At 37.8% G+C, this 57,671-nt stretch carries 53 protein-coding genes and 7 pseudogenes (2 of these 60 running past the window's edge); 8 read left to right on the forward strand and 52 right to left on the reverse strand.

Annotated elements, in window-relative coordinates; all coding sequences use genetic code 11:
• From MHH90_RS05660 to MHH90_RS05715, 12 genes and pseudogenes are all read right to left on the reverse strand, one after another.
• Nucleotides 1–1,169, reverse strand: partial view of a type IA DNA topoisomerase gene (locus tag MHH90_RS05660; RefSeq protein WP_340725833.1) — the 5' portion only. 580 nt of this gene lie to the left of the window's left edge; 1,169 of the gene's 1,749 nt are visible here — the first part of the coding sequence; its start codon is at nucleotides 1,167–1,169; its stop codon lies beyond the left edge, outside the window.
• Nucleotides 1,170–1,349: 180 nt separating this feature from the next.
• A complete protein-coding gene (locus MHH90_RS05665) occupies nucleotides 1,350–1,538 on the reverse strand; it encodes a competence regulator inhibitor paratox (protein ID WP_003045927.1) in 189 nt (62 codons plus the stop codon).
• A gap of 142 nt (nucleotides 1,539–1,680) precedes the next feature.
• Nucleotides 1,681–6,810 carry a PBECR4 domain-containing protein gene (locus tag MHH90_RS05670; RefSeq protein WP_003045926.1) on the reverse strand — a complete coding sequence of 1,710 codons (5,130 nt, stop codon included), beginning with the start codon at nucleotides 6,808–6,810 and terminating at the stop codon, nucleotides 1,681–1,683.
• Between the two features lie 18 nt (nucleotides 6,811–6,828).
• Complete coding sequence (locus MHH90_RS05675; protein ID WP_003045923.1) at nucleotides 6,829–7,086, reverse strand: hypothetical protein; 258 nt, start codon at nucleotides 7,084–7,086, stop codon at nucleotides 6,829–6,831.
• A 121-nt stretch (nucleotides 7,087–7,207) separates the two neighbouring features.
• Nucleotides 7,208–9,540 (reverse strand): annotated as a pseudogene (mobP2, locus tag MHH90_RS05680) (MobP2 family relaxase).
• A gap of 56 nt (nucleotides 9,541–9,596) precedes the next feature.
• Entirely contained in the window at nucleotides 9,597–10,052 is a 456-nt protein-coding gene (locus MHH90_RS05685) for a hypothetical protein (protein WP_003045918.1), read from the reverse strand.
• Between the two features lie 9 nt (nucleotides 10,053–10,061).
• Nucleotides 10,062–10,853: a DNA/RNA non-specific endonuclease gene (locus MHH90_RS05690; RefSeq protein WP_003045916.1), complete on the reverse strand. Its 792-nt coding sequence runs from the start codon at nucleotides 10,851–10,853 to the stop codon at nucleotides 10,062–10,064.
• Nucleotides 10,850–11,200, reverse strand: a complete 351-nt coding sequence (locus MHH90_RS05695; protein ID WP_340725834.1) for a hypothetical protein — start codon at nucleotides 11,198–11,200, stop codon at nucleotides 10,850–10,852. The genes MHH90_RS05690 and MHH90_RS05695 overlap by 4 nt, the downstream gene beginning before the upstream one ends.
• Nucleotides 11,193–11,525, reverse strand: a complete 333-nt coding sequence (locus tag MHH90_RS05700; RefSeq protein ID WP_003045913.1) for a hypothetical protein — start codon at nucleotides 11,523–11,525, stop codon at nucleotides 11,193–11,195. The genes MHH90_RS05695 and MHH90_RS05700 overlap by 8 nt, the downstream gene beginning before the upstream one ends.
• A gap of 429 nt (nucleotides 11,526–11,954) precedes the next feature.
• Complete coding sequence (locus MHH90_RS05705) at nucleotides 11,955–12,221, reverse strand: hypothetical protein (protein WP_003045911.1); 267 nt, start codon at nucleotides 12,219–12,221, stop codon at nucleotides 11,955–11,957.
• A gap of 121 nt (nucleotides 12,222–12,342) precedes the next feature.
• Nucleotides 12,343–13,179 carry a hypothetical protein gene (locus MHH90_RS05710; protein WP_003045909.1) on the reverse strand — a complete coding sequence of 279 codons (837 nt, stop codon included), beginning with the start codon at nucleotides 13,177–13,179 and terminating at the stop codon, nucleotides 12,343–12,345.
• 26 nt (nucleotides 13,180–13,205) lie between these two features.
• The gene (locus tag MHH90_RS05715; RefSeq protein WP_222357231.1) at nucleotides 13,206–14,210 is read right to left on the reverse strand and encodes a hypothetical protein; all 1,005 of its coding nucleotides are present in this window, start codon (nucleotides 14,208–14,210) and stop codon (nucleotides 13,206–13,208) included.
• A gap of 78 nt (nucleotides 14,211–14,288) precedes the next feature.
• On the opposite strand from MHH90_RS05715, the gene MHH90_RS05720 reads away from it, so the two are divergent.
• A complete protein-coding gene (locus MHH90_RS05720; RefSeq protein ID WP_003045905.1) occupies nucleotides 14,289–15,245 on the forward strand; it encodes a hypothetical protein in 957 nt (318 codons plus the stop codon).
• Here MHH90_RS05720 and MHH90_RS05725 read toward each other — a convergent pair.
• The 10 genes from MHH90_RS05725 to MHH90_RS05770 form a co-directional block, all read right to left on the reverse strand.
• Entirely contained in the window at nucleotides 15,238–15,486 is a 249-nt protein-coding gene (locus tag MHH90_RS05725) for a hypothetical protein (protein WP_003045903.1), read from the reverse strand. The two genes, MHH90_RS05720 and MHH90_RS05725, sit on opposite strands and share 8 nt — an antisense overlap.
• Nucleotides 15,487–15,495: 9 nt before the next feature.
• The gene (locus tag MHH90_RS05730) at nucleotides 15,496–15,726 is read right to left on the reverse strand and encodes a hypothetical protein (protein ID WP_003045901.1); all 231 of its coding nucleotides are present in this window, start codon (nucleotides 15,724–15,726) and stop codon (nucleotides 15,496–15,498) included.
• Entirely contained in the window at nucleotides 15,701–16,165 is a 465-nt protein-coding gene (locus MHH90_RS05735) for a hypothetical protein (RefSeq protein WP_003045900.1), read from the reverse strand. Before MHH90_RS05735 ends, MHH90_RS05730 begins: the two co-directional genes overlap by 26 nt.
• Entirely contained in the window at nucleotides 16,165–16,575 is a 411-nt protein-coding gene (locus MHH90_RS05740) for a hypothetical protein (protein WP_003045896.1), read from the reverse strand. The genes MHH90_RS05735 and MHH90_RS05740 overlap by 1 nt, the downstream gene beginning before the upstream one ends.
• Before the next feature lie 25 nt (nucleotides 16,576–16,600).
• Nucleotides 16,601–16,804, reverse strand: a complete 204-nt coding sequence (locus tag MHH90_RS05745; RefSeq protein WP_003045893.1) for a hypothetical protein — start codon at nucleotides 16,802–16,804, stop codon at nucleotides 16,601–16,603.
• Entirely contained in the window at nucleotides 16,805–16,978 is a 174-nt protein-coding gene (locus tag MHH90_RS05750; RefSeq protein WP_003045891.1) for a hypothetical protein, read from the reverse strand.
• Nucleotides 16,979–17,091: 113 nt separating this feature from the next.
• The gene (locus tag MHH90_RS05755) at nucleotides 17,092–18,585 is read right to left on the reverse strand and encodes a primase C-terminal domain-containing protein (RefSeq protein WP_003045889.1); all 1,494 of its coding nucleotides are present in this window, start codon (nucleotides 18,583–18,585) and stop codon (nucleotides 17,092–17,094) included.
• A complete protein-coding gene (locus tag MHH90_RS05760) occupies nucleotides 18,572–18,760 on the reverse strand; it encodes a hypothetical protein (RefSeq protein WP_003045888.1) in 189 nt (62 codons plus the stop codon). Before MHH90_RS05760 ends, MHH90_RS05755 begins: the two co-directional genes overlap by 14 nt.
• A 100-nt stretch (nucleotides 18,761–18,860) precedes the next feature.
• Nucleotides 18,861–19,355, reverse strand: a complete 495-nt coding sequence (locus tag MHH90_RS05765) for a hypothetical protein (RefSeq protein ID WP_003045884.1) — start codon at nucleotides 19,353–19,355, stop codon at nucleotides 18,861–18,863.
• Nucleotides 19,356–19,393: 38 nt separating this feature from the next.
• On the reverse strand, nucleotides 19,394–19,582 hold the full coding sequence (locus tag MHH90_RS05770) for a hypothetical protein (RefSeq protein WP_003045882.1): 189 nt from the start codon (nucleotides 19,580–19,582) through the stop codon (nucleotides 19,394–19,396).
• Nucleotides 19,583–19,963: 381 nt separating this feature from the next.
• Between MHH90_RS05770 and MHH90_RS05775 the strand changes: the two are divergent.
• Nucleotides 19,964–21,213 (forward strand): annotated as a pseudogene (locus MHH90_RS05775) (ISL3 family transposase).
• 52 nt (nucleotides 21,214–21,265) lie between these two features.
• Here MHH90_RS05775 and MHH90_RS05780 read toward each other — a convergent pair.
• The 13 genes and pseudogenes from MHH90_RS05780 to MHH90_RS05840 form a co-directional block, all read right to left on the reverse strand.
• A complete protein-coding gene (locus tag MHH90_RS05780) occupies nucleotides 21,266–21,466 on the reverse strand; it encodes a cold-shock protein (RefSeq protein ID WP_002944716.1) in 201 nt (66 codons plus the stop codon).
• Nucleotides 21,467–21,596: 130 nt separating this feature from the next.
• Nucleotides 21,597–21,815: a bacteriocin gene (locus MHH90_RS05785; protein ID WP_080998416.1), complete on the reverse strand. Its 219-nt coding sequence runs from the start codon at nucleotides 21,813–21,815 to the stop codon at nucleotides 21,597–21,599.
• Nucleotides 21,772–22,759: pseudogene (locus tag MHH90_RS05790) on the reverse strand (C69 family dipeptidase); the annotation flags it as partial. The gene MHH90_RS05785 and the pseudogene MHH90_RS05790, both read right to left, overlap by 44 nt.
• A gap of 17 nt (nucleotides 22,760–22,776) precedes the next feature.
• Complete coding sequence (gene whiA / locus MHH90_RS05795) at nucleotides 22,777–23,688, reverse strand: DNA-binding protein WhiA (RefSeq protein ID WP_340725835.1); 912 nt, start codon at nucleotides 23,686–23,688, stop codon at nucleotides 22,777–22,779.
• Nucleotides 23,685–24,659, reverse strand: a complete 975-nt coding sequence (locus MHH90_RS05800) for a YvcK family protein (protein WP_084828752.1) — start codon at nucleotides 24,657–24,659, stop codon at nucleotides 23,685–23,687. Before MHH90_RS05800 ends, whiA begins: the two co-directional genes overlap by 4 nt.
• Complete coding sequence (rapZ, locus tag MHH90_RS05805) at nucleotides 24,656–25,546, reverse strand: RNase adapter RapZ (protein ID WP_084828751.1); 891 nt, start codon at nucleotides 25,544–25,546, stop codon at nucleotides 24,656–24,658. The genes MHH90_RS05800 and rapZ overlap by 4 nt, the downstream gene beginning before the upstream one ends.
• Nucleotides 25,527–26,297, reverse strand: coding sequence for a DUF1003 domain-containing protein (locus MHH90_RS05810; RefSeq protein ID WP_084828750.1), 771 nt, complete (start codon nucleotides 26,295–26,297; stop codon nucleotides 25,527–25,529). Before MHH90_RS05810 ends, rapZ begins: the two co-directional genes overlap by 20 nt.
• 204 nt (nucleotides 26,298–26,501) lie before the next feature.
• Entirely contained in the window at nucleotides 26,502–26,690 is a 189-nt protein-coding gene (locus MHH90_RS05815) for a CAP domain-containing protein (RefSeq protein WP_014621465.1), read from the reverse strand.
• A gap of 819 nt (nucleotides 26,691–27,509) precedes the next feature.
• Nucleotides 27,510–28,001: a preQ(1) synthase gene (gene queF, locus MHH90_RS05820; protein ID WP_002946191.1), complete on the reverse strand. Its 492-nt coding sequence runs from the start codon at nucleotides 27,999–28,001 to the stop codon at nucleotides 27,510–27,512.
• A gap of 119 nt (nucleotides 28,002–28,120) precedes the next feature.
• Nucleotides 28,121–28,837, reverse strand: coding sequence for a 7-carboxy-7-deazaguanine synthase QueE (queE, locus tag MHH90_RS05825; RefSeq protein WP_023909581.1), 717 nt, complete (start codon nucleotides 28,835–28,837; stop codon nucleotides 28,121–28,123).
• Complete coding sequence (queD, locus tag MHH90_RS05830; protein WP_014608213.1) at nucleotides 28,830–29,273, reverse strand: 6-carboxytetrahydropterin synthase QueD; 444 nt, start codon at nucleotides 29,271–29,273, stop codon at nucleotides 28,830–28,832. Before queD ends, queE begins: the two co-directional genes overlap by 8 nt.
• The gene (gene queC / locus MHH90_RS05835) at nucleotides 29,273–29,926 is read right to left on the reverse strand and encodes a 7-cyano-7-deazaguanine synthase QueC (protein WP_014608212.1); all 654 of its coding nucleotides are present in this window, start codon (nucleotides 29,924–29,926) and stop codon (nucleotides 29,273–29,275) included. The genes queD and queC overlap by 1 nt, the downstream gene beginning before the upstream one ends.
• A 174-nt stretch (nucleotides 29,927–30,100) precedes the next feature.
• Nucleotides 30,101–30,481, reverse strand: a complete 381-nt coding sequence (locus MHH90_RS05840; RefSeq protein ID WP_002950526.1) for a RidA family protein — start codon at nucleotides 30,479–30,481, stop codon at nucleotides 30,101–30,103.
• Between the two features lie 207 nt (nucleotides 30,482–30,688).
• On the opposite strand from MHH90_RS05840, the gene MHH90_RS10250 reads away from it, so the two are divergent.
• Nucleotides 30,689–30,826 carry a hypothetical protein gene (locus tag MHH90_RS10250; RefSeq protein WP_002948564.1) on the forward strand — a complete coding sequence of 46 codons (138 nt, stop codon included), beginning with the start codon at nucleotides 30,689–30,691 and terminating at the stop codon, nucleotides 30,824–30,826.
• Nucleotides 30,808–31,492 (forward strand): annotated as a pseudogene (locus tag MHH90_RS05845) (ISL3 family transposase); the annotation flags it as partial. The gene MHH90_RS10250 and the pseudogene MHH90_RS05845, both read left to right, overlap by 19 nt.
• 70 nt (nucleotides 31,493–31,562) lie before the next feature.
• On the opposite strand, the gene MHH90_RS05850 reads toward MHH90_RS05845, so the two are convergent.
• The 5 genes from MHH90_RS05850 to MHH90_RS05870 all read right to left on the reverse strand — a co-directional run bounded on the left by MHH90_RS05850 (nucleotide 31,563) and on the right by MHH90_RS05870 (nucleotide 37,677).
• A complete protein-coding gene (locus tag MHH90_RS05850) occupies nucleotides 31,563–31,970 on the reverse strand; it encodes a hypothetical protein (RefSeq protein WP_167401481.1) in 408 nt (135 codons plus the stop codon).
• Between the two features lie 24 nt (nucleotides 31,971–31,994).
• Nucleotides 31,995–33,341, reverse strand: a complete 1,347-nt coding sequence (gene asnS, locus MHH90_RS05855; RefSeq protein WP_167401480.1) for an asparagine--tRNA ligase — start codon at nucleotides 33,339–33,341, stop codon at nucleotides 31,995–31,997.
• A 36-nt stretch (nucleotides 33,342–33,377) separates the two neighbouring features.
• Nucleotides 33,378–34,559, reverse strand: a complete 1,182-nt coding sequence (locus MHH90_RS05860; protein WP_004197254.1) for a pyridoxal phosphate-dependent aminotransferase — start codon at nucleotides 34,557–34,559, stop codon at nucleotides 33,378–33,380.
• Between the two features lie 4 nt (nucleotides 34,560–34,563).
• On the reverse strand, nucleotides 34,564–35,046 hold the full coding sequence (locus tag MHH90_RS05865) for a cell wall elongation regulator TseB-like domain-containing protein (RefSeq protein ID WP_011681058.1): 483 nt from the start codon (nucleotides 35,044–35,046) through the stop codon (nucleotides 34,564–34,566).
• Between the two features lie 144 nt (nucleotides 35,047–35,190).
• Nucleotides 35,191–37,677, reverse strand: a complete 2,487-nt coding sequence (locus MHH90_RS05870; protein WP_014608206.1) for a bifunctional DnaQ family exonuclease/ATP-dependent helicase — start codon at nucleotides 37,675–37,677, stop codon at nucleotides 35,191–35,193.
• Nucleotides 37,678–37,771: 94 nt separating this feature from the next.
• Between MHH90_RS05870 and MHH90_RS05875 the strand changes: the two genes are divergently transcribed.
• The gene (locus tag MHH90_RS05875) at nucleotides 37,772–38,407 is read left to right on the forward strand and encodes an MBL fold metallo-hydrolase (RefSeq protein ID WP_011681057.1); all 636 of its coding nucleotides are present in this window, start codon (nucleotides 37,772–37,774) and stop codon (nucleotides 38,405–38,407) included.
• Between the two features lie 103 nt (nucleotides 38,408–38,510).
• Here the strand turns inward: MHH90_RS05875 and MHH90_RS05880 are convergent, their stop codons facing one another.
• From MHH90_RS05880 to MHH90_RS05915, 8 genes and pseudogenes are all read right to left on the reverse strand, one after another.
• Nucleotides 38,511–39,467 (reverse strand): ABC transporter permease, encoded by a 957-nt coding sequence (locus MHH90_RS05880; protein WP_011681056.1) that lies wholly within the window; start codon nucleotides 39,465–39,467, stop codon nucleotides 38,511–38,513.
• A 1-nt stretch (nucleotide 39,468) separates the two neighbouring features.
• A complete protein-coding gene (locus MHH90_RS05885; protein WP_002950506.1) occupies nucleotides 39,469–40,536 on the reverse strand; it encodes an ABC transporter permease in 1,068 nt (355 codons plus the stop codon).
• Nucleotides 40,529–42,067 carry an ABC transporter ATP-binding protein gene (locus MHH90_RS05890; RefSeq protein WP_340725836.1) on the reverse strand — a complete coding sequence of 513 codons (1,539 nt, stop codon included), beginning with the start codon at nucleotides 42,065–42,067 and terminating at the stop codon, nucleotides 40,529–40,531. The genes MHH90_RS05885 and MHH90_RS05890 overlap by 8 nt, the downstream gene beginning before the upstream one ends.
• Nucleotides 42,068–42,180: 113 nt before the next feature.
• Complete coding sequence (locus MHH90_RS05895; RefSeq protein ID WP_024704314.1) at nucleotides 42,181–43,245, reverse strand: BMP family lipoprotein; 1,065 nt, start codon at nucleotides 43,243–43,245, stop codon at nucleotides 42,181–42,183.
• Nucleotides 43,246–43,313: 68 nt separating this feature from the next.
• Entirely contained in the window at nucleotides 43,314–43,712 is a 399-nt protein-coding gene (locus MHH90_RS05900) for a cytidine deaminase (RefSeq protein WP_002950496.1), read from the reverse strand.
• Nucleotides 43,699–44,361: pseudogene (deoC, locus tag MHH90_RS05905) on the reverse strand (deoxyribose-phosphate aldolase). Before deoC ends, MHH90_RS05900 begins: the two are co-directional and overlap by 14 nt.
• A 32-nt stretch (nucleotides 44,362–44,393) precedes the next feature.
• Nucleotides 44,394–45,667 (reverse strand): annotated as a pseudogene (locus tag MHH90_RS05910) (pyrimidine-nucleoside phosphorylase).
• Nucleotides 45,664–46,254, reverse strand: coding sequence for a class I SAM-dependent methyltransferase (locus MHH90_RS05915; protein WP_002950490.1), 591 nt, complete (start codon nucleotides 46,252–46,254; stop codon nucleotides 45,664–45,666). Before MHH90_RS05915 ends, MHH90_RS05910 begins: the two are co-directional and overlap by 4 nt.
• Before the next feature lie 324 nt (nucleotides 46,255–46,578).
• On the opposite strand from MHH90_RS05915, the gene coaA reads away from it, so the two are divergent.
• Nucleotides 46,579–47,499 (forward strand): type I pantothenate kinase, encoded by a 921-nt coding sequence (gene coaA, locus MHH90_RS05920; RefSeq protein WP_014727542.1) that lies wholly within the window; start codon nucleotides 46,579–46,581, stop codon nucleotides 47,497–47,499.
• A gap of 68 nt (nucleotides 47,500–47,567) precedes the next feature.
• On the forward strand, nucleotides 47,568–47,804 hold the full coding sequence (gene rpsT / locus MHH90_RS05925) for a 30S ribosomal protein S20 (RefSeq protein WP_002947597.1): 237 nt from the start codon (nucleotides 47,568–47,570) through the stop codon (nucleotides 47,802–47,804).
• A gap of 99 nt (nucleotides 47,805–47,903) precedes the next feature.
• On the opposite strand, the gene MHH90_RS05930 is transcribed toward rpsT, so the two are convergent.
• The 3 genes from MHH90_RS05930 to MHH90_RS05940 all read right to left on the reverse strand — a co-directional run bounded on the left by MHH90_RS05930 (nucleotide 47,904) and on the right by MHH90_RS05940 (nucleotide 55,894).
• Complete coding sequence (locus MHH90_RS05930) at nucleotides 47,904–49,160, reverse strand: ISL3-like element ISSth1 family transposase (RefSeq protein WP_174220599.1); 1,257 nt, start codon at nucleotides 49,158–49,160, stop codon at nucleotides 47,904–47,906.
• 172 nt (nucleotides 49,161–49,332) lie between these two features.
• A protein-coding gene (locus tag MHH90_RS05935; protein WP_113870372.1) for an IS3 family transposase occupies nucleotides 49,333–50,912 on the reverse strand; the annotation gives its coding sequence in 2 pieces (ribosomal slippage) (nucleotides 49,333–50,258 and nucleotides 50,258–50,912; 1,581 coding nt in all).
• 125 nt (nucleotides 50,913–51,037) lie between these two features.
• Nucleotides 51,038–55,894 (reverse strand): S8 family serine peptidase, encoded by a 4,857-nt coding sequence (locus MHH90_RS05940; RefSeq protein WP_340725837.1) that lies wholly within the window; start codon nucleotides 55,892–55,894, stop codon nucleotides 51,038–51,040.
• Between the two features lie 443 nt (nucleotides 55,895–56,337).
• On the opposite strand from MHH90_RS05940, the pseudogene MHH90_RS05945 reads away from it, so the two are divergent.
• Nucleotides 56,338–56,670 (forward strand): annotated as a pseudogene (locus MHH90_RS05945) (IS110 family transposase); the annotation flags it as partial.
• A gap of 48 nt (nucleotides 56,671–56,718) precedes the next feature.
• On the opposite strand, the gene MHH90_RS05950 reads toward MHH90_RS05945, so the two are convergent.
• Nucleotides 56,719–57,671, reverse strand: partial view of a ClC family H(+)/Cl(-) exchange transporter gene (locus MHH90_RS05950; protein ID WP_340725838.1) — the 3' portion only. Its footprint extends 586 nt past the window's final position; the window shows 953 of its 1,539 coding nt (coding positions 587–1,539); the start codon falls outside the window, past its right edge; its stop codon occupies nucleotides 56,719–56,721.

Below are 57,671 nucleotides of genomic sequence, written 5' to 3' on the forward strand. Positions count from 1 at the left end.
AACCGCTCATCTGGCTTCAAAGTCACTAGATTAGGAATGTTTTCAGTTGGTATAAGAGCGTAGTGGCTTGTTTTATCCAATTTTTCTGGATTAACATAATCTTCCCTAGGATTTAAATTTACTGCCTCAAAAGAGCAATTAACAACCTCTTGATAGCTCTTCAAATAGTTTTTCAAGTAGTCAAACTCATCTTCCGTGATAAAGCGAGTATCGGTTCTAGGATAGGACAGATATTTTTTTAGATAGAGACCTTCAATCAAACTTTCTGTTTTAGAAGAATCAAATCCCCACTGTTTAGCCGCTATCCCCTGAATATCCGATAAATTAAATAATGAGGGTGCTGCCTCCTGAATTTCTTCTGTTTCAACTGAAGAAATGGTAGAGACAGATTGAAGTTGTCTTGAAGTTGATAAGACAATATCACTATCAGAATATTTCTCTTTATTTGAAAAAGTAATTCCTAAATCTTTGTCCTCTAAACGAAGCTTCCAATATGTTTCTGGTCTGAAGTTTTGAATAGCCAATTCATTCTCACAGATTAAACGTACTCCTGGTGTTTGAACACGGCCAACGGATAAGCTATTGCCTTTTCCTTTAGGAAGTCTCCCTTTATTTTGTAATTCTAAGGTGACTAAAGGCGATAGGTTCATCCCGACCAACCAATCTGATTGTGCACGTGCCTCGGCCTCTAGATAGTAGTTATAAGTCTCTAGCGGTTCCCTTAGATTTTGAAAGGCTTTTTGTAGTGCTCTTGTTGTCAATGAATTGACCCATAAGCGTTTGGTGACTTTTTTCTTTCCATCAGGAATATGAGACAGAATTGAGTAAGCAATCCGCTCTCCTTCACGGTCTGAATCCGTACCTATAATGACTTGATCAGCTGATGTCACTTCCTGGTAAATCTGTTTGAAGATATCTTTAGAAGTTTTATCTTGTTTCAAGGTTTGCTTAAAAGAAACGTCAATCAGGGGCAATTTTGTTAAATCCCAATTATCTTCTGGTAATCCGTATTCAAATAAATGCCCTTCAGCAGCAATAATGTGAACTTCATCTGAAAAATAAGGGGTTTGTTTAACAATGTGTACTTTACCTTTTTTACTAGCCGAACCAAGGCTTTCCGCATACGCAGCAGCTTGATTTTCTTTTTCAGCTAGAATAACTGTTACCATATTTTCTCTCCTTTCCTGTAGTAATTTCATCATAAGGGATAATGGCAATTCTTGCGTTAAGCGGACAAAGTATCGGATAGGTATGCCAACTCAAAAAAGTTATATAACTTTTTGTGCCATTTTATGTACAATAAAAGGTACTCTCAGATGAGAGTACCTTACAAATGTGAGATACCAGAATTATTCAGACTCAGAAAGCTCAGACAGAACTTCAGATAAGGATTCTACTGTTACAACTTCCCACGGTCTCACAGGTTCATTTGGTAAAACATAATCAAAAATCTTCCCTTCTTTTCTGACCACACTAACCTCATCCCCTTTAACATAACCATTATCTACAGCCTGCTTCAATTCATCATAATGTAACATACTTTCCACCTCCTTACTTAATTATTCGTAAAGAAATTTTTAAATACAGCAGGAAATTTCAAAATTGTTAAACACAGCACAAAAATACCCTCAGCAATTGCTAAGGGTATCTGATACATAGGGAATCTTTTCCCTGATTAGATTACCGACTAGGCCCTTTGGTTGGAGCTTTAGGAAAATTTGGCGCTTGTCCTCTATTTTTTCCTACTTGATGTGGTTTGGTATGAGATTCAACTTTCTTCAACATTTTAGAAACAGTTTTATGAACTCGTTTCAACGAATCAGCTAGTTGTTTATCATCTAAAGCTTTGAGATTATTTGTCCAACCTGCCATATAGTCAATAGCTTTTTCAGAAGTATCTAGCCCAAAATGTTTTGAAAGCAGATGACTTGTCATCTCAGCTTCTAGTTCTTTTTGATCTAAAGGAACATTTTCTTTATACTGCTCGGTCATTTTAGGATTATGCAGCGTTGCATGGGCTAACTCATGTATGGTAGTTGCAATTTTTTCTCCAGGTGTGTTATCTGGATTGATTAAAATAATCTGTTCATCTGGAAAAAAGGCACCTTTGGCATTTCCTAAAACATGAGCTTCATCTTTCATCATCTTAACACCAATACTATCAGCATAGTCACACAAGCCCTCAAGTACCTCTTTAGTCTTAACTTTATCCACGTTGAAGTTATAGTGACGGTTTGGCATTGCTTTAGGATAACTTTCTGGTTTAAGTGTAGTTTGTGATAGTTCAAAAACCTTGTAAGTGGTAAAACGAGGATACCCTGTTTTCGGATCCCTTTCTTGGAATTGACGTACAGGAAGTTTGCCCTCTTTCACAAGAACTTTTTCTTGTGGCGTAGCATCAGACAATTTTTTGTACTTTGGATTGCCTTTATCATTTTTTAGCTGTTGGCCATGTTCATCTAGAACTGGAATCATCTTAGCCATAACTGGCCTAAAAAGCGTAATTTTAGACTTCTCGCCTGTTTTAACTGACAGTCCTTGGTGTACAATTTCTTTCGTTTCACCAGTCCTCTTGTTGGTGTACGTCGCTTTTGTCTGGATAACATCGTCTGGTTTAATACCTAAAGTTTCTCCCATAGCTTGCCACTGATCATAGGTTGCAACAGCATTAGCACCGTTCCACTGCTCATGAATTAAGGCAACGTTTCTAGGAGATAGCTGTGGGAATTTACTCATGAAATCCATATACTCCATTAAATCTTCAGGTGACTGTGTGTATTCACGAATTTTTTGGAAAGCATGTTCACTGATTTCAAAAGCGGATGCGCTGGTATAATCAAATGGTTCATCAGATGTCACAGGATGCTCCTGCTCATTTTCTCTGACTGGATTTTTAACTGATTCTTCAGCCATAATCTCTTCAAGCCTTTGAGCTAAACTAACTTTCATTTCTTGATTAGGAGATTGGAAATGTTCTCTAGGATTATTTGTTTCATCTAAAAGAATGTCTGGCATCTTTAAATTCTGCTCATTAGCTTCAGTTGCAATTTCCTGATTCACTTCTTGCTTTTCCAGCTGAGAAAGAATCTTTTCGTCGATGGCTGCTAACTCAGGCTGTCCTTCTAAACGACGATAGCCTAGCCCCAACAAGCGTGAGATAGGTTCCGTTTCATCACCAATATCATAGCGGATATTATCTTTGATTAGTATGCCTCCAGGAGCATACACGTCAAATTTAACTTTAGTAAACGGTACATAATCTGCTTGATTTCCTGTTGCCAAACTTTCTTGATGACTGTCGTATAAGGCTCTATTCTGCTTGTAAAGCTCTTCAGCAAATGTTTGATACTCTACAAGCTCTGTTTCCTTAAATGGAATCTGAGGGCCATCTGGCCATATTTCAGACCATTGAAGACGTACATGGTAAGTTTCATTATAGATACGGTCTTGATGCCACTCTTGATAGAAATGTGACGATTTATCAACTAGCTCTTGCTGGTCAGCTGCTGCAATCACAGCAGTAAAGTTTCCATCATGACCATCAGAAAGTTCATAGTAATGCTCCCATGCAGCTTTTGACTCTTCAGGTAGTTCTGTTCCCAGTTGTCTAGGATCTCCTGCATTATATGCAGCATCTAGCACCTGTGTGAAAAGTTCAGCTGAGATAGTATCGCTTTGAACAATTTCTTGACTCGGTTCAAGAGCCTCTTCATATTGCTTATTTTCTAAAATTGATAACATTTCTTGACCACCATCTTTGACAAACTCTTCATTGATTGACAGTTGATCAATTTGCCCATTTCTTTCTCTATAAACACCCAAAATAATGTTTTCGTCAGCTGATTGTGCTAACTGATTTTTTAATCCTGTACGTAGCTTCATCAAACTAGCTGGAAAAGTAGTATTATCAACAGTCCTAAGTGCCAAAATAATATCTTCATCCCCAGATTTAATGGCTTTATCCAAATCTAAAGAATGAAGTTTTGGAACTTCAGACAGATCACCAAAATAAAATGAATCTGATTCTACAATTGCTGGCAATTCAGGCAAGACTTTTAACTTATCAAACGCTGCACCTTTATTTGCTAAGAGAATTGTGTCAAAAGCACCATTACCATTAGCAAAATCTTCCAATGTTTGCTCTGCTGACTGACCTTCCTTATATGGAAAAACTCCTGTTAAGTGCTGAAATTTATCTTTATCAAATAACACTTGAAGTGTCTGTATAGAATCATTTTGTTGATAAAAGTAGTATATTTTACTATCTGCTAATTCATTCAGATACCAATTCGCAGCTTGTTGTAGCGTAGGAGCATAACGATTCAATTTCACTAAATCCTTGTTACTAATAACATGATAATGGCGCTTATTAATTGACTGTCCATCCTCATTTATGCTAAAATGTAATAAAGGCTGAGGCTGAGTTTGGCTTGGTGACAAGTCATTCAAAGGTTGCGATACGTTCGCTTCAGGTAGAGGTGCTGCCTCCTGATTTTCAGGAAAATCCCCGATTGTACCCTCAGCATTTTTTTGTTGTCCAAAAATACTATCCGTCTCTTGAACATTATCAAGGGACTTTTCTTTTTGTTCTAAAACAACTGAAGATAAGGAATCAGCATCCTGATGAGCAATATAGCTGATTAAATCAAACTTATCACTACTCAATAATTGTTTTAATTGAGAACTATCTACCTCTTCATTGATCATACGATCAATAAGACCATCTACCTGTTCCTGGCTAAGCTGTATGCCTGCAATAGAGACGGAATAGGTACCAGGTATCTCGTTAAAATCTGTATGACCTAGCTCGTTTGCCATCATTTCTAAATCTGTATGATTAAAGAGGTCATTAAAATCTAACGTATCAATCTGTTCTTGATTATTGTAGAGCTTTACTTCTATTCCAGAATCTTGATTACTTTCTACAGAAACTGTACTGAACGAAATATCAGAATCAATTTGTTTAGCATACTCTAAATATTCTTCTGGAATGACTCTATTCAAACGTTCAGATAGTGGTGCAAATTCATATCCTACATCGTAAATACATTCTTTGACCAAGGTATTCCCTTGTTCGTCTCTAATCGCAAACCAAGTCCCCTCGGAATGATCAAAGTGCATCCTGGGATAAAGACCATCTTCTGATTTTCGTTTATAATCCTCATTATTAGCCACATACAAATCTTTAACGAAAGAAACATACGGTACAATGTCACCTGATGAATATTTTTCTGCAATCGTTGGGTTATTTGAAGTCTCAAACACAATATCAAGCCCAATACTTTGGTTCATTCTAGGGTCTTTTTGATTGCCTGCAAGATTGTACTTCCCAATAATTGTCTCTAGTTCCTTATCATAGTGAGTAAGAACCTTATCCCAAACACTAGGGAGTTCTGCCTGTAATTTTTCCAAAAACTCAACTTGTTCTACTTCTGAAAACTCTTGATTAGATAGATAGTCACGAATGCCGTTCTCATCTAACGCATGCCCTTCAAGAGAGAGATAGCCTGTTGCCCCATCGTTGATCGACTCTTCAACGTAGAGCTTGGCACCAGCAATTTGATACTGTTCCTCTCCAAGATTATGATGGAATTCTTCTAGAACAGCATCGTCAACTTCAAGACTCTTCAGTTCTTCATCGTGCCATAAATAAAATCCCGTATCGTCTTTGGTGATATCTAAAATGAGGTCATTAACCTGTTCTCGGTAATCAACCATAGGCCGTTCAGAGATAGTTTCGCTATTTTTAACTTCCTCAACCCACGCTTTTAATCTCTTGAGAGTATCATTCCAGTCTGCCTTTTCGCCTGGAATACGTTCAGGAGGCAAGGCTTCTATGACAACAGCCCCCTTTTCACGCAGTGAACTGATAAAGTTTCGTCCTCCTTCATCGTTATCTACTGCAAGAGTGATCCAGTTTGCATGTTTTCCATCTGTAAAGAAATTATTATCAATAGCTGTCTGTAATCCTTCTGCTAATTGATCATGAGTCCAACGCAGCGGACGACCTGAAATATCTGCCTGAAGCTGTGCTAAATGCCTTCCTACCACAGATTCTTTCAAGCCGTCCATCGATACTAATCTGACATCTTGTAGTTTTTCTCTATTCAACTCATAGTAAGACATCAAATCAATAGCACTTTCTGCAAAGATAAGGCGATTAGGTTGCCCAATGTCAACGTGCATACCAGTAATACCATCTGAATTTCTGACAATATTCTTAGCATATCCACGTTCTGGCCATTTCTCCCAATTTTCTTCAATACCTTGCAGCGTAGCCCCTACAATTTCACCTGAGAAATCAAATGACTTAAAAACAACTACTGGCTCAATACTGCCATTAACCTTAGCATTAGCTTGGGCAAGGACTCCCTTTTCTAAGAAAAAATCAATCGTTTCATCAGAAAGGCCACGTTGTTCTTTTAGATAGTTTCTGGCAGCTTCAAATGGCTGCTCATAAGGCTGCAAATAGTAGGTAAACGGCTCTTGTACTCGTTCTACATGAGTAAATTCTTTAAAGGTACCATCATTGAGAAAGTCAATTGCTTGATTAAAGTTGACTTCTTTCATAGTTTGAACTAGAGCAATAACATCACCACCTTGATGACGTGAAAACCAATTCCACATGTTTTTTTCAGGTGAAATCACCATAGAGTCGTGCTCTTTCCAGCGATAATCTCGGCCTGATTGAACCAATTCCATGCTAAGTTCATTAGCAACGTCTAAAATATCACGAGATCTGGCATGCTCTACTCTCTCACGACGGCTTTTCCCACGTGGAGATTGTTGTTGTGTATGTTCTTCTGCCATAAAAACTCCTTTCATTCACTAAAAACACTCATATGTCGGCTGATATGGTGCTATTTCAGGAACAACAAAAATTTCTTTTGGTAATTGAACTAGCTCTCCAACCGAAAAATTTTCAAACTGCTCTGCATTATCTTGAAAATCAAGTTCTAATTCTAGATCACCATTTTTTCCTTGTCCGGAAAAAAGAATTTTCTTTTGAGTATCATCAATGGCCCTAACCAACCACTCAGCTTCAAAATCAAATTCCTCTTCTGAGACACCTGGGAAATGTAACATTGTCTTCACCTCCTTTTCTACAGTTACTTTTAGTGTAAGAGATAATGGATTTTCTTACATTAAGCGGACAACTCACAGGATTTTTCAGCAAAAAAGCCATTGATAGCTTATCAATGACTTATTAGCGTTGAGCTTGTCTGCGTTCCTCTTGCTCCTCACGTTCATCGCTTCGTGCACGTTCCATCAGTGCTTTTTTACTTGCTTGTTGTGACCGTTTAAGAGAAGCTGTTAGTTGTTTCATAAAGTCGGTATTGATTCTACCACTTCCCTGTGACTGTTGCATTTGAGCTTTTTTGATGACTTTACGCTCTTGTAATTGCTTAGAAACAGCTTGAGTAATCTGACTTTGATTCTCTTCATTTGGTTGTAATTTGGCATATAAACGCTTTAACTCTTTAAAACCTTGTGCATTAGCGATTTTTATCTCTTTGATAGCTGATTCATCAGATAATTGATTCATCTGTTGATTTCTCGTGTTGATTTGATATTTCAACTGAAAAATAGAGATGTGAGTTTGAAGTTCCTCAACATAAGCCTCTTTTGAGGTTGTCACCCCTTTCAGAAGCGTTAAAATCCCATCATCTTGAAGTTGATTGACAAACCCTATCTCAGATCTCAGCTGCCTAATAGGGAGCTGTATCGTGCCCGCAGTAGCTTTATTGATAGGTAATGCAACACTATCCTCAAATTGACCTTTTAACCGCTGCTTAAGAAACTGCTCCTCTTCAGATAACTTATAGTTAGGAGTGAGTTGTAACTGTATAGCCTGCAACTCCTGAGTTATTGATTGTTTCTTGAAATCCACAAATGGTTGATCAGAAGCTAGTGGCTGGATCTGTTCAAGTAGTTTTTGACGAACTTGCAGCTCCTTCTGACTAGCTTCTAACATACTGAGTTTCAGCGCATAACGATAAGTACCTAATTCACGACGTTCTTTCTCTGTAGGGTTAGGCTTTAACTTAGCAGCATCCACCAACTCTTTTAATTCATTTGATGACAATAAGGATAAGTCTTTTAGTGTCAAGGTTTTCATCTGAATATTTTCTGTTAGCTGGCTAATGTCATAAACATAATCTAGGACAAACTCTGGCTGACCAATTCCCTTACCATCCGTATCGTAAGCTTCATAGACTGGCTTTATAATTTCAAGTGGTTGTTCTCTAGGTTTCACAAAATAACCTAACTTCTGCCAAGCTTTCTGACTTTTTACTACACTTGCTTTAGGTAGTTGTTCCAAAATTTTTTTCTGATTCAAAACAGAAAAGTCCTTCAAATTTTTTCCAGCTGAACGTCCTGAATTTGTGGCGCTGCCTCTCTGAACGATCGTAAGATATTATTAGCTAAACGCTCCCTTAAATCCATCACACGACGTGCTAAATGATGTTCTAAATCATATCCTTTGGATTCAGCCAGTGTCCGAATTGTTTGTCCATCAACCTTTCGGATTTTTTCATAGACTTGATTTTTTTCAGCCGAATAGACCCCAGCGTAGGTCTTTAGCAATTCCCTAGTCTCTTGAAGAAATTCTTGATAGGCAACACTCCCCTCATTTTGCAAATAGGAATCTAAATAACGATCAAGAAAAAACTTACTAACCGCAAAATCTCTGGCATTAGATCCATAACGCCACCTCTTGTTTAGCGGCAAGTGATTATAGGCCTGTTCCAAAAAATTTTTTTCAGCTGAAGAGGTGATTTTGTCTTCCTGGTAAACTGAAGTCATTAAGTCAGTTTTTAAGTTAGCAAGAACCTGCTCTTTTCTGATAAGGTTTGATCGTGTTTCTTCTTTCAGAAGTCCATGATAGATACCACTCTTAAAACGGTTGATTGTTTTCTGGGAAAAATTTCCTTTGTACTCCATACGTCCACGAGGCCGATAGAAAATTTTGTCACGATTAGATTCAACCTCAGACAGTCCAAAATGAATATGAATATTATCTGTATTCAGATGAATATTCCCCCACCAAAAAGCAGAATCAGAAAGCCCCTCTTTTTGGATAAGTGTTGGCATCATGTCACGCATAACTGCCTTAATTGCCTTTTGATCCACTTGACCAGTAGCCACATCATACAGACCTTGTTCCGCTAGAAAAGCATTATCAAATGAAATAACACCCTGCCAAAGTAGAGATCCATTTTGATAGGCTGTTTCCAGTTGATTTTTTAACTCTGTTAACCGCTGCTTTTGAAGGTAGTCTGCTTCTTGAGTAAAGACCGCAGTCAATTCTTCAGACTGTTCTTCTGTAGCATAGGAGCGATTCATATAATCAATGTATTCTCTAAAATTCAACTGTGTTTCAGGGACAGCTTCTTGAATACGAATCATCTCATCTTCAGTCAATCCTTCTATCATTTGTCGGCTCGTTTCTAAAGATAACTCATCATCAATTTTGACAGCTTCATCACGATTAGTATAATCCACATATTGAGCATTTGCTTCTGTATATTGGATCATAAATGTGATGCCAGGACTTTTTTGTTCACTCACCACTGTCTCCTTTCATTTATTGATTAGTGAGAATGTTTAATCGTTTGTCCTCGACTAACATCTTCTTTGATAAGATCTTCAATACGTGCAATTAGTTCATTTTGTTGTGGATCAAAGTGGGAATGAATAGACTCTAAATCTTGAATATCAAAATCATTTCCTTTTGTGATAGCATGGAAATTAGTTAATTCCAAATAGAGCAATTGATCCATCTGATGCCTAATTGATTTTAAGAGTTTTTGTTCATCCGAAGAGCCCAAATTTTTTTCCAGCCGAGACAGTCTTTCGGAAAATGGTTGTCTTTCTCCTGTTTCCAAAAATAGTTTATGAAAGGCATGAATCACTTTAACTACTGTCGCTGAGTTGTTAGGACTTTGACGATTCAGACTTCCTCCCATTTCTTCTTCTAAATAACTTTTGATTTCAGTAAACTTCTGTAATGTCTCTTCGTTAAAATAGACGTTGATTCTTCTAGTCATTGCTTCTCCTTACTCTGATTTTTTTGAAGTTCCTGTCAGATAGTTAATATCATATCCTGATTGAACATTAAAGATATAAATATCAAACGACACTGTTTCATCTTCTACACTCTGTGCTTCCATACGAATACCACGAGCAACTAATTCTACATTTTTGAATAGTGGTGTAATCCGATAACGAACATGATGCCCTGTTTCCTTGATATAGGTAGCGACCATATTTTCGTAATAAACCATAGATGATTTTTCATCATCAAAGTTTGCATTAAGGGCACGTGTTCCTGTAAATAGATTTTTTACATTAGCATTCTCACCACTTAGTTGAAATCCAATCAAGTGTGACCGATTATACAAATAATCTTGTTTTCCATTAAACAGGATTTTTTTATTCTTCCATCCAGTCGGTTTTACTGATGAAATATCTTCACGTTCATTTGTTGGCATCAACTCTTGGCCCAACATTGCTTCAGCAACACCAACACGATTCAAGAAATCTAGGTTACTGTATTTTACCCATGAACCATTTTCTAGACTCAACTCTTCATCAGTAAATTGTGCTTTATCATTCACTACAATAACCTGATGTTTCCCATCAAACACCTTACCTTTCAATTCTTCATTTTGTGTCTGATGAGCATTGCCTAAATCACCATTTTTTTCTTCAGGTGAATCTGCAATATTTAACTGACTAGCCAGATCATTTTGAGTAAATGCACTTTTGAGAGATTGAAAATTTTGTGGCTGCACTAGCAATATGACAATAAATAAAATACTGACTAATAAGAATTTGTTCTTTTTCATGAGCGCCCTCCTGCCTCTCTTTCAGCAGCAAGCGCATCAACATCATCCATAAATCGCAACCAGTCTGTTGTCAACTCTTCAACAATTTCTTGATTAGCACTGTAAGCTAATAACTTGATTTCATTTTTTAGTAACAGTTCCAATATCTGTGACTGTTGTTTTTTAATATCTGCCAGAGTTCCCGCAAACTTATTATCATATAAATCCAGTCCTCTATTTTCGACAATCCGTTGCAGTTGAGCAAGCATGAATTCATTAAAAGACGGATACTCATATTCTTCCGAAATCATATGTAACTGAGTAAATACTTTTTCAGGAACGTTACGGATAATAAAATTTTTAGTCACTACTTTCTACCTCTCCTTCATACTCAAGCCATCTCGAAATATGATCTGCATAGCGAGCCATTTTCGTTTCAAAGTCAGATAATAGATTTGTCTGTTTTTGAGTCAATACTAAAACATGATCTGATGTCAATTTCATATTTTCTAAATACGAAAGATAGTTCGATTCAACTAAATTGAATTGACCTTTTTCAATTTTTTCACGACACATGGCTAGTAAAAATTCATTAAATGATTTTGCTTTAGTTTCTCTTGCAAGAGCTTTTAAGTAATCTATCTCTTGAATAGATAGCCCTCGAATTTTTAATTCTGTTTTTTTCGATACCATACAGTTATGCTACTCTCCTTTCAAAAATAAAGCGCCCTTCTTTTTTCTTTTGACGAGGCAAAAGCTAAAAGAAGCAAAAAAGAAAACCTCGACCTCGCAACGTCACGAACCAAACTGGTTCTACTTTTGCGGTTTTTCCACACACAAACGCACACTACTGCGGCTAATGCCTTCTAGGGTGTGTTGTGTTAGAAAAGAGCATAAGGGAAACTGATATCACGTGCCGTGATATGTTGATAGTATCAACGTTTCCTGTGTCCCCAATTTTCTCGGCTACGCCTACTTACACACACATAGGTTACACACCTAAACACAATGTATCTTCCAATATACACACTTAGACACACCGTAACAGCCACAAACACACACAGTATTCAACTGTCAAAATGTGGTAACTATTCAGCTGGAAAGGTAGTAAGTTAAACTATTTTATTCTCCTTCTTCTCGCTCTTTTTTAGCAGCCTCACGTCTTGCTTTTTCATCTTCTTTAATAATTGCAAGCTCTGTTTTTAAATCATCAAGAATTGATTCATAGGACTGATTCTTGTCCTTTTTCAATTGAATCTGAACGTAAAATTTACCAATTTGTTTTTGAAGATTTTCTTCCACAAGCTTCCGTTCATTTTCTAAAGAAGCAACTTTTTTCTTTGCTTCCTCTAGTTCCAAATCAATTTTAGTAAGATCTTTTTTTGCCATTTAATAGCCTCCTTCATTTTGATAATTTTAGTATAAGGGATAACAAAATTTCTTGCGTTAAGCGGACAAATCACAGGAAATACAAAAACTCCCTAATATCAAAATTAGGGAGCTCCATATGTTAAACTTTCTTCAGTACGCTTAATTCACCTGTTACAGTAAAAGCTGCTTTTCGGCTGAGTTTGAGTTTAATTAGCTTATGATAAAAGTCTGATTTTCCTTCCAAACTTCCAAAAGGATGAACTGTAAAAATTGGATAATAGATGGTATCATCATCTATAAAAGTACGTTCAGTTTCTTTTTCAAATGGAACTGCTTTATAGCTAATACCTGTTAACACTTCTCTATTCAAAAAGCTCAATTCTACTACTTCTTGATAAGCTGGTTTAACAGCATTTTTGTTAATTCTTTTCATCCGTTTATTAGCATCTTTTTCATCTGCATCAACATCATCCATAAATCGCAACCAGTCTGTTGTTTTTCGGATTCCTAAATAGTCTTTGTTAATAACATTTTTGAAGAGATAGTGATTAAACAATATTGGTAGAATAAACTTAGCAAGAAGCATAATAACAAGACTGATTGACCAAAAAGTAAGCAAGCGATCAACCATAGATTCTGATAACGTATGCTGACTAACATACTGTATTCCTAACTCAAAAAATAGCAATAATACTAAAGAATAAAATGCAGACTTCATTCTTCTAAACGCTTGTAAAAGAAAGGAATAAAATAAACTTCCCACACCACTTGCTAAGAAAAAAAGCACTAAAATATCCAATGTAATTTTTCGTACTTCCTGAGGTATGTAGTAAGTCAACACACCTGCAAAAGCAGCTGAGAATAGATAAAACTGGCTTTTAGAGATAAAACCAACGAGCCAATTTAAGCCACAAATAAGAGATAATTTAAGACCAATTTTGTTTAATGATTTCCATTTTTGAACGAAGTTTTTCATAAGATTTTTCCTCTTTTCTTTTTTTATTATTTCATTTCGACAGTTTCAATTGGGTTTGAAAATTCAAAGGTTCCATCTTTAACTGCTGTTTCTTTTTTCTCAAGACTAACAATCTTAGCCTGAACTTTTTCAATATTTTGAGTTGCAGTCTCAATAGATCTATTCTTAGTTTCTATATTACTTTCGATAGTCGCAACATCTTTTTGATTAGATTCTAAGTCATCACCAGAGAGATATTCTGCCTCTTTGAGTAAACCATTTTTCCGAGATTCATCATCCTCGATAGAGGCTTTCAGTTGCTCTATTGAGTTATTTAATTTCTCAATCTGTCCTTCCTGAAAATCCTTTTCTTCTATGATTTCTGATAAAGCAAATTCTTCACGAGAAACACTTTTAATTATCTCTTTTTTCAGTTTACTATTTTGAGTTGTCACATAAAATTGAACAACATTATCATCGTCATCATCTTCTTGATTAACAGTTTTTTCCTGCTCATCTGAAGGAGTAGAAACATCAATATCAATATCGCTTGTAGCAACTGTCTTATTAGTAATATCAATCGCATAAGCCCCAAAATTTTCTGGAACATTTCGGATAATAACAGAGATTTTATTATCTACAATTGGCACGATTTCCATAATGGTATCAGCTGTCTTATTCTGTGCGTATAGATTCCATTTAAGACGTTTGGTATCAATACCTCGATCAACTGGAGAGGTGGAATCCTTAGTTTCAAATTGAAGAACAATAATGCCTGTTTCAGGAGAATAACTTTGACTAGATAGTCTAATTTCTCCTGTACCATTCTCAAATGTTCGCTTTGTTTTGAGTTGCTCATCTGTATAAGTTTGTCTTTGTGGGGAGTAGATAGCTCCCAACAATAAACTAACCCATGCTGTAAACAGCATGGAAAAAATAACCAATTTACGCTTAATCACATTGTCTTGAAACCATCTTTTGATTGTTATAAATGGTTTAGCAATTACACTAGATTTTATTTTTTCAATCCAGCACTTAATCGTATCTATCATAAGTGACACGTCCTTTCTGATTTTAGATAATAAATGTTAAAATAAAGATAAGAAATTATCATTGAGAGGTATAAATATATGAGTTTTCCATCTGCTTATAGCCTTGAGTTAAAAACTGATTTATCTGCTAAGGAGGCCTACGATTTTTCTCGTACTCCAGTTGGGTCATCTCATCGTTTGACTGATGCCAAACAGTTTCAATGTGGTGAAAAATGTTCCTTCAAATTGACCTTAGCAAACTTCAACAATCCAGACTTTAACAAAACACCTTATTTTACTCCTGGAGCACGTAATCAAAAACATGATTCTAATTATTGTCAACGCATGATTGAACATTACCATCAAAGAGAACAAGAGGTAACAACAGAAAACCACGGTTCGTTTTCTCGTGAGAAAAACAAACTCATTATCGATCTAGATCTTGTTAAAGGGTCACTAGCTATTGTCACTAAGCCTAGACAAAAGAATGAAAATACCCCTTCATCTGAAACAAGTGATACTGAGGTTGCACATCGACACTCTCATTCATCTTCTACCGCTGATACCAAAACTTTTCGGAGTCATATCAAACAACTTACTGCCCTTATACGCTATTTTTTAGAATACCAATCAGGCGAAAAATTCACATTTTACTCTAAAAATAAACAAGAAATTCAACTGGAAAGGTACTTCGTCAATCTAGCAGAAGCTACCAAAAGAGGAATTAACTTGGAGGATGTTCACATCTACTATGATACCGCCACAGTAGATTATCATTTGGATAAAGATAACCCTGATAATAGTTATTTTTTAATTAGATTTCATCATGTCTGCTCAATTGATAACGTCAATAACCGTCCAACAATAATCATCAATGAAACCAAGTCTCAACATCATGGAGTAGGTTATAAGATAAAGATATTAAAACGTGCAGCTAAAGATGGTGAGCCTTTAAAAGTGTTCTTTTTTGGAAGTTTTATAAAACATCCAAACAGAAAATTTATAAACCCAAACGTTAGCCCAATTGATATTTTAGATTATCTTGTCTTTAGCTAGTTGCAATAAGAAAATCATCTAACTCCTCTATAGAAAACTCTATTATTTTATATGAAGCTATAAATTCAAAGACTGATTGCATATGTGCTTCAGTCTTATTTTTGGCTTCCTCATAGGATAAAAAGGGTTTAGCTTGTTTTATTTCATCTGTCCACCCAATACTTCCATCTTCCCTAGGAATAAGCCAAACAGTTTGAAAAATACTGACTTCCGCCAAAACCAAATAATATTTTTGTTCCATTTTGTCCTCCTAAATACAATCCATCTTTTCTGGAGCCAGCTCCAGCGTTAGCCACAAGGCTTCACTTTCTGAAATATGTGTCAGCTTTCCCCCTTCATCATTGAAACGCAACAAGGTAAAAATATCATCAGAAAGTTTGCCTAAGATAACCATTCCTTCGGTTGTTTTCGCACGCCACAATTCATCATCAAATTGAAAAGCCGTTTCTGTCCACTTACTGAGCTTCGTTTTTTGAGTCATCTAGTGCCTCCTCAATGGTCTTCTCGTCAGCTGTAATCTTCCCCTGCTTATCCTTAACAGCATAGAGATAGAGCTGATATTGGCCGTCTCTTATCGTGACAAGGGACGCTGCTTTTTTAACCTGGTATTTCTTCACAAGAACTTGTCCTTCTTCAGACTCCACGTTAATATAAAACGTTGGATAAGCACTTTTTTCAGCCGTTGTGATAACGGCTTTTTTGCCTGCTTGACAATAAGGGCAGCCATGTCTATAAAAGACTAAATTAGCATTCTGATTGATCACAGCATCCACATAAACTTGTTCCGTAAGGTGTCTATCATAGTCTTTGACAACGTACCTAGTCCAAACTGTCTGTACACCAATAACTGTGAAAAATAGCAAACTGACTGCTGCTATCGTGCCAAAAATCATTTTAGCCCATTCAAATCTATTAGCCACTATCCTTCACCTCCTTGCATAAAATCGAATAAGTCTCCTTGAACATAGTTCACTTTGGCCAAACGCTTGATCTCTGATTTTAAGTTATCAAAAACAGTCATCATGGTACTAAATTGTAACGGATCGAACTGTTCATACAGAGAAACAAGTGGCAGCATAGGAAAATGGTCCTTCTTTTCACTTTTAAGAAATTCTAAAACCTGTTTTTCTCCCTCAATAACAGCATCTACTCTAATCAACGCAGGTATGCTTGTAATAGCATCTCCATTTTGATAAAAGGTCAAAGCAATGTCTCCAGCTTTCACTACCTCAAACTCAGGAAAATCATCTGTAATCTTAAAATAATAAGCTAATGGTTCCTGACCTAAACCAGTAAGATAATAGCCACGTAACACCTTGATATTATCCATTTTCTTCCTCCTCGTTATCCATTTCTTAACAAACTCTATGAACTTTAAACGGTGCCTGGTAATAATTGGGATAGTGAATAACTTTCTTAGTCTTCTGAACTGGTAAAGGAATATGATAATGCACCTGCATGTACTGACAAGCTAATCCTCTACTCTCAAAGACTAATAAATTTCCCTTGTTGTCATAGAGATAATCTCCATCTTCAAAACTAAAAATAACGTATCCCATCTATTCTTCTCCCTTTCTAGTTTGATCTACAATTGCCCTATAATCATTTTCAAATTCCATATCATAACCTTCTGCATATCTAATCTGATGACTACTGATAAGCCATCCTAATAGAAATAATGCCAAACAGAATATAGATATAACTAAACTAACTACAATAATCCACGTCCACATAAAATTCTCCTATCAATTATTTAACTACAGTTTCATATTAGTTTTTACCCCTTTTCAAACCTGCTCTCATTATCGTAGATATAAATGTAATGGCAGTTTGCGGGTTTTATCAATTATCCAATGTCAGCCTCAAATAGAGATAGTTGTCTTGCTTGTTTAAGCCCATTTTTAACCCCTTCTATCACCCTTTTGGTGAATCCTATACTCTCTTCAAAGAAAGTAGCAATGTTTGCAAAATAAGCCTCCTGACGCTCTTTTTTCACCTGAATAAGGGAAAGAACAATAGCTTTAACAGAAGCTAATCTAATCCCACCACCACGTCCAGCTTTAACCGCAAAGAAAATCTTACGATCAGCTTTAAGAGCCTTCAGAACTTTATCTAATGAACGTTCAGGGATATTTAACTCTTCCCTAATAGCTTTTTTAGTCGTCTGAACAAAAGGATCCTCAGACTGATAAAAACCTTCTAAATAAGCCATAATATCAGCTTTCCACTCATGTAGGTGGCTATGCTTACGATCTGCACGTTTCTTCTTAAATTTATACCAGCGTTGCTTGATAAACAAATCTGAGCCCTTCAGATTCTCATTGACCCAAGCTTTGCATAGTAATTTGATGTAATCTCGACTAGCAGCTTCATATTTCCCTGAATAAGCTGAGCCAACGACTTTTAGGAACTCGTCCTGAGAGAGTGGTTCGGCCAAGTGCTCATTGAAATCAGCTAAAACAGCCTCACAATCGCTCTTAGAGACACCACTTGAAAAGTTAGCCAGTGCCAAAGTAAAGAGTACATTGTTTCTTCCCATCAATGCTTTAGCTCCTCTAATATTGGCTTCTTTCAGCAGTAAACCATACCAGGGTTCATCTACCTGTTTAACGCCTTCAGAACCAGCAATAACCGTTAAATTAGGTTTCTTACTTGGAAACGGTAGATCAGACTGTTTCATAGACCAATCTAGCCATTCCTGGAATGAATAAGTATAGTCAGCATGAAAGAACTCTACATTGTTCGCTCGTGGCATACGTGCAATACCAAGGTGGTTACACGTCATATCAACTGGCAATGTTTGGCCAAAATAGTTACGTAAATTTTGAGAGATTGCCTTGGCCACTTTTACTACTTTGAACTGTGAATGAGTTGTCACATATGCTGCTTTATCCAGTACAAAATAAGCTTGATACCCCTTATCAGATTTTAAAATCAATGTAGGCATGAATCCTAAATCAATAGCAGCGGTTAAAATATCTCCAGAAGTCATCTCTTCAGCTGAAGATGTGATGTCAAAATCAATATAGAATGTATTAATTTGTCTCAAATTATCTTCAGAGTGTCCACGTGTAATTTGACGTTTGGGATCGCTGTAACTACCAAAACGGTAAACATTTGGTGTCCAGTGAGTGAAACTATCCTCATTCTCAGAAATAGATTCCATCGATGTCAAAACAACGCCACGTGCTTTTATCATTTTTTCTTTTGTACGATATCCAAAGATTGCTCCTCGATTTCCTTCTTCAACTGAAGAAACTGGTTTTAAGTGACTATTCTTAAATTTATAGTTTCTTAAACCATCTTTTAGAATCAAACTGTAAATGTTAGTTAAGTTCATCTGTTTCCTTACTATTAACGATTTTATAAGCTAATTTTCCCTTGAATTCAGTTAGTTCTAGACCTAGCATTACAGCCATGTCTTTATATTGACCAAATTCATCTACGAGAATCCCTCCATCAGTAATTGGAAGTCTTTTGTGAAGCTCTCTTATCTTTTTAGATTTGGTATCCATTTAATAATTCCTCTGACAGCAACTTTGTTTCCTTTGACTGTTCAAGACCAGAAAGATACGCCTCATAATCAACGTCAAGTGCCATTTTAAAGCTTCTACTTTAGTTAATTTTCATACTTCTGGGAAGAGTCGTATTCGGAACGCTGTAACCATCCTGTAAGTCTCTCTTCAAATAAAATTCAGGGCTTATTGTTGTAACGTAGTCACTTCTTTTCCAGTTACTTCGTAAGCGTGTATTAAATAGTGAAATCCTAGCTTCAATCTCTTTGAACCTGAATCCAAGCTTTAGATAAGTTGTAACAATCTCATTAACATGCTCTTTAGATTCTTTATTCCTAACTCTGTTGTGAACACCTTGTTCCTGATCTTCCAATATCAAGCTTTTCTGATACTGAATATACAGTGCTCTCATCTGTTCTATTTTGTTCTGCCAGTTTAAACTGTAAGGTTTACCTGAATATTTGTTTTTCAAATTCCTAACAGGTTCACAGAACTTCATCTGAATAGAATCGAACTCTCCTAGATCACTCAGAGGATCAATAAAACCTAATGGTTCACTATTGATTAATTGATCATAAAACTCATTCCTAACCATCATGTCCTCCTAGCTATGTTATACATTAACTAAACTATTCAAGATGTATTAAGTAAGTTCATTTCTTCAAATAGATCCAACTGATAAACTTTAACAATACCACTATGATTATCAAAGACTAATTCTTTTTCTTCCTCAGTTGATTCTGAACTCACTTCTTGATCGTGATCAATGACTTCATAGACTTCTAAAGTCTCAATATCCATCACTATTTCCAATCCCTTCATGGTAAAGACTCCCTTCTTTATGAAATTTTAAGCGAACAAAAAGGAGAACAGATTTCTCCGTTCTCCTCATAAATACAGGATTATTTTCTATTTCTAAAAACTCTTACCACTTACTCTGATTAATAAAATCCATATCGTAGTGACATGGATTTTATGAACTGTAGGGAAAGTAACTAATCTTTCCCTCACTCAGTATAACATTTTAATTCGTTTTTGCAATAGCAATAAATAAAAAAGCAAAGGACACCCCATGCTTTAACGGCTCTATAATTTCTGTAGTGGGTAAAACTACTGTAGAGATTATAGAGCTTTTTGAGTGTACACTAAAAGTCCCATAAGAACTATAATGAAAAGTGACAAAACTACCATTAGGAAGAACTTATGAGACCTATTAAGAATACCACAGAATTAATCGGAATTAAAGACCAAAATATCAAGATTTCACTTGTTTTTGAAACTGATACTCATATCGAGATTCAAGCAAAACTCGATTACCCTGCACCATCATGTCCTCACTGCCATGGAAAGATGATCAAGTACGACTTTCAAAAGCCTTCTAAAATCCCTCTTCTCGAGCAAGCGGGAACGCCAACTCTACTACGTCTGAAAAAACGTCGTTTCCAGTGTAAAAGTTGTAGAAGAGTCACGGTAGCTGAGACATCTATCGTTGAGAAAAACTGCCAAATCTCCAATCTAGTCCGACAAAAAGTTACACAGCTTCTAACTGAGAAGGTGTCACTAACTGATATTGCAAGAAGACTTCGCGTGTCGACGTCCACTGTCTATCGTAAGCTTGATCAGTTCACTTTCAAGGAACATTATGACAAACTCCCTGCTGTTATGTCCTGGGATGAGTTTGGGTTCAAGAAAGGGGAATTGGCTTTTGTGGCGCAGAATTATGAGACAAACCAACTCATAACCATCCTTGATAATCGCCGCCAAACTACTATACGAAACTACTTTTTGAAGTATCCATTGAAAGTCCGGCAACAGGTACAGTTTATCACGATGGATATGTCTGGAGCTTATATTCCACTGGCTCGCAAGCTCTTTCCAAACGCAAAAATCGTTCTTGATCGTTTCCACATCATCCAGCACCTTGGACGTGCCTTTTTAAAGACTAGAATTGCAATTATGAACCAGTTCGATAAGAAGTCACTACCCTATCGAGCCTTGAAAAATCACTGGCGACTCTTCCAAAAGGACAGCTGTAAGTTATCTCTCAACTCTTTCTATTCAAAGACTTTCCGCCAAACTTTAGCACCACATGAAGTTGTTAAGAAGACACTAGTCTTTTCAAAAGAGCTTACTGACTACTATACACTTTATCAGCTTTTGCTTTTTCACTTTCAGGAGAAGAGAGTAGGTGAGTTCTTTGACCTGATAGAGGAAAATAGAAGCAAGGTCAATCACTATTTTCAAACGGTCTTTAGGACTTTTCTTAGACACAAGCAATACATCCAAAATGCACTAGAAACAGACTATTCAAACGCAAAACTTGAAGCGACTAATAAGTTAATTAAAGACATTAAACGCTTGGGCTTCGGTTTTAGAAACTTCATCAACTTTAAGAAACGTGTCTTCATCACACTGAACATACATAAAAAGAGGACCTATCCGGTCCTCTCTAGATGTTAGCTTTTCGTCACCCACTACAGTTGACAAAGAGCCGCTTTAACTCATTTATCTTTTATGTACGTTTGAATCATAACGACCACGAGACGTCATTTTGATATCAAAAGTAACCTTTTGACCTTCATCGTATTTTTTAAAATCATTTCCCTGAATAGATATTAGATAAGCAAACACATCTTGCATATCATCTGCCATAATAAAACCATAGCCTTTGTCAGCGTTAAACCAATTTATTGTTCCTTTATTCATGTAATACATCCTTTCGCATCATCTGTAAATTCTATTTTGCGAAAAAGTGCATTCCTAAAACATTTAAACTCGAGACAAAACCTACCTCTTAATAGTAACACCTATTCTTACCAAAGTCAAATTGGTCTATTTAAAACTTATTGATTTTCTTGTGATTACCCAGATTTTCATGAGGATTTGCTTTAGCAAGTGTTAGGGTTTCTCTATCAACCACCCTGACATCATGGTTTTCTAATTCAACAATTAGTGCATACTTATAGAGATTAATATCTCCAGAAACGACTGTTGCTTGTTCCCCATTAGATTTTGTTAGGACACATTTGCAAAAGTGCCGTTTGACTTGTACGATTAATACCTATTGGACGGAATTGGCGTAGACTCATAGCGTCTCCTTGAGGTCCATAAGGATCATAAGGCGTATCTTGATAATGAAGACTCAAAACGTATTTAACATCTTCAACTGTAATTTTGCGGTAAGGTTTTTGGCACCATGGAATAAAGAATGATTTTGGATCATAGTCCTTTTCTGGATTCAAAAATTTCTACATTGCCCGAGCACGTGGTGTATTATAATGATGATCCTTATCTCGTTGGCTACCAAAAGCATAACGTGGATTAAAGTGTTCATTAGAATAAGTCAAATCCAAGTGATGTTTATTAATGAAGTCTCTAATGTCTGGTGAGGCAAGATAGTCGTCTGGATTTTCAAATTCATAATGATCGATACCAAGTTGGTTTGGGTTTGTAACATAGGCATCATCTGGAACACGTCTGGCAATCCAATTGTGACCACCAATTGTTTTCAACCACCAAATTTCCTCAGTATCTGCAAAGGCAATACCATTTGACTCATATGGGCCATAAGTTTCAAGGAGTTCACCCAAGCGAAGGACGCCTTCACGCGCAGTTTTAATATAAGGCAAGACCAAAGTCAGCATATCCTCTTCTCCAAAGCCATCTTTTACAAGAGGGTCTGCACCGAGAACACGCGCATTAGTGGTGATTGTCTCTGTTGCACTCATGGCAACATTAGCTGAGTTAATACCAGCCCCTCCCCAGATACCGTCTTTACCAAGCGCATCTGGTACAGAGGTATATCGTAAAGGACTATCTGGCAAATCAATTGAAAACTTGGTAAGCACAGACTGATAATGACGTGGTTGGTCTTCAGGGGTTATTACTAGGAACTTCTTTGGGCGTAAAAACGCCTGATTGAGAATCTTCAGTACGTGCAATCATGGTAGAGCCATCATATGAAGCTTTCTTACCTACTAAAATTGTTGTACAAGCCATAAAAGCTTCATTTCTACTTACAAATCGTCTGCTATCTTATTTATTTTTCTGAGACGATGGTTGACACCACTCTTGGTTAGAGGAGGTTCTATACTATCTGCGATTTGCTGGATAGAATAATCTGGATTAGCAATACGAAGTTGGGCAATTTGACGCAGTTCAACTGGTAAAATCTCCAAGCCAACCGTATCCATAATCTTGATAATGTTATTTATTGTTTTCATGCTAGCACTAATTGTCCTAGCAATATTCGCTGTCTCAGCATTATTAGCACGATTGAGGTCATTTCTGGTCTCCCTCATGATTTTGACCTCTTCAAAAATCTCCTTAGAGGTCATGGCACCAATAACAATGAGAAAATCCATAATATCTTCTGCTTTTTGAAGATAAGTCACAAATCCATTTTTATGTTGTAAAACCTTTGCATCAAGCATAAATTTTTTCATAAGAGAGGCTAAATCTTCTGCGTGGTCCTGATAAACAGAGAAAATTTCCAATTGATAACGTCCTTTTTCAGGATCACGTACCGTTCCAGTTGCCAAAAAAGCACCTCGTAAATAGGACCTTCCAGCATCGTCATCTTCCATTATTGACGTTTCAATACCTGTTTCAAAGCCAAAGAAAGAATCTGCTAATTGTAAATCAGACAAAATATCATTGACATTCTCAGCAACAAAGACAGTGTAAACACGATTTTTCTTGAGATTAGTCTTGTTATAATGCCTCAATTCAGGATTGCAACGGTAGCGATTTTCTATCAACTGGTAGATATGACGAGCAATTTTTGCATTCTCTGTCGAAATCGAGAGAGTCAGTCCATGATTCGTTAAACCAACGGAACCAGACATCTTAATCAATGCTGACAATTCCGCTATATCTTTACTCGAGGCTGCAATTATCTCTTCTTTAACCTTAATCGTGAAACTCATGACTTCTTCCTCACTAGATGCATAAGCTCTTCCACTACCAAATCGCCATGGTGGAAGGCACCTCCGTTCTCAAGTCGCAGAAAATTAGAAGAAACAATTGTTTTTGCTTCACGACGTAAGCCCTCAAAATCATGCTCAACCTGAACAAGGTATTCATCAAATTCATTACTAGCCATGTATTCCTGAGGAACCTTCTTAACGTTAACCAAAACATTATCGATAACATCAGAGCCAAGATGACGATTGAGAACGGCCACATGGTCAGCATCTGAGAAGTGCTCCGTTTCTCCGTACTGAGTCATAATATTACAAATGTAAGTGACATCAGCCTTGGTCTCTATAAGCGCCTGACGAATCTCAGGTATAACCAGATTTGGCAAAATTGATGTATAAAGTGAGCCAGGTCCTAGTACAATCATATCACTATTCATAATGGCATCAACAACCTTACGACTAGCCTTCGGAACATCTTCATTGTAGGCGTTAGTCACATAGACACGCTCAATCATGCCCTCGTATTGGGAAATGCTACTCTCACCTGCCACCTCATGTCCATCTTGAAAGACGGCATGAAGAGTTAGAGCAGTCTCGCTGGCAGGATAAATCTTACCTGTAACATGGAAAAACTTCGTTAAAAGCTGCATAGCATTATAGGTAGACCCTTGCATTTCTGAGATTCCAGCGATAATCAGATTTCCAAGTGGGTGACCAGCTAAAGCTCCATCAGTTTGATCAAAACGATATTGGAAAACGCGTTCATAAAGTTTAGGCATATCACTCATAGCAACCAAAACATTACGCAAATCCCCTGGAGGAGTTAGTTTCATAATATTACGCAAATTTCCTGAAGAACCGCCATCATCAGCCACAGTTACAACAGCGGTGATATCAACATCTTTATGACGCAAACTACGAAGAATAACTGGAATACCAGTTCCCCCACCTATTACTGTAATTCTTGGTTTTTTCATGAACGATTCACCGTCTCCTTACGTCTATCCTTATCACGATGTGTTTCATTTACCGTCCAATCATTTTTCAAATCTTGAGCTAGACGATGCGCAAAAGCTACACTACGGTGTTGACCACCTGTACATCCAACAGCAATGGTAAGAACAGATTTACCTTCTTTTTGATAGCCTGGAAGAATTGGTTTAATGAGATGATTTAAATTCTTGTAAAATTCCTCTGATTCCTTATGAGTCATAACAAAATCATAAACTTCTTTGTCCAAGCCAGTGAGGTTACGAAGAGTAGGATCATAATATGGATTTGGCAAGAAACGGACATCAAATACCAAATCTGCATCCAATGGCAATCCATATTTAAATCCAAAACTCAAAACTTCAATACGGAAAGAAGGTTGGTCTTGCTTAGATGAAAATTGTTCAGAAATTGCCTTACGAAGCTGACGTGGAGTTAGTTTAGTTGTATCCACCACGTTTTGACTCAAACTCTTAAGTGGCGATAAAAGTTCACGCTCTAGCTTAATTCCATCCAAAACACGTCCATCTGCCGCTAGTGGATGACTACGACGCGTCTCTTTATAACGTGAAACTAATTCACCATCAGTAGCATCTAAGAAAAGAATTTTGAAATTGAGTTCCTCATTGCTTTCCAACTGATCTAGAATATCGTTAATTTCGTCAAAGAAAACACGACTACGCATGTCTACAACAAGAGCAATCTTATCTGTCTCTTCACTGTGTTTCAACAACTCAATAACCTTTGGCACCAATGAAGGTGGAATATTATCAATAGTAAAATAACCAATGTCCTCAAACGATTGAATTGCTACAGTCTTACCTGCACCACTCATCCCTGTAACAACAACTAAATTAATTATCTTTGTTTTCATGAGTACCCCTTTCTAGCCTCATTACTTTCAAAATACGAATATCATCTGATATCTTCTCAACTTGTTGACTAACTGCCATTAGCATTTCTGTCTGCAATTTTTGAATAGTAAGCAAATCTGATTGGTCTTGTTGCACCAAGTGATCAATCTTTTCATGTAAAAGTCGGATTTCTTCCTTTGATTGTTTATTGACGTGATAGTCATTTCGTGCTTGCAATCGATCATAATCCGATGCTCGATTCTGACTCATCATAATCAGAGGTGCCTGAGCTGCAGCCAGTGTAGATAAGGCGAGATTCAACAGAATAAATGGGTACTTGTCAAAGGCAATACCAAAGGGTTGGACGACATTCAGCCCCATCCAAATCCCCATAAAAGCAATGAATGACAAGATGAAAATCCAAGATCCACCAAATCTGGCCACTTCATCCGCCACCTTTTGGCCAAAAGTAATTCGACTATCCAATTGTTCCTGGACATCCTTATCTTCGTATAGCAAACCCTTGGTCACATCATGAACTGTTTCACGCACATGCTTATTTTTCTCATTAGCATTTGCGATAACCTCGTCGAGAAAAACTAACCTATAATCTAAAAGACTGATATTACTTATAAAGTCATCCCCTTTTAAATCAGGGTAGTCTTTTCTTAGAAGGACCTGTAAACGACTATTAAGTCGTTCAAAATAAGAACCATCTGTCTCGTCGAACCAATCTTTAGAGATATAATCTTGAACTCTTTTTACCTTCATAGTTTCGCCTTCTTTCTAGGCTTTATTATACCACATTGAAGACTCAAACGTTCAATTAATAAAGTAAAAGAATCCAAGACTAATCTCGTGCTCCTCCTATATTGGGACAATATTTAAAATCTTATTATTGGTAGTTTAAGGTCCAGTAGTAAGTAGCATCACCAGCGACAACGCAAGCGACTGCTGCTTGGGTAACATCTGGACTCATGAGAAGGTCACAAATACCACTGAAGCATCAGATTCACGACGATAAACAATACCATCACTGTTATATCTGTGTGAAATATTTTTGGCATGTAGAAGAGTTGTACTATTGTAAAGATCATCAGACCATGTAAGTTCTGGCAAACCTGCTGCTTTACGTTGTGTATTAATTTCGTTAAATACAGCCATCGCTGAATCAAAGTCAATATAGTCAGAATTTCCAGTTGGTTCTACATGGTAAATAAATTTAACATATCTAAATTCAACATCACTATATTATTTGTCGTCAACACCGCTCTTGAGATTAGTTATAATAAATAGTCACGTGCCCAAGCAATTCCCTTAAAAGCGTTAAAGTTGAATCGGCTGTTGAAGCTGTTTCTGAGGTTGTTCGAGCTTCAGAATCCGTGCTTGAATCTTTAAAAGTACTTACTTACCATTTGAATAATAGTAATAATCGACATTATCTTTCAAATAGTAGTGAATATCATTTTCATAACGGTAGTGAGGAGCGTTTTTTCAAAATCTCATAACCAATCATTAGTGTATTGTTAGAACATCATTATTGTTATTATAGTTGTCACCACGAACCCAGCGACCGTTATAGTTCACATAGTAGCTACTTCACTTAAGATGTAGTACAAGTATATCGATATGTACTTGATTCGTTATAATTGTTATAACCATAATCATAGTTATAGTTCGGATAGTAACCTTTATATCCATAGTAGTTATACCCTGAATAATATTTATTATACTATGGATTATAAGTATAGTTTTAAGAATATCCACGACCATAATAACTATCAGCTTTACAAGCAATCGCTTATAATTTGATTTACAACTTTATTGTAAGAAATAAAACTTCTATTATCAAACTATTTGACAATAGAAGTTTCTAATATCCAACCAATATAATGTTAAAAGGGTCTTTACTTCCGGTACCACCTAATCTATTTTTTGACAAGAAAAAAGTCCATTATTCTCATAAGGACTTTCATCATTAGATTAACGATTATCAATGTTTTCAGGATATAGATCATGATTAAAAAGACGTTGCTCGGCCATATTTTCATATTTTGTTTTTGGACGACCATAGTTGTAATAGGGGTCAATTGAAATACCACCACGAGGAGTAAATTTACCCCAAACCTCAAGGTAACGAGGGTTCAAAAGCTCCACTAAATCTTTACCAATGGTATTAATACAGTTTTCGTGAAAATCACCATGGTTACGATAGCTAAAGAGATAAAGCTTTAGAGATTTAGACTCCACACAAAGCTGGTCTGGAATATAAGAGATATAGATGCTAGCGAAATCTGGTTGCCCAGTAATAGGACAAAGTGACGTAAATTCTGGACAGTTAAATTTGATAAAATAATCATTATCAGCATGACGATTATCAAAAGATTCCAAAACTTGTGGAGAGTATTCAAAAATGTAAGGTGTCTCCTTACTCCCAAGGAGAGTGAGATTTTTCATTTCTTCTTGTTGTGACATTTTTTCTTCCTTTATTATTAATTTGTTGGACCATAATATGGTCAATTTACACTTTAATATTCTATATATTTTACTTAAAAAACAATAATATTTTCAATTCTAATCTAAATTATTGAAGATTAGACACCACGTTCATTATCATAGAGTAGTGTATGAAGCTGAGGGAGAACACGAACATTTCCCCACGAGTCATCTGCGGCTATTGTCTCCCAGAGCTCTTTGAGGCGATCTAATTGATGTTGGACAATGTTTCCTTCTGCTTTAGGTTCTGGATTACCAGCTGAGAGAAACATAACATCTGGTTGATACCGCTCTTGAATCATCTTAGCAAAGGCCAAATCAGCATCATCAAAGACAGGGACCTTAAAAGTAAGCTTATCAGGATCCAGCTGGGAAACAATAAAATCAAGTGTCTCCATATTGACTTCCATCTTAGATGATGGTGGTTTAGGACTTAAGGTTACTTGATCAATCTCCCTTAGCCACTCCTGCCAACGAGACCCTTGTGTTTCAACAGCCAAGGTCACGTCTCTTGCCTTGAGTTTTGAAACAAGCTCAGCCATATTAGCCGCTAAAAGAGCTGGATTCCCTCCAGATAAGGTTACATAGTCATAAGTTCCAAGAGCATCTAGAGCTTCAATAACTTCATCAGCTGTCATTCGTGTTGGTTTTTCTGAACCATCCCAAGTGAAAGCAGAATCACACCAATCACAGTGATAATCACATCCTGCAGTTCTTACAAACATGGTCTTTTGCCCAATAGCTCTACCTTCACCTTGAAAGGTCGGCCCAAAAATTTCAAGGACTGGTAATTTTAGTACTCGTTCTCTAGTCATCTAACCACTCCCGTCTAAACTCCGCAAAAGCTGTCGGTGTCTCATATAGCCGTACATACTCCAAACGAAGTTCACGCTCCTCCGAAAGATATTCACTAGTCGTCTGGAATATCCAGAAAACCATATTTTCTGCAGTCGTGTTCATATAAGGCAAAGACTCATTGAGATAACGGTGATCCAGATAAGGTTCCAAATGATTTTTGTAAATATTCTTAAGGTCACCAAAATCATAAGTCATACCACGCTCATCCAAGTAACCACTTACTGCAATCTGAAGGTGATAAGTATGGCCATGAAGGGACTTACACTTTCCCTCATAATTAAAGAGATGGTGGGCAGCATCAAAAGTAAACTCTTTAGACACCATTGTACGGTGAAGATTATACACTAGTGACTCACCCGTTTCAGTCTTGATTTCTTTCGGTGCAAAAAACATTAAGCATCTCCTTTTTCTGCAAGATATTTTTCAAGACCTTTTTGACGCAAGTGGCAGGCAGGGCAATCACCACATCCTGTCCCTATAATACCGTTATAGCAAGTCAGCGTTTTTTCACGAACGTAGTCAAAAGCTCCAAGTTGGTCAGCCAAAGCCCAAGTCTCAGCCTTATCTAACCACATAAGAGGAGTCTGAATAACAAAGTCATAGGCCATAGCAAGGTTGAGTGTGACATTAAGTGATTTGACAAAAACATCACGACAGTCTGGATAACCAGAAAAGTCTGTCTCACAAACACCCGTAACAATGTCAGTGATACCACGTTGCTTGGCTAGAACAGCTGCAAAAGAAAGGAAGAGATGATTACGCCCATCTACAAAAGTATTAGGAACTTCACCTTCTTCTGCCTCAATGTCAATATCAGATGTTAAGGCATTTTCAGTAATTTGACCAAGCAAAGACATATCCAAAACATGGTGCTTTAGCCCTTGCTCTTGCGCAATCTCTTTAGCTACTTCAATTTCCAAGCTATGACGTTGCCCGTAAGCAAAAGTAACTAATTCAACTATTTCATAATGTTTTAGAGCCCAAAATAGGCAAGTAGTAGAATCTTGACCGCCACTAAAGACGATCAAAGCTGATTGACGTTTCATAATATTCCTCTTTATTCGTGATGTCTGGGACACATAAAAAGGCTCCTTGGAAGAGCCCAAAAAACGCCAGTAATGGTTTTTTTTAGCGATGGTGTCTCCCAAACATCGAAAATGATTTATCTTTAACAGTGTATCATAGTTAAGAAAAAAAGAAAAGAACCTAGGCTCTCTTCCTTAGTCAATCTCAGCAATAACTTCGACTTCAATTTTAACATCTTTCGGCAGGCGTGCTACTTCTACCGCAGAACGTGCAGGGAAGTCAGCTTTAAATGCAGTCGCATAAACCTCATTAAAAGGAACAAAATCATTGATATCGCTAAGGAAACAAGTTGTTTTGACAACATGGTCAAAGTCTGTTCCAGCTTCCGCCAAAATAGCACCAACATTTTTAAGGACTTGTTCTGTCTGTTCTTGAATGGTTTCACCAATGATTTCACCTGTTTCTGGTGACAATGGTACTTGACCAGAAGCAAATAAAAGATTTCCTACGATTTTACCTTGAACATAAGGTCCAATCGCTGCCGGTGCTTTATCAGTATGAATAGTTTTTGCCATGATAGTTCTCCTTTGACTAGTATGTTATCATTATAGCAAAATATTCAGAAAATTGAAACATATATTTTCAAAAAGAAAAGAATTACGGCTCTATAATTTCTGTAGTGGGTAAAACTACTGTAGGGATTATAGATCTTTTTGAGTGTACACAAAAAGTCCCATAAGAACTATAATGAAAAGCAACCAAACCATCATTAGGAAGAACTCATGAGGCTTATTAAGAATACCACAGAATTAATCGGAATTAAAGACCCTAACATCATTATTTCTCTTGTTTTTGAAACGGATACTCATATCGAGGTTCAAGCAAAACTGGATTATCCTGTATACGAAACTACTTTTTGAAGTATCCATTGGAAATCCGACAACAGGTACAATTTATCACGATGGATATGTCTGGAGCTTATATTCCACTGGCTCGCAAACTCTTTCCTAACGCCAAAATCGTTCCTGATCGATTTCACATTATCCAGCACCTTGGACGTGCCTTTTTAAAGACAAGAATTGCCATTATGAACCAGTTTAATAAGAATTCACTACCTTATTGAGATTTAAAAAATCACTGGCGACTTTTTCAAAAGGACAGTCGTAAGCTATCTCTCAACTCCTTCCATTCAAAGACCTTCAGACAAACTTTGGTACCACATGAAATCATTGAGAAGACATTGGTCTTTTCAGAAGAGATCGCTAATGCCTACAAACTTTATCAGCTTTTACTTTTTCACTATCAGAAAAAAAGAGTAGATGAGTTTTTTGAGCTCATTCAAGAAAACTTAAACGTCGTCAATCATTACTTTCAAACTGTCTTTAGGAGACTTTTCTTAGACACAAGCAATACATCCAAAATGCACTAGAAACAGACTATTCAAACGCAAAACTGGAAGCTACTAATAAGTTGATCAAAGACATCAAACGGTTGGGCTTTGGTTTTAGAAACTTCATCAACTTTAAGAAACGTGTCTTCATCACTCTGAACATACAAAAAGAGAAAACCTATCCGGTCCTCTCTAGATGTTAGCTTTTCGTCACCCACTACAGTTGACAAAGAGCCAGAATTATCTCCAGACTAATACTTCTCTTATTATTTCATATACTTTTTGACATAGTCATAGTAGTCTGGTTTTTTCTTTTTATTGAGTGCGAAGAGCATTTGTCCTTTAAAAGGTTCTTTGGCATCACTAGGTTCTAAAAAGAGAGCAATCTCTTTAGATTTCGTCGGAAAGAAGACTGTATAAGATGTTTCTTTTCCCTGATCTTTTACTTTAAGAGAATAATAGGTATAGTTATCTTTAGACTTAGGACCATCTACTATGCAGTTATAATCCTGCTCACCAATCGTTACTTTATCTTTCTTAAAAATGATCTTATAATCTTTTTTAAGAGCATCCTGAGCTTTCCACTCTCCTTGTAAAGAGGGAGTAGATTTGCTACAAGCAGCCATTAAAACCAAACAAAGTAAAGCTGACAAGCCGAGTGACCATCTTTTCATACACTTGCACTCCTAGAAAGTGACTTATGGTTTGATACGGTGCAACATACGTGGGAATGGAATAGCTTCACGGATGTGTTTTGTGCCAGCTACGAAAGTAACCATACGTTCAATACCGATACCAAAACCACCGTGTGGTACCGAACCATATTTACGAAGGTCAAGGTAGAATTCGTATTCTGAACGATCCATTCCGAGTTCTTCCATTTTTGCTACAAGGGCATCGTAATCATCTTCACGCATTGAACCACCAATGATTTCACCATAACCTTCTGGAGCCAAAAGGTCTGCACAAAGAACGCGCTCTGGATTACCAGGAACAGGTTTCATGTAGAAGGCCTTAAAGCTTGCTGGGTAATTAACGACGAATGTTGGAACACCAAAATAGTTTGAAATCCAAGTTTCGTGCGGTGAACCGAAGTCATCCCCATGTTCGAGGTGCTCGTAATCTGTATCTTCATCATTTTCATGGGCTTGAAGAAGATCAATTGCTTCATCATAAGATACACGTTTGAATGGCTCAGCAATGTATTTCTTAAGAAGATCTACGTCACGTTCAAGAATTTCAAGAGCTTGTGGTGCACGATCAATAGCACCTTGGATAAGAGCTTTGACATATGCTTCTTGCAAGTCAAGAGACTCATCATGTGACAAGAATGAATACTCAGCATCCATCATCCAAAACTCAGTCAAGTGACGACGTGTTTTTGATTTTTCAGCACGGAAAACAGGACCAAAGTCGAAGACACGACCAAGAGCCATAGCACCAGCCTCAAGATAAAGCTGACCAGATTGGCTCAAGAAAGCAGGTGTACCAAAGTAGTCTGTCTCAAACAATTCTGTTGAATCTTCAGCAGCATTACTAGACAAGATAGGACTATCAAATTTGATGAAGCCATTTTTATCAAAGAAATCATAAGTTGCATAGATAATGGCATTACGAATTTGTTGGATAGCCATTTGCTTACGTGAACGCAACCAGAGGTGACGATTATCCATCAAAAAGTCAGTACCGTGTTCTTTTGGAGTAATTGGGTAGTTTTGAGACTCACCGATAACTTCGATATCAGTAATATCCAATTCATAACCAAATTTTGAACGTTCATCTTCTTTGACCATCCCAGTTACGTAGATAGATGTTTCTTGGCTAATGTGTTTGATAGTATCAAATTTTTCAAGACCTTCTTCTTCACCAAATTTTTCGATAAAGTTTGGTTTGAAAGCAACCCCTTGGAAAAAGGCTGTTCCATCACGCAATTGCAAGAAAGCAATTTTACCTTTTCCTGATTTGTTAGCAACCCAAGCTCCGATAGTGATTTCTTCACCGATGTGTTTAGGTACATCAATAATTGAAACTAATTGTCTAGACATGTAATTACTTCTCTTTTCTTTTAAACTATATTATATTTATTTTTCCATAAAAGCTTTGATACGACGAACAGCCTCTTTCAGAATATCCAAATCTGTAGCGTAGCTAAGACGAATATTTTCAGGAGCACCAAATCCCGCACCTGTCACTAAAGCCACCTCTGCCTCTTCAAGGATGGCATTGGTAAAATCATTGACATCTGTATAGCCTTTGATTTCCATAGCTTTTTTTACATTAGGAAAAAGGTAAAAGGCACCTTGAGGTTTGATAACTTCAAATCCAGGTACTTCAGCCAAGAGTGGATAAATCGTATTCAAACGTTCTTCAAAGGCTTTACGCATCTCTTCGATAGAAGACTGATCACCGGTTAAAGCTTCAATAGCAGCGTATTGAGAAACTGACGTAAGATTTGATGTCGTTTGACTGATAATCTTCGCCATTCCTGAGATAATTTCTGGTTCTCCGACAGCAAATCCCACACGCCATCCTGTCATTGCATATGTCTTAGAAACGCCATTAATAACAATTGTTTGCTTACGAATAGCATCTGACAAGCTTGAAATTGGTGTGAAAGTATTGCCATTGTAGACCAATCGACCATAAATGTCATCGGCTAAAATCAAAATATCATGCTCAACTGCCCAGTCGCCAATTGATTGCAATTCTTCTTTACTATAAATCATTCCGGTTGGATTTGATGGAGAATTAAGCAAGACAACCTTGGTTTTTTCAGTACGAGCTGCTTCAAGTTGCTCAACTGTAGCTTTAAAGTGATTTGCTTCAGTCGTTTGAAAAGTAACTGGAACACCTTCAACCATTTTAACTTGGTCTACGTAAGAAACCCAGCAAGGTGTTGGAATAATGACTTCATCACCAGGATTGATAACCGTAGCAAAGAAGGCATACAAGATAAACTTAGCACCTGTGCCAACAACAATCTCGCTATGTTTCACAGTATAGCCATAGAAATTTTCCATATAAGTGCTAACAGCATCTTTGAGTTCTGGAAGCCCAGAAGCCACGGTATAAAAACTTGCTTTCCCATTTTCAATAGATGCAATCGCAGCATCTTGAATATTCTTAGGTGTAACAAAATCTGGCTCACCAAGTGTTAAACTCAAGATATCACGTCCCTTAGCTTTAAGAGCTTTAGCACGCGCACTGGCAGCTAAAGTAACACTTTCTTCCATTTGTAATACACGATTTGATAATTTTGTCATTTCATTATAGTCCTTCTACTTTAATAACCTGACCTGAGATAAAATCAACCAGGTAATACCGAGTCCCTGACTTCACTTCCCAAATAGGAGTTTTGCCATATTTTCCTAGGTGTACATAGGCTATGTCCTTGGCACCATAGGCTTTAGCTGCTTTTTTAGCCACTGACTTACTTATACCATCAGATTGCTTATAGATATCGACCACACCTGAATCCTCATTGACGATAAGAGCTAATTTTTCACCCTTACTTGACTGTCCAAGAAGGCCATAATAGGTAGCCTTACCGTTGTAGATATTAAATTCAGAAACAGTATGAATATCTGCTTTGGTCTTAGCTATGGCAATCACTTGCTTCTCAGCATCGACATAGGGCTTTACCGCAACAACTAGCATTGCTGTAATGGATAGAATTACAGTCACAACGAGAACAATCATTCCAAAAATAAGCTGTTGCTTTTTTGTCCACGGTTGTCGATGTTTACGCATAATGCCTCCTAAAAAAGTTTCTGAGTTTATTATATCAGAAAAAGAGAAATCTTTATATAGCTATATCACTAGTAATAACTATCTTTTTATGACTCAGGAAATGCGTAGAAACTCTGTCGTCTTAGAAAATCTTTGACTAAAAAATTAACACTCTTTTTCTAAGAATTCTTGAATGTCCTCTTTTATCTGCTTAAATGGTGCATGTCTAAGGGTGACTTCTTGTGATACTTCCTTTATGAACAGTTTTCCATAGCTCTTAACTAGGGGACGATTATCCATTAAAAGAATAGCTGATCGCTGTTCTGGTCTTCTTTGGGCACGTCCAATAGCCTGTTTGAAACGTAAAACCATCATCGGGAGACTGTAACTATCAAAAGTACTTTTTCCTTGCTTAGAGAACAAAGACTCTATTTTTTGATAGAAAGGATCTTTAGGATTGTCAAAAGGAAGACGTGTGATAATCTCGATAACCTTATCTTGTTGAGCAAAATCAGCACCCTCCCAGAACGATCCCATACCAAGTAAGAGATTAGTCTCACCTCTATCGAAACGTTTTTTGATGTTAAAGGCTGTCCCATTTTTCTCTTGAGTCAAGTGATGAACTTCCCTATGATCTAACAAATCAGAAACAGCTATCATACTCTTTCGAGATGTAAATAATACAAAAATAGGATATCCCATTGCAGATAGTTTCTGGAGTCGCTTTGCAATCGCTTCTCCATATTCTTCTTCAGAAGAAACGCCAATCATAGGCATGGTTTGATCAATCCAGATAGATTGATTTCGTAAAGCATCCATTGGAAGGCTTACTTTACGTACCTGACTTAGTCCTAATAAATCAGCTACATCGACATCTGGACCAATATCAATTGTTGCTGAAACGATTATCACTTTTTGAGCACTTGGGAGATAATCAGATAATTTCAATAGCTCCTGACGTGAAGCATTTAAATATGTAACGCGATGTTCCTGATAATAGTCTGTTTCAAGCCAAAATTGACTGTAATGCTGTGTGTTCAATGATGACACCATCTCCATCACATCACTCTCACCTTCAAGTTCAGAAATGGTTTGAAGCAAACGATTTAATTGCTGCCGATTATACTGCTTCTGAGGGAATTGTTGATGCTCTTGAATTAAATGTCTCACTTCAAACTGCAAATTTTCAAGCAAACGCTGTTGTAACAAAGTCTGATTACCGCTATCAAGAATACGATGAATATGTTGCAAAAGAGTAGTAAGATTGACTTGATAACGTGAAAACTGTTCCAAAGCCAGAACCATCTTTTGTCCTTCATCAATCACAAGAGTCTTTCCTCGAACAAAATCATGGTCATCTTCCATACGTGTCAATAGATAAGCATGATTGGTTACAACCACTCTAGCTTCTTGACTTTTTTGACAAGACTGCTTCCAAAAATCGTACTCTACAAAAAGACTATCTGCCTTTAGCTTACCATCATGTTTGATTTCATCAAAATAAGCCATGTAGCGTTGTTTCTGTTTAATTTCGTCAAGATCACCAGTTTCGGTTTCAGTCAACCAAACTAAAAGTTGCATTTTATAACGATTAATCAAGCGGTTACTATCCTGACGAAACAAGGTCTGGTAAAAGGCATCTAATTTGATGTAGTTCTGTGGTCCTTTTAGACTATGAAAGTTAATGTTAAAGACTTCTGCTAAGGCCTTGGCCTCCTGACTCATAATCTGATTTTGAAGAAGCTTTGTTGGAACAGCTACTACTACTTTATCGACATCGGCTTGTGCTAACAAAGGGATCAGGTAGCCATAGGTTTTCCCGATTCCAGTTTGAGCTTGGATCATTGAAATATCAATATTGTCAAATTCCCTCCTCACTGTCTTCGCAAATTCCTCTTGTTTAGCTCTTGATTCTAAACCTAAGAGAGCAATATTAGTTTCAAAATCTTGAGAAAGCTTACGTTCCGACATGTAAGTCAAAGGTCTACGAAGTACGATACCAGATTCCTCAAGCATGATATATTCCTTTGAAAGGCTGTTAGTTTTACCTTTTATGGCATCACGAATAACCAATTCAGACTCAAAAAGCAAATTATCAGAAAATGTCAAAAGCATATCAATGGTCTGTCTAGGTAAGCTAGCAATCTTATCCATCAAATGAAGCAAAAGCTTCCCTGTAGCTCTCGCATCTTCAATCGCCGTATGAGCTTGAGCTAAGTCAAGATTTAAGACTCGTGATAAATAAGAAAGATTATATTGTTCTAGCGTCGGATAAAAGACCTGAGCTAATTCGACTGTATCAACACGAGGCGTCCTTAGTTCGAAGCCCTCCATAAAAAGTGCCTCTGCAAGCAAGTTTGCATCAAATTTTACATTATGGGCAACAAAAATACAATCCTCAATCAGTTCAAAAATGGTTCTAGCAATTTCTGAGAAATCCGGTGCCTGAGACAACTGTTGATCAGTAATTCCTGTTAAGTGAACAATATGATTATCAAGTTTTTGGTGGGGGTTAACGTCACTCGCAAATTCGTCAATTACCCTACCATTTTGCATGATAACAATTCCCACCTGTATTATACAAGCCGTTGATGAAGCCGATGTAGCTTCCAAATCAACAATGGCATATTTATTCGTGCTTTTTTCACTCATAACGACCTTATTATAGCATATCCAGGACACCAAAAAAAGACAAAGCCATCATTCTGATATTGGAAAAAGCCTGAATTCGTGCTAAACTAGAGCTATGAAAATAAAACGAATTTTAAATCCTGTTGCCCAGGAAAACACCTATATTTTAGAAAACGAATCAGCCAGCTTAGTCATTGATCCAGGAAGCAACACTTCAAGTATCTTAGCTAAACTCGAGGCAATTGCTAAACCTGTTGCTGCCATCCTCTTGACCCACACGCACTATGACCACATTATGAGCGTTGAAGCTGTCCGTCAAGCTTATAACCACCCGCCTGTCTATGTCGCAGAAGCCGAGAAAGACTGGTTAATGAATCCCGTCCATAATTTGTCTGGTCTTCCACGTCATGATGATATGGAGGATGTTATTGTCAATCCTGCTGACTACTACTTTGATTTTATCAAGGACTATAACATCAGCAACTTCCAGTTTAAAGTTGTTCCAACTCCTGGACATTCTATCGGTGGAGTTTCCTTTATCTTTGAAAAAGAAGAAACTGTTTTTTCTGGTGATGCCCTTTTTAAAGAAGCAGTTGGGCGATGGGACCTTCCTACAGGTAATCACGACCAGTTACTTTCTAGCATTCAAGATCAACTTTTCACTCTTCCTAACCACTATCGTGTTTTTCCAGGCCACGGATGGGACACAACTATCGGTCACGAAAAAATCTTTAACCCACATTTTTCATAAAAAGAAAAGCCCATCACTGCTGTTCTCATTTTGGCAAAGTTGGGCTTTTTGAGTACAAAAAAGAAGACCTGAGGGCCTTCTCATCAGAAACTCTTTTGAGTTCCTATTTAGATTTGATATAGTTAACACCATCTGCTTTAGGTGCAACGGATTTACCGAAGAATGCAGCTAAAACAATAATTGTCAAAATATACGGTGCAATTTGCAAATAGACGTTTGGTACATGTGAAATAACAGGTAACTGTTTTCCGATGATTGCCAATGATTGTGACAAACCGAAGAACAAACTTGAGAGCATAGCTCCAACTGGATTCCAACGACCAAAAATCATAGCGGCCAAAGCAATGAAACCAGGACCAGCAATAGTGGTAACAGCAAAATTGTTTGAAATCGATTGGGCGTAAACCGCACCACCGACACCACCAAGGAAACCAGAAATCATAACACCGTAGTAACGCATACGATAAACGTTAATCCCAAGTGTATCTGCAGCCTGTGGGTGTTCACCAACTGAACGAAGACGCAAACCAAAGCGTGTCTTGAAGATTATCCACCATGACACTACTGAAACTAAAATGGCTACATAAGCAATCAAAGAAACATTAGTAAAGAAAATCTTACCCAAGACAGGAATGTTACTCAAGATAGGGAAGGAAACGGTTTTAAAGTTATGACTGATAGCTGGTGTTTGACCTGCACCGTAAATAACACGTGTCAAGAAGACAGCCAAAGGCGGTGCAATCAGGTCCAAGACTGTACCTGAGACAACATGGTCCGCACGAAAGTTAACTGTCGCAGCAGCATGGAGCAAGGAATAAAGAAGCCCAATAAATCCTGCTACCAAGGCCGCAATCCAAGGTGTTGCATTGCCAAAACTATCCGCAAAATTTAAGTTAAAGAGAACACCTACGAAGGCCCCAATAACCATGATTCCTTCAAGTCCGACGTTTACGATACCCCCTCGTTCAGAGAAAGTACCACCGATACTCGTGAAAATCAGCGGTGCTGAATATTTCAGCATAGAGGCAACAATTAAGGATAAGATTGTAATAAAGTCCATATTAGTTTTGTCCTCCTTTAGCTTTCACTGATTTATGACGAGGGCGAATCCAATATTTAATAATGTAGTTGGCACCAACGAAAAAGATAATCAAAGCTGATACAACATCAATAATTTCTGATGGCACACCAATCATACCAGTTTTACCAACAGACAAGACACCATAGAGAAGAGCTGCAAATGGAATACCAATTGGTGAATTGGCTGCTAAGAGGGAAACGGCCATACCATTCCAACCGATAGCTAATGAAGAATTTTGTACAAAGGCATTTTGGAAAGTCCCAAGTCCTTCTACTGTTCCTCCAAGACCACAGAGTGCACCTGAAATAATCATAGACATGATAATCACTCGTTTTGATGAGATTCCGGCGTACTCAGACGCATTTGGATTAAAACCAACAGATGTAATTTCAAACCCTGTTGTTGTTTTCTTAAGCATGAACCAAACTAGGAATACAGCTACAATAGCAAGAAAGAAACCAATATTGAAACGTGATCCATCTGTTAAAGAAGACAGAAAATCTGTTTGGTAACTTGCGGAAGCTGAAACCCTGTTAGAGGCTTCTGATGAACGTAACATATCAGCTGTGAAACCAAAACGGACAATATTGTTAGCAACATACAAAATGATATAGTTCATCATGATGGTAACGATAACCTCGCTTGTTCCAAGGTAGGCACGAAGAATACCTGGAACAGCACCAGTGATACCACCGGCAACTAGACCAATAATGACAGTACAAACAATAGAAACTACTTTAGGTAATTCAGGAAAGGCTAGCGCAAACCACACCGCAGAGGTCCAACCAGCTAAGGCCTGCCCTGGCAAACCAATGTTGAAAAGTCCTGCCTTAGATGCTACAGAGAAACCAAGTGCAATCAGAATCAATGGACTCATCGCACGTAGAATTTCACCAATATTTTTCAAAGAACCAAAGGCCGTTGAGAAAAGATCGTAGTAAGCCCAGAATGGATCATAACCAAAGATTAACATCAAAACTGCACCGACCAGCATTCCCAAGAGGATAGCAATTAAAGGAACTGCCCAATTTTGTGTTTTTTTAGACATTTGCTTCCTCCTTATTCAATTGTCCACCAGCCATAAGGATACCAAGATCTTGCTTATTGGTTTTAACAGGATCTAGGATACCTTGAATCGCACCATCATAGATAACAGCAATTTGATCTGACATATCAAGAATTTCATCCAATTCAAAGCTGACAACAATGATAGCCTTACCTTTATCGCGTTCAGCGATAATACGTTTACGGATATACTCAATGGCACCAACATCAAGACCACGAGTTGGTTGACTTACAATAAGAAGATCTGGATTACGGTCAATTTCACGGGCGATAACTGCTTTTTGTTGGTTACCACCTGACAAATCACCACCGGCGATTAATTCTCCAGCACCACGAACGTCAAATTCGTTCATCAATTCACTAGCCTTTGCATTTATGATATTATAATTCAAAATACCATTCTTAGAATTAGGCTCCTTATAATAGGTTTGAAGAGCAATATTTTCAGCAACTGTCATCTCAAGAATCATACCATCACGATGGCGATCCTCTGGAATATGACCGACACTCATCTCAGTAATCTGACGTATGGTCTTATTAATGATAGACTCACCCTTAATAGTGATGTCACCAGATTCAATTTTACGAAGTCCCGTAATCGCTTGGACAAGTTCTGTCTGTCCATTTCCATCAATACCAGCGATACCAATTATCTCACCAGCACGCACATCTAACGATAAGTTTTTAACAGCTGGAATGCCTCGATTCTCATTAACCACCAAATTTTTAATAGAAAGAACCACTTCTTTAGGATTTGAAGGAATTTTCTCTGTTTTAAAGGAAACATGACGACCAACCATCATCTCAGCCAAATCGGCATTTGTAGACCCTTCGATAGTAACTGTATCAATTGACTTACCACGTCTGATAACCGTAACACGATCAGAAACCGCACGAATTTCATCCAACTTATGGGTGATAAGGATAATAGACTTACCTTCCTTAACCAAAGTTCTCATGATGTTTAAAAGTTCCGTAATTTCAGAAGGTGTCAAAACGGCTGTGGGCTCATCGAAAATCAAAATATCAGCACCACGGTACAAGGTTTTAAGGATTTCAACACGTTGTTGGGCACCGACAGAGATGTCAGCAACCTTAGCTGATGGATCAACCGCAAGGCCATATCGTTGAGACAATTCTGTAATTTCCTTTACAGCCTTCTTCATATCAAGAACACCACCAGATTTGGTCACTTCACTACCTAAAATGATGTTTTCAACAACTGTAAAAGCTTCAACCAACATAAAGTGCTGGTGGACCATCCCAATACCCAATTTTGTTGCTTTAGACGGTGAATCAATAGACACAACTTGCCCATTTACCTTAATTGTTCCACTTGTAGGCTGTAAAAGGCCTGCAAGCATATTCATTAAGGTTGACTTACCCGCACCATTTTCACCGAGGAGGGCATGGATTTCTCCTGGTCTCACATCGAGATTGATGTGATCGTTTGCAACAAATTCACCAAATTTTTTGGTAATGTCGTGCATTTCAATGACATTTGGCTTCGTCATACAATCTCCTATCAAAAATAATTATTATATCAGCAAAAGAAATCATAAACTGCTTCCCTTTGCTGAGACAAAAATTGTCCCAGTTTAAGGTCTAAGTATGTGTACTTAACCTATTATTTGCTAAGACCATCAGTTGGTTTCAATTCACCATTCTTGATTTGATCTTTAGCTTTTACGACTGCATCCTTAATATCTGAAGGGAGACTAGATGTTACGATGTCAACACCACCATCTTTGATACCATAAGTCTTAGTTTTACCACCTTCAAATTCTTTGCCTTTGACTTGATCGTTAGCAATGTCTTTAACGACTGTACCAACCTGTTTAATTGTTGAAGTTAAAACGAAGTTAGATTTTTTCTTATCTGAAGACGTATAGTTTCCTTCTGCTGATTGGTCACGGTCAACACCGATTACCCAAACTTTTTTATTGCTATCAGCGCTAAGTTTTTCATTAACCTCTTTAGCGGCTGTGAAGACACCTGTACCAGTTCCGCCAGCAGCTTGATAGATAACATCTGCGCCTGAAGCATACATTGTTGAAGCAATAGTTGAACCTTTAGCAGCATCATTGAATGACTCAGCATATTGAACTTGAACATCAATATCAGGTTTTACAGATTTAGCTCCTGCAGTGAAACCAGCTTCGAAACGTGTAATTGTGTCTGATTTTTGACCACCGATGAAACCAACTTTCTTGTTTTGTGATTGCATTGCTGCGGCGATACCTGCAAGGTAAGCTCCTTCATTATCAGCAAACAATACGCTTTCAACGTTCTTTTGGTCTTTAATTACGTCATCGATGATAACGTAATTAATTTTCTCATTATCTTTAGCTGATTCTGAAATAGCATCGTGAAGTCTAAAACTAACACCAAAGATAAGATTATAATTTTGGTCTACAGCTGATGACAAGTTCGTTGCAAAATCAGATTCTGAGTTTGATTGGAAATATGTGTAACCTGAATCTTTTTCAAGTTTGTTAGCTTTACCCCAAGCTTGAAGACCTTCCCATGCTGATTGGTTAAATGATTTATCATCAACACCAGCACTATCTGTAATAATTGCAGCTCTAACTTTCGAATCAGCTGCTGATCCACCTCGTCCACCACGAGCACAGGCCACAAGACCAACTACTGCTACAGCAACAAGACCAATTCCAATAATTCTCTTGTTCAATTTCATCTTGAACACTCCTCCTATAAACTTGCAAGAAACCCTGCTTAATAAAGAATATAACAACTAGACTATTGTAAGTCTGTAAAAGAGTATGGTAACAACTCTCCGACTGTCATCACGACTGTCGATTTATCTTCAGCGATAAGAATCACTTTAGAATCCTGTTTAAAAAATTCGGCCATTACTTGACGGCAGGCACCACAAGGTGAGATGGGTTGCTCAGTGTCACCGTAGACGACTATCATTTCAAAATCTCGATGACCTTCTGAAACTGCTTTAAATATAGCAGTACGTTCTGCGCAATTAGTTAAACCAAAAGATGCATTCTCAATGTTGCAACCTTTATACATCTGACCGTCGTTTGTCAGAAGAGCTGCACCTACGCGGAAATGTGAGTAAGGAACGTAGGCGTTGCCAGCAACTTCCTCAGCTTCCTCAATAATTTGTGATATCTCAGTATCCACCATCGACACTCTCACCTTCCATTATCGCAACACCCGCAGATGTTCCAATCCGATTAGCCCCTGCTTTAATAAAAGCTTGCGCATCTTTATAGGAACGTATTCCTCCAGCTGCTTTAACCCCCATATTTGGTCCTACTACTTCTCGCATGAGTTCAACATCTTCTATAGTTGCCCCACCAGTTGAGAAACCAGTAGAGGTTTTTACGAAGTCTGCTCCTGCAAGTTTGGCAAGTTGACAGGCTTGAACTTTTTCATCGTAACTAAGCAGGCAAGTCTCAATAATGACTTTGACTAGCTTATCTCCACTAGCGTCCACTACTGCTTTAATATCCGATTCAACAAGTTCATTCTGTCCAGATTTTAGAGCACCGATATTGATTACCATATCGACTTCATCTACACCATTGAAATTGCATCTCGTGTTTCAAACGCTTTAACAGACGATGTTGTTGCTCCTAGTGGGAATCCAATTACTGTACAAACCTTAATGGAACTATCTTTTAGCAAATCAGCAGCAGTCTTTACCCAAGTTGGATTAACACAAACACTTGCAAATTCATATTTTTTTGCTTCTGCAATCAACTTTTCAATCTGTTCAAGCGGTCGCATCTGGCTTTAGTAAAGTGTGGTCAATATATGTATTAACTGTCATAAATATACTCCTTAAACAAGCTCTCTCATTTATTAAGAAATAATTTTTAAAATTTCTTTTGGCTTCTTACATTCATTGCTGATTTGTAATATAAGCTTTAAATTCATCAATTAGCTCTTCGATTAGGGCTTGGTCACTATAAATATTATCAACAGTTTCACTTACTTTGACAGAATCGTCCACTTTTTTCTCAAAAACAATCCCTGTTTCATAATTAAGAGTGTCAGCTTTAGTAGTACGACCAGCCCCTAATTTCATAGCATATTTACCAAATGCTAAAGCTGGTAGTTCAGAAATATAACTCTCTTCATCAGCCAAAACTTCTGTGACATAAGCTGCTGCACTCTTACGATAAAGGTCATCCAAGTCTCCACCTTGAGCTTCAATAAGTTCTTCAAATTTAGATAGAGCTACACCCTCCACTAAATGTTGACGAATTTTATCTGAACTCGATTCAACTCCTGTCAAATTTAAAATAATCTCTGCTAATTCACAAATGAACTCTGTAATGTCTGCACGGCCCTTACCTTGCATGATTTCAATAGCTTCAAAAATTTCAAGACAGTTACCAATAGCTCTACCAAGTGGTTGACTCATATCTGTAATCACTGCAATTGTTTCTCGACCCATTTCACGGCCTAAGGAAACCATTGTTTCAGAAAGGTGCTCAGCCTCTTCCAAACTCTTCATAAAAGCACCTTGACCTACCGTAACGTCTAAAAGGATCTTATCTCCTGCAGCAATCTTCTTAGACATAACAGAACTTGCAATCAAAGGAATTGAATCTACTGTAGCAGTCACGTCTCTAAGTGCATAAAGAAGTTTGTCCGCTTTAACAAGATGTTCTGACTGTTCAATAAGAGAAATTACCAATTTCTTTAACTTGTTGAATAAATTCTTCTTTGGTACGTTCGACTTGATATCCTTTTATAGATTCAAGTTTATCAATCGTACCTCCAGTATGGGCTAATCCACGTCCGCTCATTTTAGCTACAGGCACACCAAAACTTACAACTAATGGCATTAAAATGATTGTTACTTTATCTTCAACACCACCAGTTGAATGTTTATAAACTTTAACGCCTTCAATACTAGATAAATCATATTGATCACCTGAAGAAACCATCTCTGTCGTTAAATCATGAATTTCACGAATACTCATCCCTTTGTAATAGATTGCCATCGCCAGAGCTGAAACCTGATAATCTGGAATGTCACCGGATACATACCCTCGAATGAGATAAGCTATTTCTTCAGTGGTCAATTACCACCATCACGTTTTTTCAATTAAATCAACTGTTCTCATAACTTTTCGCTTCTAAGTATGTAATACCCCTTATCTTTTCTTATAATTTCCGCATTTCCAAAGACATTTTCCATCTTCACTTTAGCAGAAGGTGCTCCTTGTTTCTTCTGGATAACAATTGTTAAACTTCCACCTTGATTAAGGTGATCAAATGCCCCTTCGATAATTTCATGAACTACCTTTTTCCCTGCACGTATTGGTGGATTGGATATTATATAATCAAACTTTTCTGAGACATTTTCATAGATGTTTGATTGGAAAATGTGAGCGACTACTCCGTTACGTTCAGCATTTTTTTTAGCTAAATCTATAGCCCTACTATTTATATCAATCATCGTCGATTGGACGCCTTGAACCTTTGCTAGGCTAATTCCTAATGGACCATAGCCACAACCAACGTCAAGTAGGTTTTTTCCTCTTTCTAAATCTAAAGCATTGAGCAAGACCTGACTACCATAATCCACCATTTTTTTTGAAAACACACCTGCATCAGTATAAAAATGGAAACCTTGACCTAAGAGTGCTACATTAAGATCGTGAATATCGTGAGCCGCATCTGGCATCTCTGCATAATACATTTTAGACATATTTTTCCTTCTTTGTGTTCTTATCAAGTCATAGAAAATGATAAGGCTCATATCATATTAAGTATAACAGAAAAAAAAAGAGAATGCTATAGAGAATGCTATATAAATGAGAAGGAATTCATTAAGAAAACACCTTGATATTTCAAGTATCTCTCAAGTATCTTTTGAAATAAGAATGCTTACAAAATTAGTGTAGCATAACAAAAAAAAGTAATGTCAACAATTTTGTAAAGGTTTATGTTCCTTTTGTTTTAAATCCATCATTTATTATTTAGTGTTTTGATAAGGCTTACATGAATTAGTAAATTCTGCTATAATTAAGCCATGTTAAACGAATTTATCAATTTTGAAACTATATCTCGGAGCGATTGGCAAAGATTCTATCAAGAAGATCAAGTATCATTAACCCCAGAAGAACTAGAATCCATTAGGAGTTTAAATGACAAGATTGACGTTCAGGAAGTGAGGGACATCTATCTTCCTTTAATCAATTTGATTCGTATTTATCATCGAGCTGCAGAGGACCTCACCTTTTCAAAAGGGATTTTTTTGCAAAAAGCACAGGCTAACAGACCTTTTATTATTGGTATCTCAGGTTCTGTTGCAGTCGGAAAATCAACAACTAGTCGCCTTCTGCAACTACTTCTTCAAAGAACCTTCCCTAAGGCGAAGGTTGATATGGTGACAACAGATGGTTTTTTATTCCCTAACCAGGTCCTCATAGATAAGGGAATACTTAATCGTAAAGGCTTCCCCGAATCCTACGACATGCCACTACTTCTCAATTTTCTAGATACCGTAAAAAATGGTGGGGTTGTTAACATTCCTGTTTACTCACATGAGATTTATGATATTGTACCAGGACTTACTCAGAAAATTAGTCAACCAAATTTCCTAATTGTTGAAGGTATTAATGTTTTTCAGAATCCCATTAACCAACGTCTCTATATGAGTGACTATTTTGATTTTTCTATCTATATTGATGCTGACGTGAAAAATATCAAAACTTGGTATCTTGAACGTTTTCAAACTCTTCTTGAACTTGCTCGAAAAGATGAAAACAACTATTACCATCGTTTTACCAAATTTACAAAAGAAGAAGCTCTTTCCTTAGCGCAAAAAACTTGGAAAGAAATCAACTTGGTAAATCTAGAAAATTATATCGAACCCACACGAAATCGTGCAGAGCTTATTCTTCATAAAGGTGATAGTCATAAAATCGACCTCATTCATTTAAAAAAATAGAAAAAGCTTGCCAAGGGTTCTAAAATAACGTATAATGACATAGTTAGATAAATTTGGAGGTGAAAACATTGGCAAATATTAAATCAGCTATCAAACGCGCTGAACTTAACGTTAAACAAAACGAAAAAAACTCAGCTCAAAAATCAGCTTTGCGTACTGTTATTAAGGCATTCAAGGCTAACCCAACTGAAGAAGCTTTCCGAGCTGCATCAGCAAGCATCGATAAAGCCGCTTCAAAAGGTTTGATTCATAAAAACAAAGCAAGCCGAGATAAATCACGTCTTGCAGCTAAATTGGCTAACTAATCGAAAACTCCAGTAGGAGTTTTTTCTTGTCAAAAAAATATCATAAAAATCCTGCTAACAATATGGGCTCTTTGTCAACTGTAGTGGGTAGATGAAAAGCTAAATTCTTGAGAGGACCAGTTTGGTCTTCTCTTTTTTAATATTTACTGCCATCAAAATCCGTTTCTTAAAGTTTTCAAAGTTCCTGAAGCCAAAGGCATTTCGCTTAATGACCTTGATGAGATTGTTCGTTGCTTCCAGTTTTGCGTTTGAATACGGCAGTTCGAGGGCGTTGATAATCTTGTCTTTATCTTTCAAAAAAGTTCTAAAAACTGTCTGAAAGATAGGGTGTACGCTGGAACTCGTCTCTTCAATGAGGTCAAAGAAATGGTCCGAGTTCTTCTCTTGGAAATGGAAAAGTAAAAGTTGGTAGAGTTCATAATGTTCTCTCAGTTCTTGAGAGTATGACAGTAGCTTTTCTAGGATTTCCTTGTTGGTTAAATGCGCACGAAAAGTCGGACGATAAAAGCGTTTATCGTTGAGTTTGCGACTATCTTGTTGGATCAGTTTCCAGTAGCGTTTCAGGGCACGATATTCCTGTGACTGACGGTCCAAATGGTTCATGATTTGAATGCGGACGCGGTTCATAGCACGACTAAGGTGTTGCACAATGTGAAAGCGATCAAGGACAATCTTAGCGTTAGGGAATAATTTTCTGGCGATGTCGTAATAAGGGCTAAACATGTCCATAGTGATGACTTTAACGCGATTTCTATCCTGTCTGGAATAGCGTAGGAAGTGGTTTCTAATCGTTGCTTGCGTGCGTCCGTCGAGGATTGTGATGACTTTTAATGAGTCGAAATCCTGAGCGATGAAACTCATTTTTCCCTTCTTGAAGCCGTACTCATCCCAGCTCATATTCTCAGGCAGCCAATTCCAGTCGGTTTTAAATTGGAACTCATTTAGCTTGCGACTGACGGTTGAGGTAGAGACGGCAAGGCGCTTGGCAATGTCGGCCATAGACTGTTTTTCAATGAGCAATTGAGCGATTTTCTGATAGACGACGGTTGCGATTTGGTGATTCTTCTTGACCAGAGAAGTTTCCGCGACAGCCATTTTTCCGCACTCCTTACACTTGAAACGGCGCTTTTTCAGGCGAATGAGAGTTCGGTAGCCAGCACACTCCAGATACGGGATTTTAGAGGCTTTCTGGAAGTCGTATTTGCCCATCTGTCCCTTGCAGGCAGGACATTTAGGAGACTCGTAATCCAAGTAACCGTGAAGTTCTTTGTGCATTCCCATATCGTATTCATTAGTGATGATAATATTTTTGTCTTTTATTCCAAGAAAATTTGTGATAAGATTTAGTTGTTCCATATGAGTCTTTCTAAAATGATGGTTTAGTCGCTTTTCATTATAGGTCATATGGGACTTTTTTTCTACAATCAAAAAGGCTCCATAATCTCCATAGAGGATTTACCCACTACAGAAATTATAGAGCCACAATATGAACAGCTCCCTGTCAAGTGGACAATGAAATAATAAAAGATTAGGCGACGGCCTTGTTCCTCATTCCAAGAGGGGCAAGGCCGTTGTTGCGTTCTTGAAAACGTTGATGATTATAAAAATAGATGTAGGCATCAATATCTGACACCAGCTCCTCAAAAGTCTTATATTTCTTCAAATCATAGCACTCCGTCTTAAAGTGCCCAAAGAAGCTCTCAGTTGGTGCGTTGTCAATCCACTTACCAACACGAGACATGGAGCGGATCATCTGATACTTGGTCGTTAAACGGTAATAATCTTTCGAAGTATATTGTGAACCTCGGTCGCTGTGAATCAATGGTGTCGCCTCAGGATTAGCTTTTCGGGCTTTACGAAGTGTTTCGAATACCAATTCATTATCATTAAACTGACCAACCACATAAGCGACAATAGAGCCGTCATAAAGGTCCTTAATCGCACTCAAATAGGCTTTACAGCCGATACCGTACTTCAAAAACATCACATCTGTACACCATTTCTGATCGGGGGCAGTAGCTGTAAAATCACGATTGAGAATATTGTCTTCTACATTGACAAAGCTAGTCTTGGTGCAATACCCCTTGGATCTTCTGATAATGGAGCGAATACCTAGAATATGCATCAAGCGACGAATCCGCTTCTTATTGTAGTTTGTTTCAAGCTTGCGATTGACAAATCGAGTCATACGACGATAACCAAGAATGCCATTATGTTGGCTATGAAGGGCCTTGATGACGTCTATCAATCTTGTATTTTCTTGTTCAGAAGGAGTTTCTTGATGACGCAACCACTTGTAATAGCCTGAGCGAGATACCTTTAGAATACGGCACAAGTGGCTGATAGAAGCCTCTTTCTGTTCATCCGCATATTCTTTAATCGCTTGGAAGGATTCCAAGTGGCGACCTAGTCTTACCGTCGGTTTCGTCGCTTGATTTCTTCTAACTTTTTTAGCAGGCCATTCTCCATTTCAAGATACTTAATCCGTTCTTCCTGTTGCTTGATTTTTAGGCGTAACTCTTCTTCCGAAGTCAGATTAGGCTTACTTTCCAAACCTTTTCCACGACGGTCGAGGAGGCCGTTAGAACCGTCCTTCTCAAACTTTCTGACCCACGAATAGACCTGTTGGTAGGAAACGCCATACTTCTCAACAGCCCCTTGGTAATCTTTCTCGTGGGCAAGGGTAAAATTGACAATCTCAACCCGTTCGTCAAAAGTTGTCTTGCATCCTTGTTTCATGCGACTCATTCCTCTACTAGTAGCTTGCAATTCTTTACCACTAGTATAATGTTTTATCCAAGATCTGAGAACATAATCACAAGAAATTCCATATTTTTCAGTCAAATCTTTGAGACTTCCCAAGCCATTGAGATAGTCGGAAACAGCTTGTTCCTTTAGTTCCTTACTATACTTCGTCACTTCGTCCAGTGATGACTTTCCTCTAGTCCCCTCAACACCAGCTTCTTTGTACTTCCGAACCCAGTTTGATAGAGTGTCTTTAGACACACCATAGCGCCTAGCTAACCAGCTAAGTGATTTCCCAGCTTCCAAGTGGAGTAGAACAATTTCTAGTTTCTCAGAGATAGACTTTGGACTTCTTTTGGACATAATAAAACTCCCTTTATAGTTTCTAGTGAAAATTTTTGTTTTTTCACTGTCCACTATAAGGGGAGTATATCACAATGATTAAGCGGTTTTATTATTTAGCAAACTTGTGATAAAGCTAGTGTTGGTTATACTTCTTCCTTGTGACGTCGTATGCTTACCAACAGAGTCCCTAGCCCAATAATGACACCAGGAACAAGATAGTATTTCGTATCATTTTCTCCAGTATTTGGTAGTTGAGTCACCTGTTTTTCTTGATTAGGACTAGATAGACTAGCTTGCAAAGTGACTGGACGAGGTAAAGTTGGTTGAGGGTTTGGCTTCTGACCTATCGGTACATGCTCTGAATTCCCAGTATCTTTTACAGGAGGTGCCTGTACATCAACTATTTCTGAGTCTATAGGTGGAGGCGTTACAGTGCCTTCATCTTTTTTGTCAGTGGCAGTATTTGCTGGCTCTTTGGCATCATTTGTTGAAGTAGCAACACCATCCAGTTCTGCCTGAGCGCTTGTCAGAACGGCTAGAGCTTGATCGACACTTGCTTGGCTTGCAGATTCATCAACTAGAATCGCTTTCGCTGCTTCAACTGCCTGGTCATAAGCTTGTTTCACGTTCTCAGATGCATTGAGATACTTAGCATCTGTCGCTTTTAATACGGAAGAAACAGATACTGCGCTACGAAGGGCTGAAATATCAGTCTTTTGACCATCTAAGTTGGCTTTCGCTGCTAACAAGTCAGCCAACGCTTGGTTGACAACTGCCTGAGTTACATTCTCTTGGTTCAATACAAGTTGTGCTGAACGAACAGCTGTATCATAGGCAATTTGTTTGGTATTTTCAGCATTGTAATAAATAAAGTTTGCCTGAGTCGGTGTGTAGTTTGATACTTCAGCAATTAGTTTTTCCTTATCGGTAGCCTGACCGTTTAGCTGTTCTCTCGCCGCCACAAGACTGGCAAGTGCTGAATCTACTTGTGCCTGATTGTGTTTATTGGCATATACTGCATTGGCATCTTCTAATGCTTTAGCATAGGCAGTTTGAAGTTCTGGACTAGCATTGTAATAACGCGCTGTTTCTTCAAGTCCTGCAAGTTCAGCAATCAGTTCTTTCAAAGCAACTTTATTAATCAAGGTTAATTTCTTAACATTTGACTGGTTTGCAAGTACTGCTACGTCTAATTCTTCCAAAAATTCATAGCCTTCTGGGAGGGTTGGAAGGATAGTGTAGGTACCAACTGGTACAAATTTACCATAATCAGTCTTAGAATATTTAGCATTTGGTAGCTGAATAGCCTGACCATCAGCAGTTACCAGTTGGATGGTTGAACCAGAAGGTAGTAATGCATCAATATCTATCAGCAAGTTAGCCTTATCTTTCAAAGTCACATAGAAATTCACCTCGGCAGTGCTATTATCTTCCAAAATCGTCACGACTGCTTTTGTTTCACCTGCTAGGCTTGACCACTCTGTATCATATAAGAATAAATCAAAGGTGTAAGTACCAAATGGTAGCTTAAGAACGCTAGTATCGCCGGCATATCGTGGTAATTCTGCAACAATCTTGCCTGTTTCATCGGTGACTGAGTAAGAGAAAAGTATTGGTACAGGACTATTTGTATCTTTATCAAGAATATTGACAGTTACCAACCCTTTTTCATTGCCAATACTGATCAGATTCTCTACTTTTTCATAGCTGATGTTACCAGCATAATCCTCCACTGTGTAGTAGAATTTTGAAATATCTGCAAGATCAAGAGGCAATGTAAAGGAGCCATCATCGTTTTGTGCCACAAATACCTTATTATCAGAAACGGTTACATCTCCATTTTCTAATAAGGAAGGAATAGTTGTCACACCGCTTGCATCTGCTACAAGGTAGAATACTTGCTCGCGATATAGACCGGATTCTCCTTTTTCAATGGCTGGACGAGGGTTAAATGTAAAGTTTGTTTCATCATAGGTAGCTGTGGTGATAACTGGTGATTCTCTATCGATGATAACATCGAAAATCATAGTTTGTACTGCTGCACCTGGAACTTCAGATGAGTAGGTCAAAACGTATTGATACTTACCATCTGCTAAAGCATTTCCCTCGCTGTCTGTCCCATTCCATTCAGTAGGGTAAATAATGCTTGATTTTGGATTTTTAGGATCACCACTATAGAAGTTCTTATTGCCTGACTGTGGTTGACTTTCCCAAAGTGGATTTGTTCGCTCAGTATCATCTGCAGCATAGACGCTTGCGACTAAATCCGTATAATTTCTCAAGAAGACACCTTTGAAAGCGAGCGAATCTTGGTTGTCATCCCCATTTGGCGAGATAGCTAAATGAGGTTTACCAGACTCATCAAGCTCTAAAACAAAGTATCCTGCTTCATTTTTAAATGTACCTAGAGTCTTCTTGATCGCAAAGTCAGATCGTTTGTCTGTAGAATAGATTAACTCCGTACTTCCTGTAACAAGACCTGTGTAGTGATGGCTGATGTCAACACTATCTGGTTGTGCTGTAACAGGTTCAAAGTAGAAGCCCCCCTTACCATCGGCAATAAGATTGTAAATCGGCTCTTCTAGAACGGCTAGATTTTGGAATTCCCCACGGAAACCAATGTATGGAATGCTGACAATATCACCGCCATCGGCTACATCTGTAAATCGAACAAAACCTTCAAGATAGTAACCGTTTTTCATTAAACCTGTCAATTCTTCTGCAAAGCTTGATGCATCGACATTAATTGTAACAGTTGTACTTGAATTGGCTTGCACAGTCACCTTACCGCCAGGAATCTCAGCTAATAGACGCGGAGCCAAGGTGATCAATCCGTTTTGGACAGTATCAGTTGTTAATTGCGTTGAGTAGTTTAAAGTCTTATCTTCGTTTGTAATGTTATGAAGTGTGACCGTAAAGCTGAATGTATCTTCAACATTTCCCAAAGTAATGCTGCCATAACCGTCTTCGCCAGTCAAATATAAACCTGTAGAAATCGCTGCTGCAGTATCGATGATACCTGCACCTTGTTGGCGAGGGGAAGTGTAGGCTGTTGTTTCTTTGTTCACATGTGCTTTAGCAGTAGACATAAGCAAGTGTTTTACTAAGGCTTCGATTTCTTGAGGGGACTTAGTAGGGTAAGTTGCCTGTAAATATTGTTTTACTAGTACGGCTGCTCCTGCTACGTGTGGTGAAGCCATACTTGTTCCCTGCATATTGGCATAGTCATTATCATTGATGGCTGCATAAATAGCACCACCTGGAGCAGCTAAGTCTGGTTTTAGCTCGCCATCCGCTGATAGACCCCAACTTGAAAAATCTGAAAGAAGACCTGCTTCTGGGTTAGGACGAATGTCTGTTTCGTTATTGAACGCAATCTTATATGAGTTAGCTGCCAAAGCTTCACCAAATTCCAATGGAATGAAGACAGATGGAATTGCAATAGCTGTATCATCAAGTTGCATGCTTACATTGGCTTCATCTGGACGGCTATTGAAAATGACCACCCCTACTGCACCTGCAGCTGTTGCATTGGCTATTTTTTCTGAGAAACTGATGGTTCCTCGTTTAATAAGTGCAAGTTTTCCAGTCAAATCTAGACCATCAAAATCCGAAGCTTGACCGATTCCCGCATAAACATATTCATATTCTTTCCCGATTTCAAATGGTACCGGACTTTTCTCTGGATTATCAAACGAACTCTTACCGTAATTCAAGTCAGCATTGTTTTCTAAGCCAATGATATTGATTACTTTACTACCAACCGTTGTGTTATTGTAAGAAGCGACAGAAATTGCATCGCGAGCTGTTGAAGGTGCACCGACCAAGCCATAATCTGGATAATCGGCTGACGGATTAGAATGACCTGAACCAAATGTTCCATCATTACCAGCTGCAATAACAACAGAAACCCCTGCACGACGAGCAGCCTCGATTGCTGCAGTCACATTTTCATTCATGTTAACAACAGAGCCGTTAGCTCCTCCCAGGCTGAGGTTGATGCTATCTGCACCTAATTTTACAGCATCTTCAATCGCCTTTACATACAATGCTGCGCCTGTTGTAGCTTTGAGGTCTGAGAATACACGCATAAACATGACTTGCGCTTCAGGAGCTACACCATACATTAATTGTCCAGCGACTGGTTGTGTCGGATTTCCTGTGGCAATACTCGTTACGTGCATACCGTGTGAGCGTTTGTCTTCTTCTTTCAAGACAGTATTCACATCAACATAGTTATAACCAAATACAACCTTATCGTTAAACCATTCACCGTAGGAAATTCCTGCTACTTCTTTAGCTGCTTCTATCTCTTTTTCTGATTTATATTTTGCGGTTGAGAGATCTGAAATATGCAATACATCGTGGTCAACGTCAAGACCGGAATCTATGATTGCAACTACTGTTCCTTCGCCCTTGTAACCACTATCCCAAACTTTAGGTACTGTAATGATTGTATTACTATCAATGTTTTGTGGTTTCGCTTCTTCCTGATTAGTAATAGCAGTAGTCTCATCTGCTACGGAAAGCTTCTCCTCTTCTTCTACTTTTTTCTCTGAAATAGCTGGAGTTTCTACAGCTGGTTGAGTCGCTTCTACTTCTGTATTTGTGATGTTTTCAAGAGCTTCTGAGCCAAGTGTTTCCTCTACATTATCTGTAGTGGTTACATCAGTTGAGGTAGCCTCCACAGAAGTGTCAACCAACTCCTCGACTACGGGACTTTCTGAGCCAAGTGTTTCCTCTTCATTATCTGTAGTGGTTACATCAGTTGAGGTAGCCTCCACAGAAGTGTCAACCAACTCCTCGGCTACGGGACTTTCTGAGGCTGATTCGCTGACGATTGCGTCAGGAACAGTTGCTTCCACCTTAGTCTCTACAAGGCTTGTCAATTCATCTGCAGCTACCGATGGTGCACCTGCAAACAAAAAAACTGCACCCAAAAGAACAGACACAGTTCCAATTTTATACTTTCGAAGTGAGAAAGTTTCTTTCTTTTTCATAACTTTTCCTCCTAGTTTTTCTCCTTCATTATTGGCAAAACCAATAAATATATTAAAACATAAAATTGTCGGCATCGCAAGTATATTCTGAAAATTCAGTTATTTCTTCAAATTATAACTAGCTATCAATAATATCTATAACCATAGATACAGATAATGCACACTAAAAAGGGAGTGAGCAAGACATTCATGATGGCTCCGTCCTTAATGAAAATAAGCATAAAGCCCTCACTAAGATTATATACCTAATGAGTGCCTTGTTGTTGGTGCATTATTAATGTTAATTATGATGACAAAACTACTCCACCCTACTGATAAGAACTACAATATGCGCTCAAGAATATGACTAAAATTCAGTAGATAGGCTCTCTAATTTTAAGAAGGAAGGAATTGTCATAGATAATCATGTGTAGATCAAGTCGACATTGTCGTTTGTATTCCCCTCAACTTGTCCAAAGTGTTACTTAGCTACATTTGATACAACGACTAAGGGTCTACGTGCTTACCACGATTTTCTCAGTCAATTTCATGTGGAAGCTGTTGGTATGGAAAGCACAGGTGTCTATTGGTGACCTGTCTGGCATGCTCTATGTGATGACTTCGAGGTAATACTTGCTCAACCAGCCCACATGAAGGCCATTACAGGTCAGAAAACTGACAAGCAAGATGCTTACTGGATTGCCAAATAAATGCGGATTGGTCTGCTACCTCGGAGTTTTGTTCCCGATGTAATCATTCCAGAATTGAGAAAGTTGACCAGACAACAGAAACATTATAATATTGGGACTTTTCTCATCTCTTTGTTAAGACAATCTAAAAAAATGCTAATCTCCCTCAAATATCTTATGAACGGCATGAATTTGTGAAATTGGAACTGCAACGAGCAAGGAATCACCCATAAAAAGTTGGCTGTTTCCTTTCACAATCCTAGACTTTCCGTGATGAATTTGGCTGGTAATCAAGCATGAATCCGGCAAACGTAACTCACTTACAAAGGTTTGATCCAAAGTTTCGTTGACAACAACCTCTATTAAGGTCATATGTTCTTGCTGTTCTACTTCTTCTGGCAGAATTTTTTCCAACATCGCTTCGTAGACAGGCGCGCCACCTAAGATGTCCATTATCACATAGGAACTCAAAACCACCAACCCAATGACCATCAATTGATTCAAACTTCCTACCATTTCAGTTACTAGAATAATAGCAGTTAGAGGGGCTTTGGAAATCGCTGAAAAGAAGCCTGCCATCCCCAATACAATAAACAATAGCATCTGGTCCTGACTGATGAAACCAATATCAAGGAAGAACCGTGCAACAAATAGACCAAGGATACTTCCTAAGGTTAATATAGGCAAAAAGATCCCCCCTGGTAGACCAGAACCATAAGAAATCATACTCCATACAAATCGTATTAAAATCAAGATTGCTAATGTCAGTAGCCCTTGATCCAGATGTGGAAGCTCTAAAATCAAATGATGCCCGCCACCCAATAGATTAGGGAAATAATAACCAATCGGCATGATGAACAAAAAGGCAAATACACTATAATACGGAGCTGGGAGAGGAATGATTTTTGCAAGCATGGTATAGAAAACTTGTATGTTGAGGATAACAACTTCATATACATATCCAGCAAGCCCAAGGAAAATACCAAGTAAGATATAGATCCAATATTGGTCAAGAGATAGTAGCTGCAAATCTTCCGGCATGTGCAAAACAGGTGTTAATCCAAAAACATGTAAGGAAATAAAGTTTGCAGTGATACTAGCAGCTAAGG

Origin of the sequence: Streptococcus sp. FSL E2-3488 (genome assembly GCF_038003585.1) — a bacterium.
GTDB classification, from domain to species: domain Bacteria; phylum Bacillota; class Bacilli; order Lactobacillales; family Streptococcaceae; genus Streptococcus; species Streptococcus thermophilus.

Coding starts and splice junctions, on each gene's coding strand:
- MHH90_RS05665 (WP_003045927.1), bottom strand. CDS start 1,538: ATGTTACATTATGATGAATTGAAGCAGGCTGTAGATAATGGTTATGTT.
- MHH90_RS05670 (WP_003045926.1), bottom strand. CDS start 6,810: ATGGCAGAAGAACATACACAACAACAATCTCCACGTGGGAAAAGCCGT.
- MHH90_RS05675 (WP_003045923.1), bottom strand. CDS start 7,086: ATGTTACATTTCCCAGGTGTCTCAGAAGAGGAATTTGATTTTGAAGCT.
- MHH90_RS05685 (WP_003045918.1), bottom strand. CDS start 10,052: ATGACTAGAAGAATCAACGTCTATTTTAACGAAGAGACATTACAGAAG.
- MHH90_RS05690 (WP_003045916.1), bottom strand. CDS start 10,853: ATGAAAAAGAACAAATTCTTATTAGTCAGTATTTTATTTATTGTCATA.
- MHH90_RS05700 (WP_003045913.1), bottom strand. CDS start 11,525: ATGGTATCGAAAAAAACAGAATTAAAAATTCGAGGGCTATCTATTCAA.
- MHH90_RS05705 (WP_003045911.1), bottom strand. CDS start 12,221: ATGGCAAAAAAAGATCTTACTAAAATTGATTTGGAACTAGAGGAAGCA.
- MHH90_RS05710 (WP_003045909.1), bottom strand. CDS start 13,179: ATGAAAAACTTCGTTCAAAAATGGAAATCATTAAACAAAATTGGTCTT.
- MHH90_RS05715 (WP_222357231.1), bottom strand. CDS start 14,210: ATGATAGATACGATTAAGTGCTGGATTGAAAAAATAAAATCTAGTGTA.
- MHH90_RS05720 (WP_003045905.1), top strand. CDS start 14,289: ATGAGTTTTCCATCTGCTTATAGCCTTGAGTTAAAAACTGATTTATCT.
- MHH90_RS05725 (WP_003045903.1), bottom strand. CDS start 15,486: ATGGAACAAAAATATTATTTGGTTTTGGCGGAAGTCAGTATTTTTCAA.
- MHH90_RS05730 (WP_003045901.1), bottom strand. CDS start 15,726: ATGACTCAAAAAACGAAGCTCAGTAAGTGGACAGAAACGGCTTTTCAA.
- MHH90_RS05740 (WP_003045896.1), bottom strand. CDS start 16,575: ATGGATAATATCAAGGTGTTACGTGGCTATTATCTTACTGGTTTAGGT.
- MHH90_RS05745 (WP_003045893.1), bottom strand. CDS start 16,804: ATGGGATACGTTATTTTTAGTTTTGAAGATGGAGATTATCTCTATGAC.
- MHH90_RS05750 (WP_003045891.1), bottom strand. CDS start 16,978: ATGTGGACGTGGATTATTGTAGTTAGTTTAGTTATATCTATATTCTGT.
- MHH90_RS05755 (WP_003045889.1), bottom strand. CDS start 18,585: ATGAACTTAACTAACATTTACAGTTTGATTCTAAAAGATGGTTTAAGA.
- MHH90_RS05760 (WP_003045888.1), bottom strand. CDS start 18,760: ATGGATACCAAATCTAAAAAGATAAGAGAGCTTCACAAAAGACTTCCA.
- MHH90_RS05765 (WP_003045884.1), bottom strand. CDS start 19,355: ATGGTTAGGAATGAGTTTTATGATCAATTAATCAATAGTGAACCATTA.
- MHH90_RS05770 (WP_003045882.1), bottom strand. CDS start 19,582: ATGAAGGGATTGGAAATAGTGATGGATATTGAGACTTTAGAAGTCTAT.
- MHH90_RS05780 (WP_002944716.1), bottom strand. CDS start 21,466: ATGAATAAAGGAACAATAAATTGGTTTAACGCTGACAAAGGCTATGGT.
- whiA (WP_340725835.1), bottom strand. CDS start 23,688: ATGAGTTTCACGATTAAGGTTAAAGAAGAGATAATTGCAGCCTCGAGT.
- MHH90_RS05800 (WP_084828752.1), bottom strand. CDS start 24,659: ATGAAAAAACCAAGAATTACAGTAATAGGTGGGGGAACTGGTATTCCA.
- rapZ (WP_084828751.1), bottom strand. CDS start 25,546: ATGAAAACAAAGATAATTAATTTAGTTGTTGTTACAGGGATGAGTGGT.
- MHH90_RS05810 (WP_084828750.1), bottom strand. CDS start 26,297: ATGAAGGTAAAAAGAGTTCAAGATTATATCTCTAAAGATTGGTTCGAC.
- MHH90_RS05815 (WP_014621465.1), bottom strand. CDS start 26,690: ATGGCTGTATTTAACGAAATTAATACACAACGTAAAGCAGCAGGTTTG.
- queF (WP_002946191.1), bottom strand. CDS start 28,001: ATGTCACAACAAGAAGAAATGAAAAATCTCACTCTCCTTGGGAGTAAG.
- queE (WP_023909581.1), bottom strand. CDS start 28,837: ATGACTAGAGAACGAGTACTAAAATTACCAGTCCTTGAAATTTTTGGG.
- queD (WP_014608213.1), bottom strand. CDS start 29,273: ATGTTTTTTGCACCGAAAGAAATCAAGACTGAAACGGGTGAGTCACTA.
- queC (WP_014608212.1), bottom strand. CDS start 29,926: ATGAAACGTCAATCAGCTTTGATCGTCTTTAGTGGCGGTCAAGATTCT.
- MHH90_RS05840 (WP_002950526.1), bottom strand. CDS start 30,481: ATGGCAAAAACTATTCATACTGATAAAGCACCGGCAGCGATTGGACCT.
- MHH90_RS10250 (WP_002948564.1), top strand. CDS start 30,689: ATGAGGCTTATTAAGAATACCACAGAATTAATCGGAATTAAAGACCCT.
- MHH90_RS05850 (WP_167401481.1), bottom strand. CDS start 31,970: ATGAAAAGATGGTCACTCGGCTTGTCAGCTTTACTTTGTTTGGTTTTA.
- asnS (WP_167401480.1), bottom strand. CDS start 33,341: ATGTCTAGACAATTAGTTTCAATTATTGATGTACCTAAACACATCGGT.
- MHH90_RS05860 (WP_004197254.1), bottom strand. CDS start 34,559: ATGACAAAATTATCAAATCGTGTATTACAAATGGAAGAAAGTGTTACT.
- MHH90_RS05865 (WP_011681058.1), bottom strand. CDS start 35,046: ATGCGTAAACATCGACAACCGTGGACAAAAAAGCAACAGCTTATTTTT.
- MHH90_RS05870 (WP_014608206.1), bottom strand. CDS start 37,677: ATGAGTGAAAAAAGCACGAATAAATATGCCATTGTTGATTTGGAAGCT.
- MHH90_RS05875 (WP_011681057.1), top strand. CDS start 37,772: ATGAAAATAAAACGAATTTTAAATCCTGTTGCCCAGGAAAACACCTAT.
- MHH90_RS05880 (WP_011681056.1), bottom strand. CDS start 39,467: ATGGACTTTATTACAATCTTATCCTTAATTGTTGCCTCTATGCTGAAA.
- MHH90_RS05885 (WP_002950506.1), bottom strand. CDS start 40,536: ATGTCTAAAAAAACACAAAATTGGGCAGTTCCTTTAATTGCTATCCTC.
- MHH90_RS05890 (WP_340725836.1), bottom strand. CDS start 42,067: ATGACGAAGCCAAATGTCATTGAAATGCACGACATTACCAAAAAATTT.
- MHH90_RS05900 (WP_002950496.1), bottom strand. CDS start 43,712: ATGGTGGATACTGAGATATCACAAATTATTGAGGAAGCTGAGGAAGTT.
- MHH90_RS05915 (WP_002950490.1), bottom strand. CDS start 46,254: ATGTCTAAAATGTATTATGCAGAGATGCCAGATGCGGCTCACGATATT.
- coaA (WP_014727542.1), top strand. CDS start 46,579: ATGTTAAACGAATTTATCAATTTTGAAACTATATCTCGGAGCGATTGG.
- MHH90_RS05930 (WP_174220599.1), bottom strand. CDS start 49,160: ATGGAACAACTAAATCTTATCACAAATTTTCTTGGAATAAAAGACAAA.
- MHH90_RS05940 (WP_340725837.1), bottom strand. CDS start 55,894: ATGAAAAAGAAAGAAACTTTCTCACTTCGAAAGTATAAAATTGGAACT.